57 protein-coding genes (2 of these 57 cut by a window edge) are annotated in these 57176 nt (G+C 51.3%); 23 read left to right on the top strand and 34 right to left on the bottom strand.

The features are described from left to right. Positions 1-18: the start of a type B 50S ribosomal protein L36 gene (ykgO, locus tag ACXAD4_RS03225; protein ID WP_187461365.1), read on the bottom strand. The gene continues 126 nt to the left of window position 1, outside the view; 18 of the gene's 144 nt are visible here — the first part of the coding sequence; it begins with the start codon at positions 16-18; the stop codon falls past the left edge of the window. A gap of 1 nt (position 19) precedes the next feature. After that, positions 20-283 carry a type B 50S ribosomal protein L31 gene (locus tag ACXAD4_RS03220; RefSeq protein ID WP_475238646.1) on the bottom strand — a complete coding sequence of 88 codons (264 nt, stop codon included), beginning with the start codon at positions 281-283 and terminating at the stop codon, positions 20-22. 142 nt (positions 284-425) lie between these two features. Here ACXAD4_RS03220 and tsaA point away from each other — a divergent pair, with 142 nt between their 5' ends. The 7 genes from tsaA (at position 426) to ACXAD4_RS03185 (ending at position 6162) form a co-directional block, all read left to right on the top strand. Then, positions 426-1130 (top strand): tRNA (N6-threonylcarbamoyladenosine(37)-N6)-methyltransferase TrmO, encoded by a 705-nt coding sequence (gene tsaA / locus ACXAD4_RS03215; RefSeq protein ID WP_475238643.1) that lies wholly within the window; start codon positions 426-428, stop codon positions 1128-1130. Between the two features lie 193 nt (positions 1131-1323). Continuing rightward, positions 1324-3039 carry a proline--tRNA ligase gene (locus tag ACXAD4_RS03210; protein WP_475238641.1) on the top strand — a complete coding sequence of 572 codons (1716 nt, stop codon included), beginning with the start codon at positions 1324-1326 and terminating at the stop codon, positions 3037-3039. A 126-nt stretch (positions 3040-3165) separates the two neighbouring features. Then, positions 3166-3519, top strand: a complete 354-nt coding sequence (locus tag ACXAD4_RS03205) for a hypothetical protein (RefSeq protein WP_475238638.1) — start codon at positions 3166-3168, stop codon at positions 3517-3519. Between the two features lie 57 nt (positions 3520-3576). After that, the gene (locus ACXAD4_RS03200) at positions 3577-4710 is read left to right on the top strand and encodes a patatin-like phospholipase family protein (RefSeq protein WP_475238635.1); all 1134 of its coding nucleotides are present in this window, start codon (positions 3577-3579) and stop codon (positions 4708-4710) included. A gap of 79 nt (positions 4711-4789) precedes the next feature. Continuing rightward, entirely contained in the window at positions 4790-5650 is an 861-nt protein-coding gene (locus tag ACXAD4_RS03195; protein WP_475238633.1) for a GGDEF domain-containing protein, read from the top strand. A gap of 117 nt (positions 5651-5767) precedes the next feature. Then, on the top strand, positions 5768-5974 hold the full coding sequence (locus tag ACXAD4_RS03190; protein WP_039458213.1) for a YaeP family protein: 207 nt from the start codon (positions 5768-5770) through the stop codon (positions 5972-5974). After that, positions 5974-6162 (top strand): DUF4250 domain-containing protein, encoded by a 189-nt coding sequence (locus tag ACXAD4_RS03185; RefSeq protein ID WP_317524577.1) that lies wholly within the window; start codon positions 5974-5976, stop codon positions 6160-6162. The genes ACXAD4_RS03190 and ACXAD4_RS03185 overlap by 1 nt, the downstream gene beginning before the upstream one ends. Before the next feature lie 120 nt (positions 6163-6282). On the opposite strand, the gene ACXAD4_RS03180 is transcribed toward ACXAD4_RS03185, so the two are convergent. The 20 genes from ACXAD4_RS03180 to rpsB form a co-directional block, all read right to left on the bottom strand. After that, entirely contained in the window at positions 6283-7494 is a 1212-nt protein-coding gene (locus ACXAD4_RS03180; protein ID WP_475238631.1) for an aromatic amino acid transporter, read from the bottom strand. A gap of 237 nt (positions 7495-7731) precedes the next feature. Beyond that, on the bottom strand, positions 7732-8043 hold the full coding sequence (locus tag ACXAD4_RS03175; protein WP_475238629.1) for a c-type cytochrome: 312 nt from the start codon (positions 8041-8043) through the stop codon (positions 7732-7734). 137 nt (positions 8044-8180) lie between these two features. Next, positions 8181-9503 carry a tRNA lysidine(34) synthetase TilS gene (gene tilS, locus ACXAD4_RS03170; protein WP_475238627.1) on the bottom strand — a complete coding sequence of 441 codons (1323 nt, stop codon included), beginning with the start codon at positions 9501-9503 and terminating at the stop codon, positions 8181-8183. Between the two features lie 158 nt (positions 9504-9661). Continuing rightward, entirely contained in the window at positions 9662-10621 is a 960-nt protein-coding gene (gene accA, locus ACXAD4_RS03165; protein WP_107301044.1) for an acetyl-CoA carboxylase carboxyl transferase subunit alpha, read from the bottom strand. A gap of 60 nt (positions 10622-10681) precedes the next feature. Continuing rightward, positions 10682-14161, bottom strand: a complete 3480-nt coding sequence (dnaE, locus tag ACXAD4_RS03160; RefSeq protein ID WP_475238626.1) for a DNA polymerase III subunit alpha — start codon at positions 14159-14161, stop codon at positions 10682-10684. 145 nt (positions 14162-14306) lie between these two features. Then, a complete protein-coding gene (gene rnhB / locus ACXAD4_RS03155; protein WP_317524571.1) occupies positions 14307-14912 on the bottom strand; it encodes a ribonuclease HII in 606 nt (201 codons plus the stop codon). A gap of 1 nt (position 14913) precedes the next feature. After that, positions 14914-16053 carry a lipid-A-disaccharide synthase gene (lpxB, locus tag ACXAD4_RS03150; protein ID WP_475238624.1) on the bottom strand — a complete coding sequence of 380 codons (1140 nt, stop codon included), beginning with the start codon at positions 16051-16053 and terminating at the stop codon, positions 14914-14916. 1 nt (position 16054) lies between these two features. Continuing rightward, on the bottom strand, positions 16055-16843 hold the full coding sequence (gene lpxA / locus ACXAD4_RS03145) for an acyl-ACP--UDP-N-acetylglucosamine O-acyltransferase (protein ID WP_187461378.1): 789 nt from the start codon (positions 16841-16843) through the stop codon (positions 16055-16057). Then, positions 16843-17295 (bottom strand): 3-hydroxyacyl-ACP dehydratase FabZ, encoded by a 453-nt coding sequence (gene fabZ / locus ACXAD4_RS03140; RefSeq protein WP_039458239.1) that lies wholly within the window; start codon positions 17293-17295, stop codon positions 16843-16845. The genes lpxA and fabZ overlap by 1 nt, the downstream gene beginning before the upstream one ends. A 94-nt stretch (positions 17296-17389) precedes the next feature. Beyond that, positions 17390-18415, bottom strand: coding sequence for a UDP-3-O-(3-hydroxymyristoyl)glucosamine N-acyltransferase (gene lpxD, locus ACXAD4_RS03135; RefSeq protein ID WP_475238622.1), 1026 nt, complete (start codon positions 18413-18415; stop codon positions 17390-17392). A gap of 279 nt (positions 18416-18694) precedes the next feature. After that, positions 18695-19204 carry an OmpH family outer membrane protein gene (locus ACXAD4_RS03130; protein WP_107301038.1) on the bottom strand — a complete coding sequence of 170 codons (510 nt, stop codon included), beginning with the start codon at positions 19202-19204 and terminating at the stop codon, positions 18695-18697. Between the two features lie 19 nt (positions 19205-19223). Next, the gene (gene bamA / locus ACXAD4_RS03125) at positions 19224-21629 is read right to left on the bottom strand and encodes an outer membrane protein assembly factor BamA (protein ID WP_475238619.1); all 2406 of its coding nucleotides are present in this window, start codon (positions 21627-21629) and stop codon (positions 19224-19226) included. Positions 21630-21664: 35 nt separating this feature from the next. After that, positions 21665-23017, bottom strand: a complete 1353-nt coding sequence (gene rseP / locus ACXAD4_RS03120) for a sigma E protease regulator RseP (RefSeq protein WP_475238618.1) — start codon at positions 23015-23017, stop codon at positions 21665-21667. Further along, a complete protein-coding gene (gene ispC / locus ACXAD4_RS03115) occupies positions 23014-24210 on the bottom strand; it encodes a 1-deoxy-D-xylulose-5-phosphate reductoisomerase (protein WP_475238615.1) in 1197 nt (398 codons plus the stop codon). Before ispC ends, rseP begins: the two co-directional genes overlap by 4 nt. 112 nt (positions 24211-24322) lie before the next feature. Then, the gene (locus ACXAD4_RS03110; RefSeq protein WP_475238613.1) at positions 24323-25186 is read right to left on the bottom strand and encodes a phosphatidate cytidylyltransferase; all 864 of its coding nucleotides are present in this window, start codon (positions 25184-25186) and stop codon (positions 24323-24325) included. A 129-nt stretch (positions 25187-25315) separates the two neighbouring features. Next, entirely contained in the window at positions 25316-26080 is a 765-nt protein-coding gene (locus ACXAD4_RS03105) for an isoprenyl transferase (protein ID WP_475238610.1), read from the bottom strand. An 80-nt stretch (positions 26081-26160) separates the two neighbouring features. Continuing rightward, positions 26161-26718 (bottom strand): ribosome recycling factor, encoded by a 558-nt coding sequence (gene frr / locus ACXAD4_RS03100; protein WP_039458266.1) that lies wholly within the window; start codon positions 26716-26718, stop codon positions 26161-26163. Positions 26719-26800: 82 nt separating this feature from the next. Next, positions 26801-27529 carry a UMP kinase gene (gene pyrH / locus ACXAD4_RS03095; RefSeq protein ID WP_222552711.1) on the bottom strand — a complete coding sequence of 243 codons (729 nt, stop codon included), beginning with the start codon at positions 27527-27529 and terminating at the stop codon, positions 26801-26803. Positions 27530-27620: 91 nt separating this feature from the next. Continuing rightward, entirely contained in the window at positions 27621-28466 is an 846-nt protein-coding gene (tsf, locus tag ACXAD4_RS03090; RefSeq protein WP_475238608.1) for a translation elongation factor Ts, read from the bottom strand. Positions 28467-28580: 114 nt separating this feature from the next. After that, a complete protein-coding gene (gene rpsB, locus ACXAD4_RS03085; protein WP_281026495.1) occupies positions 28581-29309 on the bottom strand; it encodes a 30S ribosomal protein S2 in 729 nt (242 codons plus the stop codon). A 326-nt stretch (positions 29310-29635) separates the two neighbouring features. Here rpsB and map point away from each other — a divergent pair, with 326 nt between their 5' ends. The 3 genes from map (at position 29636) to ACXAD4_RS03070 (ending at position 33752) form a co-directional block, all read left to right on the top strand. Then, entirely contained in the window at positions 29636-30511 is an 876-nt protein-coding gene (gene map / locus ACXAD4_RS03080) for a type I methionyl aminopeptidase (protein WP_475238606.1), read from the top strand. Positions 30512-30674: 163 nt separating this feature from the next. Beyond that, positions 30675-33248: a bifunctional uridylyltransferase/uridylyl-removing protein GlnD gene (gene glnD / locus ACXAD4_RS03075; protein ID WP_475242700.1), complete on the top strand. Its 2574-nt coding sequence runs from the start codon at positions 30675-30677 to the stop codon at positions 33246-33248. 123 nt (positions 33249-33371) lie between these two features. Continuing rightward, positions 33372-33752 carry a DUF3461 family protein gene (locus tag ACXAD4_RS03070; RefSeq protein WP_475238605.1) on the top strand — a complete coding sequence of 127 codons (381 nt, stop codon included), beginning with the start codon at positions 33372-33374 and terminating at the stop codon, positions 33750-33752. A gap of 97 nt (positions 33753-33849) precedes the next feature. Here ACXAD4_RS03070 and ACXAD4_RS03065 read toward each other — a convergent pair whose 3' ends face one another. The 3 genes from ACXAD4_RS03065 to ACXAD4_RS03055 all read right to left on the bottom strand — a co-directional run bounded on the left by ACXAD4_RS03065 (position 33850) and on the right by ACXAD4_RS03055 (position 35501). Beyond that, positions 33850-34314, bottom strand: a complete 465-nt coding sequence (locus ACXAD4_RS03065; RefSeq protein WP_475238602.1) for a flavodoxin — start codon at positions 34312-34314, stop codon at positions 33850-33852. A gap of 120 nt (positions 34315-34434) precedes the next feature. Then, entirely contained in the window at positions 34435-35178 is a 744-nt protein-coding gene (gene truC / locus ACXAD4_RS03060; protein ID WP_475238599.1) for a tRNA pseudouridine(65) synthase TruC, read from the bottom strand. Between the two features lie 2 nt (positions 35179-35180). Further along, the gene (locus tag ACXAD4_RS03055; RefSeq protein WP_475238596.1) at positions 35181-35501 is read right to left on the bottom strand and encodes a YqcC family protein; all 321 of its coding nucleotides are present in this window, start codon (positions 35499-35501) and stop codon (positions 35181-35183) included. A 192-nt stretch (positions 35502-35693) separates the two neighbouring features. On the opposite strand from ACXAD4_RS03055, the gene ACXAD4_RS03050 reads away from it, so the two are divergent. The 4 genes from ACXAD4_RS03050 to ACXAD4_RS03035 all read left to right on the top strand — a co-directional run bounded on the left by ACXAD4_RS03050 (position 35694) and on the right by ACXAD4_RS03035 (position 39298). Next, positions 35694-36737, top strand: coding sequence for a DUF3549 family protein (locus ACXAD4_RS03050; protein WP_475238593.1), 1044 nt, complete (start codon positions 35694-35696; stop codon positions 36735-36737). Positions 36738-36795: 58 nt separating this feature from the next. Next, positions 36796-37101, top strand: a complete 306-nt coding sequence (locus ACXAD4_RS03045) for a DUF3301 domain-containing protein (protein WP_317524553.1) — start codon at positions 36796-36798, stop codon at positions 37099-37101. A 1587-nt stretch (positions 37102-38688) separates the two neighbouring features. Beyond that, entirely contained in the window at positions 38689-38919 is a 231-nt protein-coding gene (locus ACXAD4_RS03040) for a DUF2789 domain-containing protein (RefSeq protein WP_475238591.1), read from the top strand. Positions 38920-39019: 100 nt separating this feature from the next. Then, entirely contained in the window at positions 39020-39298 is a 279-nt protein-coding gene (locus ACXAD4_RS03035) for a hypothetical protein (RefSeq protein WP_475238588.1), read from the top strand. A 73-nt stretch (positions 39299-39371) separates the two neighbouring features. On the opposite strand, the gene ACXAD4_RS03030 is transcribed toward ACXAD4_RS03035, so the two are convergent. Further along, positions 39372-40148: a Zn-ribbon-containing protein gene (locus tag ACXAD4_RS03030; RefSeq protein WP_475238585.1), complete on the bottom strand. Its 777-nt coding sequence runs from the start codon at positions 40146-40148 to the stop codon at positions 39372-39374. A gap of 3 nt (positions 40149-40151) precedes the next feature. After that, the gene (gene syd, locus ACXAD4_RS03025) at positions 40152-40718 is read right to left on the bottom strand and encodes a SecY-interacting protein (protein ID WP_475238583.1); all 567 of its coding nucleotides are present in this window, start codon (positions 40716-40718) and stop codon (positions 40152-40154) included. 63 nt (positions 40719-40781) lie between these two features. Here syd and queF point away from each other — a divergent pair, with 63 nt between their 5' ends. From queF to xni, 5 genes are all read left to right on the top strand, one after another. After that, on the top strand, positions 40782-41627 hold the full coding sequence (queF, locus tag ACXAD4_RS03020; protein ID WP_475238580.1) for an NADPH-dependent 7-cyano-7-deazaguanine reductase QueF: 846 nt from the start codon (positions 40782-40784) through the stop codon (positions 41625-41627). Positions 41628-41802: 175 nt separating this feature from the next. Further along, the gene (locus ACXAD4_RS03015) at positions 41803-44082 is read left to right on the top strand and encodes a tetratricopeptide repeat-containing diguanylate cyclase (protein WP_475238577.1); all 2280 of its coding nucleotides are present in this window, start codon (positions 41803-41805) and stop codon (positions 44080-44082) included. A 137-nt stretch (positions 44083-44219) separates the two neighbouring features. Continuing rightward, complete coding sequence (locus tag ACXAD4_RS03010; protein ID WP_475238575.1) at positions 44220-45776, top strand: GGDEF domain-containing protein; 1557 nt, start codon at positions 44220-44222, stop codon at positions 45774-45776. Between the two features lie 231 nt (positions 45777-46007). After that, a complete protein-coding gene (gene ppnN, locus ACXAD4_RS03005) occupies positions 46008-47384 on the top strand; it encodes a nucleotide 5'-monophosphate nucleosidase PpnN (protein ID WP_475238573.1) in 1377 nt (458 codons plus the stop codon). Positions 47385-47484: 100 nt separating this feature from the next. Continuing rightward, positions 47485-48261, top strand: a complete 777-nt coding sequence (xni, locus tag ACXAD4_RS03000; protein WP_475238571.1) for a flap endonuclease Xni — start codon at positions 47485-47487, stop codon at positions 48259-48261. Between the two features lie 131 nt (positions 48262-48392). Here the strand turns inward: xni and rlmM are convergent, their stop codons facing one another. From rlmM to ACXAD4_RS02980, 4 genes are read right to left on the bottom strand one after another with little or no spacing between them, the layout of a single operon-like run. After that, a complete protein-coding gene (rlmM, locus tag ACXAD4_RS02995) occupies positions 48393-49475 on the bottom strand; it encodes a 23S rRNA (cytidine(2498)-2'-O)-methyltransferase RlmM (RefSeq protein ID WP_475238569.1) in 1083 nt (360 codons plus the stop codon). Between the two features lie 9 nt (positions 49476-49484). Then, positions 49485-49868, bottom strand: coding sequence for a DUF423 domain-containing protein (locus ACXAD4_RS02990; protein ID WP_475238567.1), 384 nt, complete (start codon positions 49866-49868; stop codon positions 49485-49487). Positions 49869-49871: 3 nt separating this feature from the next. After that, positions 49872-50543 (bottom strand): alpha/beta family hydrolase, encoded by a 672-nt coding sequence (locus ACXAD4_RS02985; protein WP_475238565.1) that lies wholly within the window; start codon positions 50541-50543, stop codon positions 49872-49874. A 24-nt stretch (positions 50544-50567) separates the two neighbouring features. Further along, the gene (locus ACXAD4_RS02980; RefSeq protein ID WP_317524537.1) at positions 50568-51488 is read right to left on the bottom strand and encodes a transcriptional regulator GcvA; all 921 of its coding nucleotides are present in this window, start codon (positions 51486-51488) and stop codon (positions 50568-50570) included. A 419-nt stretch (positions 51489-51907) separates the two neighbouring features. Here ACXAD4_RS02980 and csdA point away from each other — a divergent pair, with 419 nt between their 5' ends. Both csdA and csdE read left to right on the top strand, forming a co-directional pair. After that, positions 51908-53128, top strand: a complete 1221-nt coding sequence (gene csdA, locus ACXAD4_RS02975; RefSeq protein ID WP_475238562.1) for a cysteine desulfurase CsdA — start codon at positions 51908-51910, stop codon at positions 53126-53128. Between the two features lie 8 nt (positions 53129-53136). Continuing rightward, positions 53137-53568, top strand: a complete 432-nt coding sequence (gene csdE, locus ACXAD4_RS02970; RefSeq protein WP_475238559.1) for a cysteine desulfurase sulfur acceptor subunit CsdE — start codon at positions 53137-53139, stop codon at positions 53566-53568. Between the two features lie 83 nt (positions 53569-53651). Here the strand turns inward: csdE and tcdA are convergent, their stop codons facing one another. Continuing rightward, positions 53652-54464, bottom strand: coding sequence for a tRNA cyclic N6-threonylcarbamoyladenosine(37) synthase TcdA (tcdA, locus tag ACXAD4_RS02965; protein WP_107301265.1), 813 nt, complete (start codon positions 54462-54464; stop codon positions 53652-53654). A 123-nt stretch (positions 54465-54587) separates the two neighbouring features. Beyond that, entirely contained in the window at positions 54588-55676 is a 1089-nt protein-coding gene (gene mltA, locus ACXAD4_RS02960; protein ID WP_475238556.1) for a murein transglycosylase A, read from the bottom strand. A gap of 259 nt (positions 55677-55935) precedes the next feature. Here mltA and ACXAD4_RS02955 point away from each other — a divergent pair, with 259 nt between their 5' ends. Then, a complete protein-coding gene (locus tag ACXAD4_RS02955) occupies positions 55936-56169 on the top strand; it encodes a hypothetical protein (protein ID WP_187462000.1) in 234 nt (77 codons plus the stop codon). Here the strand turns inward: ACXAD4_RS02955 and ACXAD4_RS02950 are convergent. Beyond that, positions 56166-56582, bottom strand: a complete 417-nt coding sequence (locus ACXAD4_RS02950) for a DUF2850 domain-containing protein (protein WP_475238553.1) — start codon at positions 56580-56582, stop codon at positions 56166-56168. The genes ACXAD4_RS02955 and ACXAD4_RS02950 overlap by 4 nt on opposite strands. A gap of 235 nt (positions 56583-56817) precedes the next feature. On the opposite strand from ACXAD4_RS02950, the gene argA reads away from it, so the two are divergent. After that, positions 56818-57176, top strand: the 5' portion of a protein-coding gene (gene argA / locus ACXAD4_RS02945; RefSeq protein ID WP_475238552.1) for an amino-acid N-acetyltransferase. It continues 967 nt past the right edge of the window; only the first 359 of its 1326 coding nucleotides appear in the window; its start codon is at positions 56818-56820; its stop codon lies beyond the right edge, outside the window.

Here is a 57176-nt window from a genome sequence, read left to right as displayed (position 1 = left end):
CGAACTCAATACCTGCATCTTATTGCCCTTTCTTACCACCAAACTGGCCAAAGCGACGGTTGAAGTTAGCCATACGGCCTTCTGAGCTGATCACACGCTGTTTACCGGTGTAGAACGGGTGGGATTCTGACGACACATCCAGCGTGAAATACGGATACTCCTTGCCATCTTCCCAGGTAATAGTTTTATCGGTTTTCAGTGTCGAACCGACCACGAAATACTTATCAACACTGGTGTCGTGGAACACAACGTCCCGATACTCGGGATGAATACCTGCTTTCATTTTCATATCCTCATAGAGCAATCAATACATAAGATATGTTATAACATAGCATTTGATAACCATTATCAACAAGCGCCGTTTGCATTTTTATGGTATTTTCAGCGTCAAATAAACTAGTCAGCTGTAGAGCTAAGCAAGCAAGATGCACTACCAAATTGAACCTATCGGCATTGTCCGCTCCCCTTACAAAGAGAAATTTGCCGTCCCGCGCCAGCCGGGATTGGTTCCCAGTGCACGCTCTGAAATCATCCTGCAAGGCGAGGCCAATGCCCTTGAGGCCGTTCGGGGTTTAGAGCAGTTCAGCCATTTGTGGCTGCTGTTTTTGTTTGACCAAAACCTGGAAGCTGGCTGGCGACCAACAGTACGCCCGCCACGCCTTGGCGGTAACGAACGCATTGGGGTCTTTGCCAGTCGGGCAACCTTCCGCCCCAATGGCATTGGCATGTCTGCCGTCGAATTGCTGGGTGTGCGCCAGCAAGGTAGCGATGTCATCATTGAGCTCGGCGGTGTGGATTTGGTCGACGGTACCCCAATCGTCGATATCAAACCCTACATCCCCTACTCCGATAGCCTACCTCATGCTCATGGTGGCTTTGCCGATGACGAACCGGCAACCTTACCAGTCGTCTTTAGCGACAAGGCCGAGAGCCAGTTCAACGGAAAGCAACTCGCACGCCAAAGAGCCGTCATTGCAGAGGTGCTGGCGCAGGATCCGCGCCCGGCCTACAAAAAAGGCAAGGAAGACAGCAAGGAATATGCCGTCCACCTGTTCGACTACAATGTTAAATTCACCGTTACCAACGATGTGGTGACCGTGATGGCATTGGATAAGCCGCTCTCCAGGTAATCGCCAAATATGCGCCAAAGAATAGTCAACTAACCCGGGGCTATCGATTTAAGGGCAATTTACCCGCAGCAGCTATCCAATCCCTTTGGCTAACGGCCAATTGGCTGGTAGTATATGCGGTTACCGCCGTTATCGGTGGCTGGGGCCTGTCCCCCACAATTCTTATTTTCATCTAAACAAACGGATACCATCAATGCGTACCAGTAACTATCTTCTTTCTACTCTGAAGGAGACTCCAAATGACGCAGAAGTTGTTAGCCATCAGCTAATGCTTCGTGCAGGTATGATCCGTAAGCTGGCTTCAGGTCTTTACACCTGGCTGCCTACAGGTCTGCGTGTTTTACGTAAGGTCGAGAACATTGTTCGCGAAGAAATCAACAATGCAGGTGCTGTTGAGACTTTGATGCCCGTGGTTCAGCCGTTCGAACTATGGGAAGAGACAGGCCGATCTGAAAAGATGGGTGCTGAGCTGCTTCGCTTTACTGACCGTCATGAGCGTCCGTTTGTACTTAGCCCGACAGCTGAAGAAGTGATCACTAGCCTTGTGCGTAACGAAGTGAGCTCTTACAAGCAGCTGCCGCTAAACCTATACCAAATCCAGACTAAATTCCGTGATGAGCGCCGTCCTCGCTTCGGTGTAATGCGTGCACGTGAATTCTGCATGATGGATGCGTACAGCTTTGACATCGACAAAGAAGGTCTGCAGAAGTCTTACGATGCGATGCACGAAGCATACTGCAAGGCGTTCGACCGTATGGGCCTTGATTACCGTCCAGTACTGGCTGATACCGGTGCTATCGGTGGTAGCGGCTCTCACGAGTTCCACGTACTGGCTGAGAGCGGCGAAGACTTGATCGCTTTCTCTACCGAGTCTGATTACGCGGCAAACATCGAAAAAGCAGAAGCACTAGCCCCTGCGACCGAGCTGGCTGCGCCAACTCAAGAAATGACGCTGGTTGACACGCCAAACGCGAAGACTATCGCTGAGCTTGTTGAGCAGTTCGATCTGCCAATCGAGAAAACCGTTAAGACACTATTTGTTAAAGCCTCTGACGAAATCGACGCCGAGCTGGTTGCCCTGATCATCCGTGGTGATCACGAGCTAAACGAAGTGAAAGCTGAAAACCTTAAAGACGTTGCTTCTCCGCTTGAAATGGCAACCGAAGAAGAAATCCGTGCCCTTATCGGTGCAGGACCAGGTTCACTAGGCCCTGTAGGCCTGAAACTGCCGTTCATCGTTGACCGCTCTGTAGCGGTAATGAGCGACTTCGGCGCGGGTGCTAACGTTGATGACAAGCACTACTTCGGTATCAACTGGGGTCGTGATGTTGAGCTTGGCCAGGTGGAAGACCTACGTAACGTTGTTGAAGGTGACCCAAGCCCATGTGGTCAGGGTACTATCCAGCTTAAGCGTGGTATCGAAGTAGGCCACATCTTCCAGCTTGGTACAAACTACTCAGAGAAGATGAACTGTGGCGTGCTTGGTCCTGACGGCAAGAACGTTATCTTAGAGATGGGTTGTTACGGCATCGGTGTATCCCGTGTGGTTGCTTCTGCTATCGAGCAAAACAGCGACGAAAACGGCATCATCTGGCCTGACGCGATTGCTCCGTTCCAGGTATCTATCGTACCGATGAACATGGCGAAATCGGCTGAAGTGAAGGAAGCGGCTGAGAAGCTATACGCTGACCTGACTGCTGCTGGTATCGAAGTGCTATTCGACGACCGTAAAGAGCGCCCTGGCGTTATGTTTGCTGACCACGAGCTGATTGGTATCCCGCACACTATCGTGATCGGTAACCGCAGCCTAGAAAACGGCGAGATGGAATACAAAGACCGTCGTGCCGGCACCAAAGAAGGTGTTGCTGTGGCAGATATCGTTGAGTTTGTTAAGCAGAAACTGGCTTAATCGCAATACGATTCAATTCCAAAGGCCTCCCTCGCGGAGGCCTTTTTGTTTCAATTTCTCTGTTGGCAAATGACTCGACAAAGGATACCGTACTATCTAGCAAGTACAACACTCCCAAGGCAACCGATGAAAACCAACAGCACTCAGCCATTAAACCAAGCATACAACGCGACCCAACTAGCCAAACGAGAGGCAGATAATGCGCTTCAAGCGGTCACTGGCTTTATCATCACGACACTCGAGCAAATCGACCTGCCAGCCTTTGGTAAGGTAACAGCTATAAAGCAAGATAGCCTTTACGATCGCTGTCGGGCTATTCACTCCGCCATAGAGCAAGCACACCCCAATGCCGCCAAGATGTTGTTCAATGCTATTCGCACCGCCGAACTGCTTGATGAAGCCTGTTCCAGTGCCCGGCGTACCCTTGATGACTTCGAGCATGCCCGTGCAATGAAAGAAAAAATTCTGTCATCTCGGTAGCATTGAAAAGTAAAAATAGGGATATAGTTATAAATATAACTAAAAGAAAGGAGCGCTATGGGCAGGGAAACGCCAAAAATCAGCCTGCTCCTCACCGGAGGGGGAGCGCGGGCAGCCTATCAAGTCGGGGTGCTCAAGGCCATTTCGGAATGGTACCCACGGGTTCACCATAGCCCGTTCAGTATTTACTGCGGCACCTCGGCAGGGGCGATTAATGCCACATCGATTGCTTGCTATGCCTCCTGTTTCCGTCTTGGGGTCAAGAAGCTAGAGTGGATTTGGTCCCGATTGCATAGCCGCCGTATTTTTGCCACCACCCCAAGCGGAATGAGCGGCTATCTGGCCAGCCAGTGGTTTGCCCGCCTCCAAGCCCATCACCACGAACGGCCACCATTCGGCTTGCTCAACAACCGCCCGCTGCGCCAACTGCTCGGCCAGGTAAACAACTACTCCAGGCTGGAAAAGCAAATCGCCGCCGGTAACCTCCATGGTATTTCTATTACGGCCTCCAGCTACAAAAGTGGCCATTCGGTCAGCTTTTTCCAAGGCCAGCCAGAGATCCACGAATGGGACCGGGCCAAATCGAAAGGACGCCGCTCGCTGATCACCACCGATCACCTACTGGCTTCCTCTGCAATCCCCTTGGTCTTTCCTGCAACCCGTATCGGGCAAGCCTATTATGGGGATGGCTCAATCCACCAGTTGGCACCACTGCGCCCATCGCTGAAAATGGGTGCGGATAAAATCCTCATCATCGATCTCATCAACCAAAAACTCGATAGCCCGGATCATACCCGGGCTCCAGGCTTGGCGGCACTCGGTGGCCACCTGATGGATACTATTTTCAGTGATACCCTCACAGCAGATCTGGAAAACTTATCTAGGATCAATGCTTTAGTTGATAGTCTTCCCGAAGCTGAAACCAAGCAAAAACTCAGGAAAATTGAACATATCCACCTGTCACCCAGCCACTCTTTCGAACAGTTGGCCCGCAAGTACTACTGCCACCTTCCGCCCATGACCCGAGGACTGATGCAGTTGATAGGGATAAGTCCTAAGGATGATGCGGCCATCACCAGTTATATCCTGTTCGAGCCTGCTTATATCCATGCCCTGATCAAAATGGGATATGAAGACACCCAAGAAAAAGAAGCCCATCTTCGCAGTTTCTTAATTAAATCAGATAATTAATAATATAAACTCGGTTTAGGTATTGAAATGGCTTAATATTTGCCTATAGTAACTTCCCTATTAATTTTTTGACACATATATGGATCCACTCCACTGGAACGATAAGCTGGCCGATAGCCAATATGTAAAACCAAGGACCAAACCCCTTGGGGCTGATCAGCGCCTGCTGCTTTTACAAAAACTCCAGGGGAAGCTGGATATCAGCTTGTTGTTTGACATATTCAGCCGTGAGGTTGAAAAGCAGATAGATATCAGCAGGTTAATATGGAACGCGGACAATACCACAACCCTTGTACGTCAAGGTGCCAGTAGTCAGTACCGACAAACTTTCATCCTGCGCTTCAATAAAATAGAACTGGGCAAGCTGCAATACCACACGCCCTACGCCCTCGACAAAGACGAAGTCAACCTGCTTCATACCTATCATCGCCTATTTGCCGGACCGCTAGCCTGTGCTTTGGAATATCGCCGAGTCAAAAATATGGCACTGCGTGACTACCTCTCAGGTCTTGGTAACCGCAATAGCTTCGAGCAGGATCTCAATCACGCGATTGCGATGAGTGAAAGGCGCAACATCGGTCTGGTATTGGCGATGTTCGACCTCGATAATTTCAAACAGGTTAATGACCGCTTCGGCCATCCCGACGGTGATAAGGTGATCCGTCACTTTTCGCTACTGTTGAAAAAGTCTGTCCGTGCCACCGACCGTTGCTACCGTGTTGGCGGAGATGAATTTGCTGTTCTGCTACAACCAGCGACCGATACCTCTGCCCTGCATGTGATCCGAAGGCTGGACGCCCTGATGGCAGATGATTCAACGTTGAGAACATTGAAAATCGGCTGCTCCAGTGGCTTCAGTGTTTACCAGAAAGGCGATACCAATATCACCCTAGTCGACCGTGCTGACCGTCATCTGTACAAACAAAAGCGTACCCGCTAAATCTCCCTGCCGTCCCCACCCAGTCTTTGGTATAGTAAAACCTGATAAGCATGTTTTCGCCAGTCTACTGTATCTTCCCAGCCGACTGCCGAAATCACTGTTTATGAAGGACAAACTATGAAAATTTATGAGTGCTGTGAGCAAGTACGCATGATCTACGCGCAGATCGGTGGCGGTGAACTGGGTTACATTCCCAATGCAATTCACTGCGCTGTCAAGGCACTGAATGATATCGCTGCCAATGACACGCTACCGGAAGAAGTTCGTGAGCGTGCTGCCTTTGCTGCAGCGAATTTGCTGATGAGCGACCACGAGGACGCATAATGGATTTGAACAAATACGAGACCATGGATCCCGTGATGCTGATGAGCATCGTCAACATGAAGATCCGTGATGAGTTCGGCGATCTGGATGCCCTAGTTAAATACTACGATATCGACAAGGATAAACTGGTTGCCAGGCTCGCAAGTGCTGGCTTTGACTACCTGCCGGAAGCCAAGCAATTTAGGTAAGTGCTGGCGATTGGCGATTGGCGATTGCAAAATCGAGTACGCTAACCAATAAAAAAACGGAAGCCTCGGCTTCCGTTTTTTGTATCTCTATAACTGAATGCTCAGTATTAACTTAGCTTTTTAGCCACTAAATACAGGCAGTAATTTCGCCATTGCCATAAGGTGGAAGGCTGCGGTCAGTACCCCGAAAGCAATAACAACGTAAATTGTTACATTGCCGCCCGGAACCACGAAACCTTCTTGCTCTGGTGCACGCTGGCGCAACGTTTTTGCCAGTGTCGCCGGGATGATACAGGTCCAAATTGTCGCCGCCGCACCCGCCAAGCCAATCGCCGCTACAAAACCAAACGGTGCAACTAGTGAGAACACCAATGGCGGCAGAAATGTCACGCCCCAGGTTTTTAGACGGCCTTGCTTATTATCTTCGAAGCCAAACAGATCAGCCAAGTAATCGAACACACCCAAACCAACACCAATAAATGATGAGACAATCGCCGCAATGGAAAAGATATGTAGCGCTTGCTTGATGCTGTTTGAATCAATAGCCGTTGTCAGGGCCGCCATCAGGGCATCTACGCCACCACCGGCAGTGACAACCGGGCCGAAGTCTTGACGCGGTAGGTTACCGAAGATACAGATCACCCAGCCCAAGTAGAATGTCAGGGCGATAACCGTACCACCTAGGATCGCTTTTTTAGCACGGTGCTCATCCTGGTAGTAGTCACGCATTGTACTCACTGAGTGGTGGTAGCCAAACGAGGTCAACGCTACTGGCAGTAGAGCTAGCGCATAAGCAGAGTAAGAGCTTTCTGCTTCTCCTTGAGCAAACAACGTCGGCACACTGATATTTGAAGCCAGACCGGAAACCCCCAGTACAAAGCTAATGATCATAAACAGGATCAGCACAATGGAGATACGGTCCACGGCACGGGTCGAATGCAGAACAAAGGCCGAACAAAGTGCGACAAACAATACCGACGCCAACTCTCGCGTCATACCCAGCATTTCACTGAAAATCATACCTGACGATGAAATGTACGCGTATAGCAGAATACCGCCAACGAAATATAAAGACAGGTTGTTGACCAAGTTAACTTTTTTACTCAGTACGTCTTTGGCAACAGTGTTAAATGAAGCTTTGAGCTCGTAATGTTTAAGCGCTTCTAGCAATAACCAGCCTGAAAGTGTCATCATGATCATGGTGAAAGAAATGGCAATCACACTCCATAACGTCCACGCACCCGCACCTGCACTTGGCAACCCAAGCATGCCTGCCCCAACACAAACACTGGCGATAATACATGCGCCCCCAAGTGTGGATGGTTTACTCATAATGACTCCTAAATAACATTAACGTATCAGTGTGCTAGTACAATAATATGTTCTGTAATCTTTGGCAACAACAGAGGAATCATTTGGGTAAAAGATAATCAGCCAGATGGAAATATTAGTTTACGCTATTCATTCATAAAAAAATCGCCCCACCTTATTGGTATAAAGGCAGGGCGATTCATCGCCTGGAGTCATGGCAGGCTTCATTGCAACGGAATGAAGCCTAGCAAAACAGATTTACTTCATCTGGGAAAAATACGCTGCAACATTGGCAATATCAGTATCGCTGAGCATCGAAGCCTGCGGCTGCATCACCATCGCCATACCGCCAGTACGCTCTTTGTTTTTGTAAGCCTTCAGCGAGCTGACCAAGTACTGCTCGTTCTGTCCTTTGAGGTTAGGGTAACCCGGGATCACTGCGACGCCATCAGCACCATGGCAGGCAGCACATACTGCGGCTTTCGCTTTTCCGGCAACGGGATCCCCCGATGCCATTGCAGGACTTGCCATCATGGCTGCAAACATTACACAAGCTAGAACTTTCTTCATCAGGTCCTCATTATTATTTCTATTATCCATTTTATTCCCAGCATCTGGGTATATCGCTGGCACGACAAGACACGCAGCTTTCTAAATTGTGCCTTTTTTCAACAACAAATACTAAATAAAGTCATAATATTGTGCACTCATTCCTGCTCGTAGTGCCAAGTTAGCTCACACTCCTTGCCCGCAAACGCCTCGACGACAAACAGTCCCGCCACCGCCACCAACTGTTCCCCATAAAACAGCAATGGCGTTCGCCGCCGCTGCCAGCTCGGCACACCGTATTCTTGAAACAGTTTTTTGAGCTTACGTTTGCCCACCCGACCAACTGGCTGGACTTCCAATCCAGCAGGCTCGAAGCGCACCGATACCGGCTCATCGGCTCTTGGCAAGCGAAGCTGACCAGCCCCTGACTCCGACAACGACAGTGACCCAATCGAGGCAGGAAGTCGGCAGGCTTGATTCAATTGCACAGCAACCACCGCATCGGATATATCCTCATGAGGCTGAATGACATGCAAACGCTGCCTGAAGCGTCGTACTTCGACTTTTCCCCAGCATACCTTGGGGTTAGCATCTGGCTGGGCTAAAACCACGGAATGCCAAATCTGCTCCAACTGCGCCTGAGAGGGCATCTTCACGCCAACAGCCGCAAGCCAATGGCGTAGTAGTGCTTTACCCCGTCGCTCGCTGCCCGGCTTATCCGGATGCAGGCAGGCAATATCCAAACTCTGATCGGCTGACATCGCCTGGCCGAGCTGCTCGGCAAGAAGGTCTTGAAGCAAAGCTTCCTGCTCAGCACAGAGCGCGGCACTGCGGGTCACCGCCTTGCGGATCCCTGGCCAGCGATTATTCAACAACGGTGTAATCTGATGCCGGAGGAAGTTGCGGTCATAGCGCTCGTCACTGTTGCTCTCGTCTTCGACCCAGTCAAGCCTCTGCTCACGGGCATACTGCTCAATGGCCGTGCGAGGCTGGTCGAGCAAAGGGCGAACATGCCAGCCAGTCGCAAAAGCCGTACATTGCGGCATGGCTGAGAGCCCTGCCGGCCCACTCCCCCGCTTCAGGGCAAGCAGCACGGTTTCCAGCTGATCATCAGCATGCTGGGCCGTCAGCAAGATATCGCCAGGCTGGATATGTGCCCGCAATGCGGTGTAGCGGGCATCCCTAGCTTGCTGCTCGACGCTTGTCCGTTTACCCAATGCCAATGACACTCTCTCGAGTGAAAAGTCCACCCCCGCTTCCGCAGCCCAACGGGCACATAACGCCGCCCAGTCATCAGCATTCACGCTCAAACCATGATGAACATGAACTGCTTTACAGGAAGCTTCTGGATATCGCTCGAGGTAGCGCCCCATCAAATGCAGCAGTACCCGAGAATCCATTCCCCCGCTTAGGGCAAGTACGAAACGGGCGGAGGGGGCCGTAAGGGTGGCAAGATTGGCTTCTAGGTTGGCATAAAGCATTGAGCGACATCCGAAATAACACACAGCAAAAGTATACCCTTCCAGTCCCGGTAAAGGTAAACCCAGAATAAAAAAACGGGCCAGCCCGAAGGCTGACCCGTTCTATTCAAAGTCTAACTCACTGAGCGAGCAAACCGGCAATTAGCAGTACGCTTTGATTAACAATAACCGTAGCTCATCAAGCGCTGGTAACGGCGCTCAAGCAGTGCTTCGGTATCAAGCTGATCAAGTTCTTCTAGTGTTGCTAGGATCTGCTTCTTCAACGACCCAGCCATCTCAACCACATTGCGGTGTGCACCACCTAGCGGCTCTTCGATGATGTTGTCGATAAGCTCAAGCTCTTTCAGACGATCAGCAGTCATGCCCATCGCTTCTGCTGCCTGAGGTGCCTTGTCAGAATCACGCCACAGGATAGAAGCACAACCTTCAGGCGAGATCACCGAGTAGGTTGAGTACTGCAGCATGTTCACGCAGTCACCCACACCGATCGCAAGAGCACCACCAGAACCGCCTTCACCCACAACGTTACAGATAACAGGAACAGTAAGACCGGCCATCTCTTTAAGGTTGGTTGCAATCGCTTCTGACTGACCGCGCTCTTCCGCTCCGACACCAGGGTATGCACCCGCGGTGTCAATGAAAGTCACGATAGGCATTTTGAAGCGCTCAGCCATCTTCATCAGGCGAAGGGCTTTACGGTAACCTTCCGGCTTTGGCATACCGAAGTTACGCAGCACTTTCTCTTTGGTCTCACGGCCTTTCTGGTGGCCAATTACCATCACAGGGCGACCGTCAAGACGGGCAATACCACCAACTAGGGCTTTGTCATCAGCAAACGCGCGATCACCAGCCAGTTCATCGAACTCGGTGAACATGTTCTCAACATAGTCGAACGTGTATGGGCGCTGTGGGTGACGTGCCAACTGAGCCACCTGCCAAGCACCAAGATCACCAAATATTTTCTTGGTCAGCTCTAGGCTTTTCTTTTCCAGTTGCTCAATTTCTTTATCCAAATCAACCGATTTAGATTCATCACGACGTGATACGTCACGCAGTGCTTCGATTTTTGCTTCTAGTTCAGCAATCGGTTGTTCAAACTCAAGGAAGTTCAGGCTCATACCATTTCAGTCCTTTTGCTCATAATTCTGGGTATCTATAACAGATAACTATGGGCTATTTTAATTAAACTCAAGCTCAACCTGCTTATCACCCAGCAAAATTTTGAGATCAGAGATTAATTGATCTGCCGGGGTAACACGCCACTCTGTTCCCAGAGTCAATTTGGCGCGGGCATTCGAGCGCTGATAGTACACGTTGACAGGTACGGTACCTGCACGGTGCGGTTCCAGCACTTTGCTGAAACGTTCAAAAAACTGTTCATCAATTTGCCTCTCTGTAAGCGAGATGGCAAGGCCGCGTAGGTGCTTTTCTCTCGCATCTGCGATGTCTAGCACTTCCCGGGCCGACATTTTAAGGCCGCCATTGAAATCATCAAAGCTGACCTGTCCGGAAACGACCAAAATTCTATCTTTTTCAATCAAATCCAAGTGACGTTCCAATGCTTCTGAGAACAACATCACTTCCATCCGGCCACTGCGGTCATCAAGAGAGAGAATACCAATCCGGGTGCCGCGCTTGGTGGTCATCACCCGGGCTCCGATAACCAACCCGGCAACCGTGACGACTTTGTCTCGTCCGGTCGGATGGGCATCCTTCAGGCGCCAAGTGGTGTAGTGCTTGAGCTCCGGAACGTAGGCATTGATCGGGTGGCCAGTCAGGTACAGCCCGAGAGTCTCGCGCTCTCCTTCCAGCCAGACTTTATCCGGCCATTCAGGAATATTGGCATAGGCGTGCTCGACCTCTTCCGGAGCAGCCGTCAAGACCCCAAACATGTCGGTCTGGCCAAACGCTTCTGCCTGATGGTGTTGGCTCGCAGCTCGGATAGCGTCATCCAGTGTTGCCATCATGGCGGCACGGTTCGGACCTAATCGATCCATGGCGCCGGATTTGATCAATTTTTCCAGTACCCGCTTATTCACCTTTTTGGTGTCAATTCGGGCACAAAAATCAAACAAGTCCTTGAAGTGGCCACCTTTCTCGCGTGCGGCAATAATGTTCTCAATCGGGCCTTCACCGACCCCTTTCACCGCACCGATACCGTAAACAATGGCACCGTTGTCATCAACATTGAAGCGATACAGCCCCTTGTTGACATCAGGCGGCAGCAGCTCAAGCTTCATCCGGTGACACTCATCTACCAGACCGACGATCTTGTCGGTGTTATCCATATCGGCAGTCATTACCGCCGCCATGAATTCGGCCGGATAGTGCGCTTTTAGCCACAATGTCTGGTAAGAAACCAGTGCATAGGCGGCGGAGTGGGATTTGTTAAAACCATAGCCAGCGAACTTCTCTACCAAGTCGAAGATCTTCATCGCCAGTTCGCCGTCGACGCCGTTCTTTATCGCGCCTTCTTCGAAGGTGGCACGCTGCTTGGCCATCTCCTCCGGCTTTTTCTTACCCATTGCACGACGGAGCATGTCCGCACCACCCAGGGTATAGCCAGACAGGACCTGGGCGATCTGCATCACCTGCTCCTGATAGAGGATGATGCCGTAGGTCGGCTCGAGAATTGGCTGTAGGCTATCATGCTGCCAAGTCGCATCCGGGTAGGACACTTCCTCGCGGCCATGCTTACGGTCGATAAAGTTATCTACCATGCCTGATTGCAACGGGCCCGGACGGAACAGGGCTACCAGTGCGATCATATCTTCGAAACAGTCCGGTTGAAGACGCTTGATCAGATCTTTCATCCCGCGAGATTCCAGCTGGAAGACCGCAGTGGATTCCGAGCGCTGCAGCATGGCGAACGACTTGGCATCGTCCATCGGGATCGCCGCGATGTTAACCGGCTCCTTACCCTGAGCTTCAAGGCGAGGGTTAATCATCCCCAGCGCCCAGTCGATGATAGTCAGGGTACGCAACCCCAAGAAGTCGAACTTAACCAGACCGGCAGTTTCAACATCGTTCTTATCGAACTGGGTAACCGGGTTGGCACCTTCGGCATCGCAATACAGCGGGGCGAAATCAGTGATTGTGGTCGGGGAGATCACCACGCCACCGGCGTGTTTACCCGCATTTCGTGTCACACCCTCAAGGATGCGACACATGTCGATCAGATCTTTGACTTCCTCATCGGCCTCATACACCTGTGGCAGTTGTGGCTCGGCTTCGAAGGCCTTGGCCAGCGTCATGCCCGGCTCTGCCGGTACCAGCTTGGAGATACGGTCGACAAAGCCGTACGGGTGGCCCAGTACACGGCCTACGTCACGGATAACCGCCTTCGCCGCCATGGTACCGAAGGTGATGATCTGGGATACCGCATCCCGGCCATACATCTCGGCCACGTGATCAATCACCTGATCACGCTTATCCATACAGAAGTCGATATCGAAATCGGGCATCGATACACGTTCCGGGTTAAGGAAACGTTCGAATAGCAAGTCGAATTCCAGCGGGTCAAGATCGGTGATATCAAGCGCGTAGGCCACCAGAGAGCCCGCACCCGAACCACGACCCGGACCAACCGGCACCCCGTTGTCTTTCGACCACTGGATGAACTCCATTACGATCAAGAAGTAGCCCGGGAAGCCCATCTGGTTGATAACCTTGAGCTCAATATCAAGTCGCTCGTCATATTCGGGGCGGCGCTCGGCGCGCTCCTTCTCATCCGGGAACAAGAATTTCAAACGACGCTCGAGGCCTTCCTGCGATTCCTTGATCAGGAAGTCTTCGATGGTCATCTCCCCGGTCGGGAAGTTCGGCAGGAAGTACTCTCCCAAACGCACGGTTACATTACAGCGCTTGGCGATCTCGACACTGTTTTCCAGCGCTTCCGGGATATCGGCAAACAGCTCGCACATCTCTTCTTCGCTGCGCAGGTACTGCTGTTCGCTGTAAAGCTTCGGACGGCTCGGATCGGCAAGGGTATAACCGTCATGGATCGCTACGCGGATTTCGTGGGCATCGAACTGATCAGGCGTCAGGAAGCGGACGTCATTGGTTGCCACCACTGGCAGCTCGGCTTGCTCGGCCAGTTCAATGGCAAAGTGCAGATAGGCTTCTTCATCGGCACGGCCGGTACGTACCAACTCGAGGTAGTAGGTATCCGCAAAGTGCTCCTGGTAGAACTCAACGCATTTGCTGACCAGCTGCTGGTTACCCTTGAGCAACGCCTTACCGACATCGCCGCTCTTGCCGCCCGATAGCAGGATCAGGCCTTTTTTGTGCTCTACCAGCCACTCCTTATCCATCACCGGAAGGTGCTGGACATGGCCGCGCTGGTAGGCCTTGGAAATCAACATGGTCAGGTTCTGGTAACCATCGTTATCAGAAGCCAGCACAGTTAAATCACACAGCTCCTCGCCCATCTCTTCGGACATCACTTTAAAGTCCGCCCCGATGATCGGCTTCATGCCGGCGCCATGGGCAGCAAAGTAGAATTTCACCAAGCCACACAGGTTGGTAAAGTCCGTCAGTGCCATTGCGGGCATGCCCATACCAGCCACGGTTTTCACCAGCGGCGGTACTTTGGACAAGCCGTCTACCATAGAGAAGTCACTGTGGACACGGAGATGAATAAAACGAGGTTCAGCCATGACTAACCAGAATAGAGTTGTTCAAGAAACAAGAGGGTGATTATAGCCCAAAGCACCATGGCTGTTGACTCTAATCACCATCTTTTAATGCCGCGGAAATTAAAGGGATGCAAAAATCCGCGGGTTGGCAGGATTATAACCGCCTTCAGTCCAGCCCGAGGATGCGCTTGACCGGTTTGAAGCTTTTGCGGTGCTGCTCGATAGCGCCATGCTCGGCTAGTGCCTCAAAATGCGCCTTGGTTGGATACCCTTTGTGCTTGGCAAAGCCATATTGCGGATACTCTGCGTCCAATACTTCCATCTCGCGATCGCGGGTGACTTTCGCCAGGATAGATGCGGCACTGATCTCGGCAACTCGCAAATCACCCTTCACTACCGCCTGCGCCGCCATCGGCAGCTCAGGGATACGGTTACCATCCACCAACACAAAATCAGGCTGGACAGACAATCCGGCGACCGCACGCTGCATTGCCACCATGGTCGCCTGCAGGATATTGAGCTGATCAATCTCTTCCGGCTCGCAGCGGCCTAATGACCAAGCCAGTGCCTTCTCTTTGATTTCATCAAACAGCAGGTTGCGCTTCTTCTCGGTCAGTTTCTTTGAGTCCGTCAGCCCCTCGATAGGGTTGGCCGGATCCAAAATGACCGCAGCGGTCACCACTGCCCCAACCAAAGGGCCACGGCCAACTTCATCGACACCGGCAATACAGCTTGCTACCGGATACTCAAACGGTTCTAGTTCTTTGCTCATGTTACTTATCAATCAGTTGTAATACCGCCTCTGCAGCCTTCTGATCCGCATTACACTTGATCAGCTGGTGCAGGCGGCTAAATTCAGCCATCAGCTCAGTGTTGTCGGCTTCGAGGAAACAGTTCACCTCAGCCGCCAAGTTTGCTGGCGTGCAGTCATCCTGCAGCAGCTCCGGCACCAGCTCGCGGTCGGCAAGGATATTGGCCAGAGACACATACTTGGTCTTAAGCATCTTCTTGGCCAGCCACGCTGTCAGCGGCTTGACCTTGTAACCTACCACCATCGGCCGTTTGACCAGCATACACTCCAGTGCCACCGTACCGGACGCCAGCAGTACTGCATCAGAGGCAATCATGACATTGCGCGCGGTATCGTCGACCAGCACGAAATCGAGCTCAGGTGCAGTTTCACGCCATGCCTGTTCAAACTGGGCACGTCGCTTCTGGTTAACCAAGGCAACGACAAACCCGAGATCCGGGTGCTGCGCCTTGAGTAGCTTGCAGGTTTCGATAAACGGAGGCGCCAGCAGTTCCATTTCGCCGCCACGACTACCCGGTAAGACTGCCAGCCAGCGTTTGTCCTGTTCGAGCCCTAGTAACTCGCGCGCAGCAACTTGATCGGTCTCCATCGGGATCGCATCCGCCATGGTATGACCGATAAACTCACACGGTACGTTAAACTTGTCGTAGAAGGCTTTCTCGAATGGCAAGAAGGCTAACACCAGATTGGTGGCGGCTTCGATTTTGAAGATCCGCTTCTGGCGCCACGCCCACACTGACGGGCTGACGTAGTGCACGGTTTTGATCCCGGCATCTTTGAGGTTGCGTTCCAGTCGCAGGTTGAAGTCCGGCGCATCAATGCCGACAAAGACATCCGGCGGATTATCGGTAAAGTATTTGACCAATTCGGCCTTGACCTTGAACAGCCGAGGCAGGCGACCAAGCACTTCGACAATGCCCATCACCGCCAGCTCTTCCATGTCAAACAGCGTCTCGCAGCCCTCGGCCTGCATCCGCGGCCCGGCGATACCAACAAACTCGGCATCCGGATACTGCTTGCGTACCGCCTTCATAAAGCCGGCACCTAAAATATCGCCGGAGATTTCCCCGGCGACAATTCCTATTCGAAGTGGCTTCGTCATCTTAACGAATAATTCCGCGTTCGGTGTTATTCAGTGCATCCAGGAACAAACCAACAGACGGCCACTCTTCGGCCATCTCGGCCAGTACCGGCTTCACTTCTTCCATGGTTTTACCTGAACGGTAAATTTCCTTATAGGCACGGCGCAATGCATGTAGCTCTTTCTTCTCAAAGCCATTACGCTGCAAGCCAACCAAGTTAAGACCGTAAGGTGTTGCGTGGTTACCCTGCGCCAGCACATAAGGAGGCACATCTTGAACTACTGCCGAACAACCGCCAACATAGCTGAAGGCACCAACGGTACAGAATGGGTGAATAGCAGAAAGCGCCATCACGCCAGCATGGTCGGCAACAGTTACGTGGCCCCCCAGAATCGAGTTGTTGCCGATGTGGGTATGGTTACCCACCACCACGTCATGGGCAATGTGGGCATTGACGCACAGCAGGTTATCGTTGCCTACGATGGTCACGCCTTTGTCCTGGATAGTACCACGGTGGATCTGGACGCTTTCGCGGATCACGTTGCGGTCGCCAATCTCCAGTCGGGTCGGCTCGCCGTTGTACTTCTTGTCCTGGCACTCTTCGCCAACAATGGCATACGGGAAGATACGGTTATCGTTACCGATCTTGGTTGGGCCCTTGATCACGACATGTGACATGATCTCGTTGCCGTCACCGATTTCGACGTCTTTGCCGATATAGGTAAACGGGCCAACCGTAACATTGGCGCCAATCTTAACGCCTTCTTCAATCACCGCCGACGGGTGAATCTGCGCAGTTTCGTGGATCATTAAAACTCTCGTCTTGCACATTTCAGCTCTGCTGAACAAACCACTTCGCCATCAACTTTCGCTACACCATTAAACATAGCAATACCGCGGCGCTCCTTCAGGAATTCCACTTCGATGACCAGCTGATCGCCCGGTACAACCGGCTTACGGAATTTACCGTTATCTACGCTAGCAAAGTAGTACAGCTCATTTTCCGCTGGCGCGCCGAACGTTTTAAATGCCAGCAGGCCCGTTGCCTGAGCCATCGCCTCAAGGATCATAACACCCGGGAAAACCGGCATTTTTGGAAAGTGACCCGTAAACTGAGGTTCGTTAACAGACACATTCTTGATACCTGTCAGGGTCTTGCCTTCTTCATAATGGGTTACGCGATCAATCATCAGAAACGGGTAACGATGCGGTAGAAGCTCTTGAATCTCTGTAATATTCAGCGTTTTATTTTCGCTAGTCAAAACTGAATTCCTGTTTGAAAAATTAAAAATGCGGTTCGCTCGAAAAGCAAAGCGGCCAGTCTACTTGGCCGCGAAGACGGTTCCTGGTAGGCGCTTAATCGCCTTTTTCCAGTTGCTTTTCAACGGCTTTAAGACGTTTGTTCATCTCGTCAATCTTCATTGTACGAGCGGCAGTCTTACGCCATTCCTTGTTCGGTTGAAGCGGGATACCAGAAGAGTACATGCCCTTCTCTTCAATGCTGCGCATCACCATACCCATACCAGTAATGGTCACGCCGTCGGCGATTTCGATATGGCCATTAAGCACTGATGCGCCGCCGATAATACAGTATTTACCAATTTTGGTACTGCCAGCAACAATGGTACCACCGGCCATGGCGGTACCATATCCGATCTGCACGTTGTGGGCGATTTGCATCTGATTATCGATGATCACGTTATCTTCGATGATGGTATCGTCCAGCGCACCGCGGTCAATGGTGGTACACGCACCGATTTCAACACGGTTGCCGATACGCACACTGCCTAGCTGCGGGATCTTTACCCACTCGCCTTTGTCATTGGCATAGCCAAAACCGTCGGCACCAATCACAGTGCTCGACTGGACCAGACACTGCTCACCCAGCACCACATTGTGGTAAATGGTTACATTCGCCCATAGCTTAGTGCCTGCGCCAATCTGGGCATTTTTTCCGATAAAACATCCCGCACCAATTTGGGCGTTAGCACCGATACGTGCGCCGGCTTCGATAACAGCGTTGTGGCCGATAGAAACATTCTCACCAAGCTGCGCGGTTGGATCGACATAGGCCGATGGCGCAATATCAGAAGCAGCGGCAGGTGTGGTATCCAGCAATTGAGCTACTTTGGCATAGCCCAGGTAAGGGTCGGCCATCAGCAGGGCATTACCTTCGAAGCCCTCGGCATCCGCTTCTTTGAGCATTACGGCTGCCGCTTGGCACTCCGCCAATTGCTTACGGTATTTACTGCTCGACAGGAAGGTGATCTGGCCTTCACCGGCCGTCGCCATCCCCGCAACAGATTCGATAACTACAGTGCCATCACCACGAAGTTCAGCACCCAGCTTAGCTGCTATATCAGCAAGAGTCATTCCAGCCATTCGATACCTTATATATTTTTAATTCTGTGTTGGCATACCTGGTATTAAACAGGGAGATACCCCTGATTGGTATACACCACCAACCGGTAATTCTATCTTGTTACAATATAAACACTACCAATTGAGCATCTATGTTGACGCAGAATACCATTCCACTTGGTAAGACCAGTATGCAAGGGGCTATCCGCCCAAAATAAAACAAGTCGAAAGATGAAGTTTACCAAAGTATCCCCCATTCTTTCGACTTATATGAAGAGTTTCTGAGATGTTAAGGCAAGCTTACTTAACGGCAGAAATCACTTTCGAAGACAGATCGTCGCTCGGACTTGCGTACAATACCGCATTCGCATCAACAACTAGATCGTAGCCTTCACGTTTGGCAACATCCTGAATCGCAGTACGCAGTTTCTGAACCAGCTTCTGCTCTTCTTCTGCACCACGACGACGCTGATCTTCCTGCAGAGCCTGCGCCTTCAGTTTGTAATTAGACTCCAATGCCTGCATTTCGCGCTGCAGTTTAGTCTTCTCACTTGAGCTCATCAGCTCGCCATCACGCTTCATTTTGTCAACTTTGGTCTTCATGCGACCTTCGATGCCACGAAGCTCATCGATGCGATCTTTAAACTCATTGCGTAGCTTTTCAGACACATTGTAACGCTGAGCCAGCTGCGCCATTGCCTGGCCAGTTGCCACGTAACCCACCTTTTGTGCGGCTTCTGCGGCTTGGGCGTAAAATGACGACGACAAAATCACAAGGCTTAGGCCAGCCGCTTTCATCCACTGTTTCAAAGGGTATCTCCTCAAATATTTAGAATGTTCGACCAATGGTGAAGGTGAAGAACTCTTCATCATCACCCTCGTATTTCTTGATTGGCTTAGCAACCGAGAATACGAGCGGTCCCATTGGCGACATCCACTGTAGGGCTGCACCATAAGATGCACGAATCAAAGACGGATCGGAATAATCATTAATATATTTGCCTTCCGCGCTGCTCGGCACATCATATTCCGTATCCCACACCGTACCGGCATCGACAAACACACTGGTACGAATTTGGTTGCGGACCTCATCAGACGCAAATGGCGTCGGAACGATCAGCTCCATACTGGCCAGTGCAACGGCATTACCACCAGCCGCGTCATCTGAACCAACATACGTATTGTTGTTACCGTCGCCTGGATTTACATAGATGGCCTTAGGACCAACTGTGTTCGAGCGGAAACCACGCAGGGTCGAGAAACCACCGGCATAGTAGTTTTCATAGAACGGCAACAGCTGATCACTACCGTTATCCGTCGTGCCGTAACCATTACCGTAACCGACTCGGCCACGCAGCAACAGACTGTAGTCGTGGTCTTCGGTCAGCGGGAAGTACTGGCGCACATCATACTGGGCCTTGAAGTACTGGGCATCCGATCCCGGAATCGTCATCCGGAACGTCGCACGCTGGTGGTTACCGGCGGTTGGGAAGTAACCACGGTTGAGGTTATTTCGAGTCCAGGAAACCGACCAGTTGAAATCATCCAGCTCGATAATATTATCGCCGCGGTCAAAGCCGTGGATCTGCTTGAATTTCTCGATTTGGACGTATTCCTGGGTATTGGAGATCTTGTTGTGATCATAACCCAAACCGAATTCGAAGAAGTTCAGCTCATCAAACGGGAAACCCCACGTCAGGCTGGCACCGTAGCTCTGGTTGGTATAGTCGGAGATGTTGGCGTCGGACGCCTCAAACTCGTTGTAGTACACCTTACCACCCAAACTGATACCATCGAGCGTGAAGTACGGATCACGGTACTCCAAGCTGACGTTTTTCTGGTAATCGTTCATCATCGCATTGATACCAAAACGATTACCGGTACCTAGGAAGTTATCCTGCTGGATACCCGCCTGGAAACTGATCCCCGATTCGGTACCATAACCAACACCGAAGTTGATGTTACCGGCATTGGCTTCTTTTACCGTGTATTGCAGATCAACCTGATCGTCGGTACCCGGTACTCGAACCGTCTGGACATCAACGGTTTCGAAGAAGCCGGTACGGCTCAAACGCTCTTTACCACGCTCAACCGAGCGGGAGTTCAACCAGCTACCTTCCATCTGGCGCATTTCACGGCGCAAGACTTCATCTTTGGTCGAGGTGTTGCCCGAGAAACCGATGTTACGGACATAGATACGCTTGCCAGGCTCAACGTTGACAATCAGAGCGACCTCTTGGTTGTCATCATCAAAATCAGGAATGGTATTGACCTGCGGGTAGGCATAGCCAAGCTCGCCGAGCTTGCGCTTGAGCGCCTCTTCCAGAGCAGTCACTTCGGCACCGTTGTAGACATCGCCACCTTCGATAGCAATGAGAGATTCTAACTCAGCGCTCTTGCCCAGCAAGTCACCACGCAATTGTACGTTCTTGATTTTGTACTGCTCACCCTCATCAACTTTCAGGGTGATATAGACCCCTTTCTTGTCTGGGGAGATCGCAACTTGAGTCGAATCAAGACGGTACTTGAGGTAACCATTGTTGAGGTACATCGAGCGCAGGGTCTCCAAGTCTCCTGCCAGTACCTGCTTCTGGTATTTCTTGTCAGCGAAGAAATTCCACCACGATACTTCAGACTGAAGCTTGAATTTATCGCGTAACTCATCGTCACTGAACACTTCGTTACCGATGAAGTTGATCTGCTCGATTTCGGCCGATACCCCTTCGGTAAACACAAATTTCAAGTCAGCACGATTACGCGGCAGAGGCGTCACAACCGCCTGTACTGTCGCGTTGTATTTACCGACACTGTAGTAGAAGTCTTCCAAGCCTTTTTCAATTTTGCTCAGGGTCGTACGGTCAAGCGATTCGCCGACACGAATACGGGAAGCGTCGAGGTTCTCCTTCAGCTGCTCTTCCTTGATAGCCTTGTTGCCAGAAAAGGTAATACTGGCAATCGTCGGACGCTCCTGCACCTGCACCAACAAGGTGTCTCCATCGCGGAAAACCTGGATATCCTCGAAATTACCTGACGCAAACAGCGACTGGATCATCTCGGAAATATCACCCTCATCGACATTGTCACCAACCCTTACCGGCATTTGGAGCAATGCGGCACCGAGCGTCACACGCTGGAGGCCCTCAAAGCGGATATCGTCTACTACAAATTGTTCCGCACTCTGCGCAACACTACTGCCTAGCAGTAGCGATGCGACCAACAGTTTTTTCATCGCCATTACTGTTCTGATTATTCCTTGCTAAAACGCTCTTATTAAAGGCGGGTAAAATCATTGAATAGCGCCACAGCCATTAATGCAACCAAAATAGCTGAGCCCACTCTATAGCCTATATCCTGAACACGTTCAGAAACAGGACGACGTGTTACCGCTTCGATGGCAAAAAACATCAAATGTCCACCATCCAATACCGGAAGCGGCAACAGATTGACAATCCCCAGATTGACACTGATCAAGGCCAAGAAACCCAGGAAGTACACCACACCGTAGTCGGCGGTCATCCCTGCTCCTTTGGCAATCGAGATCGGGCCACTCAAATTTTTCATTGCCACATCACCGGTCACCAACTTGGTCACCATATCAAAGGTCAATGTGACTAGCTGCCAAGTTTTTTCGGCAGCCTTACCCACCGCCTCAATCGGTCCATACTGCAAATTAATGCGGTACGATTCAGGCCATGGTTCGACTTTCGGTGCAAACCCTGCGTAACCTACCTGCTCTTCACCCGCCTCTTTCGCCGCAGGGGTCAGAGACAGTACAACCGGCTCACCGTCGCGCAATACTTCCATTTCCAGCGCCTGCTGAGGATGGGAGCGCACAGCATCAACCACTTGCTGCCAGTCGGTCACGCTTTCTCCGTCGATTGCAATAATTTCGTCATTTAAACGTAAACCGGCGGAAATTGCTGCTCCGTCTTCCACAAGTTGTGAAATGACCAGAGTAATTTTAGGCGAGTATGGTGTGATACCCAATGTGGTAAGCACGCGCTCACTTTCCGGGTCAAACGACCAGCTAGACAAGTCGAGTTGCTTCTCGATTTCGTAGCTAGTGCCTGGCTCGGTAACAGTCAGCACCATCTCTTTATCGCCAATGTGGGAGATCATCGCCATATTAACGGATTCCCAATCAGCGGTTTTGATTCCTGAAATGGTCTTTAGTTCCATTCCACTTTCAATTCCTGCCTCAGCAGCAATCGATTGTGGCGCGATTTCACCAATTACCGGCTTCACAGCAGGCACACCAATCAGGTAAACAACCCAGTAAGCGACAATAGCAAACAAGAAGTTAGCCAAAGGCCCGGCAGCGACGATGGCACTGCGCTGCCATAGTTTCTTGTTATTGAACGCCATGTGGCGACGGTGTGAATCAACCGGCTCGACGCGCTCGTCGAGCATTTTGACATAGCCTCCCAGAGGGATCATTGCCAGGGTATATTCGGTACCGTCCTTGCCTACTTTGCGCCAAAGGGCCTTACCAAAGCCAATAGAGAACTTCTCGACATAGACCCCACAACGGCGTGCAACCCAGAAATGCCCATATTCATGTACGGCAATCAGTATCCCGAGAGCGAGTAGAAATGCGCCTAGGTTCCACAATATTCCTGTCATAACGATACCTTACGTATTACTTCCTGTGCCAAGACTCGGGTCATTCTATCTAGCTCAATAACGCTTTCCAAGTCAGTTGGCTCAACCAGTGAGGCAGACTCCAACACCTGGCTGTTCACCTTGGCTATATCGGTAAAGCCCAGGCGATTATCCAAAAACGCCGCAACGGCCTCTTCATTGGCCGCATTAAGTGCTGTTGTCGCCGCCTGGCCGCTAAAGCAAGCATCCATCGCCAACTTCAAGCTCGGGTAGCGCGCAAAATCAGGCTTGAGGAAGGTAAATTCACCGACCTGACTGAAATCCAACGGCGCAACACCCGCATCCACTCTTTCAGGATAGGACATTGCACAGGCAATCGGGGTTCTCATATCGGGTAACCCCATCTGGGCCAGTACCGAACCATCTTTATACTGCACCATCGAGTGGATAACAGATTGCGGGTGGATAATCACATCCATCTGTTCGCGAGATGCATTGAACAGCCAGCGCGCTTCGATAAACTCCAAGCCCTTGTTCATCATAGTAGCCGAGTCGACCGAGATTTTCGGCCCCATAGACCAGTTCGGGTGGGCAATCGCCATCGCCGGCGTTACGGCTGCCAACTCGCTGATGTCGGTATAACGGAATGGGCCGCCAGAGCCCGTCAGTAAGATTTTACTCACACCTGCAGCGCCGAGATCGCAATAGCCCATCGCTCGCTGGACTTGCTCCGGCAGGCTTTGGAAGATGGCATTGTGCTCGCTGTCTACCGGCAGCAGCTCGGCACCGTATTCACGGCAGGCATCGATAAACATCTGCCCGGACATCACCAGGGCTTCTTTGTTGGCGAGCAGGATACGCTTACCCGCCTTGACACCGGCCATCGTCGGCATCAAACCAGCCGCACCGACAATCGCCGCCATCACGGTATCAACTTCATCGAGTGATGCAACTTGGCACATCCCGGCTTCACCGGCCAGCACTTCGGTCGCCACACCTTGTTGGTTTAGCAGTATGCGCAATTGCTCTGCCGCACTTTCCGAGGCCATTGCCGCGTACTTCGGCTGCCACTGGCAGCACAGCTCGAACATTTTCTGGCTATTGCTGCCTGCCGCGAGGGCTACAACATCAAACAACTCGGGGTTTTGTGCAGCAACAGCCAATGTGCTGCTCCCTATAGATCCCGTCGCACCAAGAATCGTTAACTTACGCATACTATCACTTAACAACAAACAATCATTGACTGGCCAATTGAGCATGGCACTCAAGCCGGCAGCAAACAAGTAAGTAATGACTTACACTGCCAGCATGAAATAGAAAGCTGGCTTACACCAGCCATAAATACAGTAGGGCAAAAACAGGAAGGGCGGCTGTCAGGCTATCGATACGATCAAGAATACCGCCGTGGCCAGGCAAGATATTGCCGCTGTCTTTGATACCAGAAACACGCTTGAACATGCTCTCCACCAAATCGCCCAGTACCGAAGCCACCACAGTGACAACAGCTATCAACAGCAGGCTGGACAAGCTCGCAAATGGGATGCCCATCAATGCAGCGCCGCCCCAGGTCACAGCGACAGCCAGTAATGCACCGCCAACCAGCCCTTCAATGGTCTTGTTCGGGCTTACCGCCGGAGCCATCTTGTGTTTACCAAAACGCTTACCGGAGAAATACGCACCGGTATCTGCGGCCCATACCAAGAAGCACACCAACATCACCAGTTTGGCGCCATGGTATGGGTTATCAGGGTAATTTACCGCGCGGAGCATCAAGACGCTCCAGAAGAAAGGTAGCAAGGTCAACAAGCCAAAGAGGTGCTTTAGAGGAGGGGCCGAAGACCAGAACTTGGTACTACCCGGATAGCTGATGGCCAATGCCGAGGCGATAATCCACCATAGGCCGCCAATCAGTAGCATCGACTGGTGCGAGGTTGCCAGCGCTGACAAAGTCTCTACATCGGTTGGCATAATCACCAGTGAAGCCAACATAGCCGCCACCGGAAGAGCCATCGCTACTAGACGCGATTTTGTTTCAACAAATTGTGTCCACTCCCAGAAACCCAAAAGGGTAATAGCCGCAAGGGCTGCAATGAAAGCAGGAAAAGGCAAAAGGAAAATTCCTGCGATAACCAAGGGAGCGAGAATGACTGCGGTAATAATACGTTGCTTAAGCAAACTGCGTCCTCTCATTTTTCTATTGTGACCGTGCCCAACGGCGACGGTGTTTCGGGTAATCCAGTTACCAGTAAAAAAGGCATCGAGACCATAGCCAGATGCCCTATAAAATACATAATCCTGTCAGCGCCGACGAGCGAAAAATTACTTACCCATCAACGCTTGGATTTGTTCACCCGTACAGCCAAAGCGACGTTCCCGGTTAACAAACCACGCAACAGCCTCGACGAAACTATCTTCATCGAAATCCGGCCAGTGCTGATCGGTAAAGTAAAGCTCGGCGTAAGCCGTCTGCCACAGCATGAAATTACTTATTCGGCATTCCCCGCTGGTGCGGATCAAGAGATCAACATCGGGTTGGCCGGCTGTGGACAATCCTGAAGCCAACATGTCTTCAGTGATATCTGATTCTGTGAGTCCTTGCTCAGTCGCTTGCTGAACAAGATGCTTTGCAGCCTGTAAAATATCCCATTGGCCGCCATAATTAGCTGCCACGTTCAGCACCAAGCCGGTATTATCGGCAGTCAATGCTTCTGCATCGGCGATTTTTTTCTGCAAGCGCTCGCTGAATCGGCGGGTATCACCGATGATCCGCAAGCGAATATTGTTCTTGTGCAGGCGCTTTACTTCACGACTGAGTACAGTCATGAACAATTCCATCAGCAAAGAGACTTCGTCTTCGGGACGGCGCCAGTTTTCACTGCTAAACGCGAACAGTGTGACACACTGGATCCCCAGGCGACTTGCGGTCGAGACAGTCTTACGTACGGCTTCAACGCCGGCCTTGTGGCCAAACACTCGAGGCTTGCCCTTGGCTTTTGCCCAGCGTCCATTACCGTCCATAATCACGGCAACGTGCTTTGGCAAGCTGTCAGTACCAAGTGCAGTGTCGATTGTATGCTCTGCCATACATCTCCCTCAAAAAAAAGCGCTGTGCTGCACGCACAGCGCCCTAAACCATATCAAGCAATCGAAATTAAGGCGAAGCCTTAAACTTCCATTAGCTCTTTTTCTTTCGCTTCTAGGATCACTTCGATGTCCTTAACCGCTGCATCAGTCAGCTTCTGGATATCGTCCTGAGCGCGACGGTCGTCATCTTCAGAGATTTCTTTGTCTTTCAACAGTGCTTTAACGTCTGCGTTTGCGTCACGGCGGATGTTACGTACAGCAACACGACCCTGCTCAGCTTCAGCGCGAACGATCTTAACCAGATCACGACGACGCTCTTCTGTTAGCGGTGGCAATGGAACGCGGATCACAGTACCTGCAGACATTGGGTTTAGGCCCAGATCAGACATCATGATCGCTTTTTCGATTTTTGGCGTTAGCTCTTTATCGAAAACAGTGATTGCCAATGTACGAGAGTCTTCAGCAACAACGTTAGCAACCTGCTTAAGAGGTGTGTTCGCACCGTAGTACTCAACGTAGATAGTATCTAGCAGGCTTGGGTGCGCACGACCAGTACGTACTTTAGCCAGCTGGTTTTTCAGCGCTTCAACGCTTTTGCCCATGCGCTCTTGCGCATCTTGTTTAATTGCATCAATCACGATTAATACCCTTAATGATTCGGTAAAGACGGGAGCCTAGGCGCTCCCGAAAAGAATAAGTGGCGTCACTTACTCGCAAGACTTAGTCGTTAGAGATCAACGTACCTTCCTGCTCCCCCATTACCACACGGCGCAGGGAACCAGGTTTGTTCATGTTGAACACGCGAATTGGCATGCTGTGGTCGCGAGCAAGCGTAAATGCGGCCAAATCCATCACTTTCAGTTCTTTCTCAAGAACATCTTGATAGCTTAGCTTATCATAAAGAACCGCATCTGGGTTCTTAACTGGGTCATCTGTGAACACACCGTCAACTTTTGTTGCTTTCAGTACCACATCAGCTTCGATTTCAATACCACGCAGACATGCAGCCGAGTCAGTAGTGAAGAACGGGTTACCGGTACCGGCAGAGAAAATCACCACGCGGCCTTGGCGAAGCTGGCTGATAGCGTCAGCCCAGTTGTAGTTGTCACAAACACCATTTAGAGGAATTGCTGACATCACTCGAGCGTTCACATAGGCACGGTGTAGCGCATCACGCATTGCCAAGCCGTTCATCACGGTTGCAAGCATACCCATGTGATCGCCCACAACTCGGTTCATACCTGCTTCAGCTAGGCCTGCACCACGGAACAGGTTACCACCACCGATAACAAGGCCAACTTGTACACCTAGTTCAATCAGTTCTTTGATTTCCTGAGCCATACGGTCAAGAACTTGTGCATCAATACCAAAACCTTCCTCGCCCTGCAGTGCTTCCCCACTGAGTTTGAGCAGAATACGTTGATAAGTCGGTTTAGGATTCGTGGTCATTAGTTTACCTTCCAGGCTTACAAATATAGATACGGAGTTGTAAAAAGACCGCAGCCTAGGCTACGGTCTTTGGAGTTCTTAGCAAGAAGGATTAACCCTTCTGTACTGCTGCTACTTCTTCAGCGAAGCTCATTTCTTGAGCTTTCTCGATACCTTCACCAACTTCTAGGCGGATGAAGTTAGTTACTGTAGCGCCTTTCTCTTTAAGGATGTCGCCAACAGACTTCTTAGGTTCCATGATGAATGGCTGACCAGTTAGAGAGATTTCGCCTGTGAATTTCTTCATGCGGCCAACAACCATCTTCTCTGCGATTTCAGCTGGCTTGCCTTCGTTCATCGCGATCTCAACCTGAACCTGACGCTCTTTTTCAACTACGTCTGCAGGTACGTCTTCTGGGTTCACGAACTCAGGCTTAGAAGCAGCTACGTGCATAGCGATGTGCTTCAGAGTTTCTGCGTCGCCGTTACCAGCTACAACAACACCGATGCGGTCGCCGTGACGGTAAGAAGCGATGTTCTCGCCTTCGATGAACTCAACGCGACGGATAGAGATGTTCTCACCGATCTTAGCAACTAGCGCTACGCGAGTTTCTTCGAACTTAGCCTGAAGAGCTGCAACGTCTAGGCGCTCAGCTAGAGCTGTTTCTAGAACTTCGTTAGCGAAAGCTAGGAAGCTTGCATCTTTAGCAACGAAGTCAGTCTGGCAGTTAACTTCAAGAAGAGCTGCAACACCGTTCGCGTCTTTGATTAGGATTGTACCTTCAGCAGCAACGTTACCTGCTTTCTTAGCAGCTTTAGCAGCGCCGCTCTTACGCATGTTTTCGATCGCTAGCTCGATGTCAGCGTTAGCTTCAACAAGCGCTTTTTTACATTCCATCATGCCTGCGCCAGTACGTTCACGCAGTTCTTTAACTAGGGCAGCTGTAACTGTTGCCATTGTTATATCCTCAGTTTTGAATACTTGGTGTAAAAATCAGGGGCCATGATCGGCCCCTGGTAACCATTCTTAGTTTACACAAGGTAACTTAAGATGCTCAAAGGAGCGCGGCTATTATTCAGCTTCTACGAAACCGTCTTGCTCAGCTTGAGCAACGATGTCTTGGTTGCGGCCTTCAGTAACAGTCTGAGCAACAGCACCAGTGTAAAGCTGGATAGAGCGGATTGCGTCATCGTTACCTGGGATAACGAAGTCAACGCCGTCTGGGTTAGAGTTAGTATCTACAACAGCAAATACTGGGATACCCAGGTTGTTCGCTTCTTTGATTGCAATGTGCTCGTGATCAGCATCGATTACGAACATAGCGTCTGGTAGGCCGCCCATGTTCTTGATACCGCCTAGAGACTTCTCAAGCTTCTCCATTTCACGAGTACGCATTAGCGCTTCTTTCTTGGTTAGCTTGTCGAAAGTACCGTCTGTAGACTGAGTTTCAAGATCTTTTAGACGCTTGATTGACTGACGAACAGTTTTCCAGTTAGTCAGCATACCACCCAACCAACGGTTGTTTACGTAGTACTGGTCACAGTTAACTGCAGCTTCTTTGATAGATTCGCTGGCTGCACGCTTAGTACCAACGAAAAGGATCTTGCCCTTGCGAGCAGCAATCTTGTTGATTTCTGCTAGAGCGTCGTTGAACATTGGTACAGTCTTCTCAAGGTTGATGATGTGCACCTTGTTACGAGCACCGAAGATGAATGGCTTCATCTTAGGGTTCCAGTAACGAGTTTGGTGACCGAAGTGAACACCAGCCTTAAGCATGTCGCGCATTGATACAGTTGCCATTGAATATTCCTCTATGGGGTTAGGCGTCCACATATCCCATCTTACCGACCCAGACAACGCCATAGGCGTTACAGCTTCGCGAAAAACTGCTGGGCACCCCGGAAGATGTGCCGATATGTGTGAGTGATTAATAAAAGTTTAGTGCAACCGACGTAAATGAATCGAAATCCAATTACCCGATTACGGCGCGCTTTATACCATATTTTCGCAACCAAAATCCAGCACCAATCTCTTCAATTCAGTGATTGTTCCGAATCTTGGTTTCCATCCAGCCCCCTCACTGTTACCATGTAAAGAAGAGGTAACAATCAAACAGAGAAGATTGAATGAGCATCAAGATCAAAACGGCTGAAGAGATCGAAAAAATGCGCGCTGCCGGCCGTTTGGCCGCTGAAGTGCTGGAAATGATCGAACCTCACATCAAAGAAGGTGTGACGACAGATGAACTTAACCAAATCTGTCATGATTATGCGTTGGAGAAAGGCGCCTACTCGGCCCCACTTGATTACCACGGTTTTCCAAAATCTATCTGTACGTCTATCAACCACATCGTGTGCCATGGCATCCCTGCCGGCCAGGATGAGATGGGTAGCAACGGCCAGCTGAAGCCTGCGGTACTGAAAAACGGCGATATCATCAACGTTGATATCACGGTGATCGTCCCGAATGACGAAAACGCTGACCTAAGCGTCCGCCCTGCAGGCTACCACGGCGACACATCAAAAATGTTCCTGGTCGGTGATGTTTCACCAGCAGACAAACGCTTGTGCCGCGTGACTCAAGAAGCCCTTTACGTTGGTATGCGTAAAGTGAAACCGGGTGCCCGCGTGGGTGATATCGGCACCGCGATCGAGAAATTCATCAAGGACAACAACAAGAAGAATCCACTGAACAAGTATTCGATTGTTAAGGATTTCTGTGGCCACGGTATCGGTAGCGAGTTCCACGAAGAGCCGCAGGTAGTTCACTACCGCAACGGCGACCGTACTGTGCTGAAAGCGGGTATGTGTTTCACCATCGAACCGATGATCAATGCCGGTAAGTTCGGCTGTACGGTTGATGCCCAGGATGACTGGACGGTCTACACCGGTGACGGCAAGAAGTCAGCCCAGTACGAGCACACTATTGTTGTCACTGAAACGGGCTGTGAAGTACTGACCCTGCGTAGCGATGACACTATCCCACGCCTGATGAACAACTAAGCCGTGCACTGCATGACTTAATCTGTTGCAGAGCCGACCTTTGGGTCGGCTTTTTTATTGCTATCAGTCCCGACCGTGATAGGGTTATATCAAGAGTAATGACTATGCATGGACGGCAATGACAGATCCTATTTCTCACCCAGAGACCGAACAGGTTGATCCGATGGCACCCGAACAACTTCGCCTCGAGCTCGACCAGTTTACCGACAACCAGAAAGCCCAATTTCTGGCCCATACCCCGGTGACCAATTTAGTCGAAGCCCGCTCCCGTTATATTGATCACCTGCTCGAGCGATTGTGGCAGCATTTCGGCTTGGCGGCTCACCCGACCCTCGCGCTGGTCGCTGTCGGCGGCTACGGCCGTGGTGAACTGCACCCGCTATCGGATGTCGACATCCTGATCTTGAGCCAAGCCCCTATCGACGACAGCACCGGCAATACCGTCAGTGCCTTCCTCACCCTGTTGTGGGATCTCAAGCTTGATGTCGGCCACAGTGTGCGCACCATCGATGAGTGCATCAATATCGGTCAGGATGACCTGACTGTCGCAACCAACTTGCAGGAATCGCGCTGGCTGTGTGGCAACCAAGACACCTTCCAGCAGCTGGAGGAACGCTTGAACGATGGCAGTTTCTGGCCCAGCGAGCAGTTCTACCAAGCCAAGCTGGATGAGCAGAAAACCCGCCATGCCCGCTATCACGATACCACCTATAACCTTGAGCCGGATATCAAATCTAGCCCGGGCGGCCTGCGTGATATTCATACCCTTAGCTGGGTGGCCCGTCGCCATTTCGGCGCCACCAGCCTACTGGAAATGAGCCGTTTCGGCTTTTTGACCGATGCTGAATACCGCGAGCTGGTCGAGTGCCAAGATTCCCTGTGGCGGATCCGCTTTGCCCTCCACTGCGAGCTGCGCCGTTACGATAACCGCCTGACCTTCGGCCACCAAGCCTCCGTTGCCGAATTGCTCGGCTACCAAGGTGAAGGTAACCGCGGGGTAGAAATGATGATGAAGGATTTCTACCGCACCCTGCGCCGAGTTGCCGAGCTCAATAAGATGTTGCTACAGCTGTTTGACCAAGCGATCCTCAACAAAGGTACCTCTCCGGAGCCTGTAGTGCTTGATGAAGATTTCCAGCTGCGTGGCCACTTGATCGAGGCCACCAAACCGGCATTGTTCCAAGCCCGGCCGGAAACCATTCTCGATATGTTCCTACATATTGCCCGCAACTCGCAGATAGAAGGGATTGCCGCCCCTACCCTGCGCCAGCTACGTACCGCACGGCGCCGTCTCAACCGTTTTCTGATAGAGATCCCCGCGGCACGGGAAAAGTTCATGGAGTTGGTCCGCCAGCCAAACTGCCTGCTGCGCGCGTTCAAGCTGATGCACCGTCATGGTGTGCTCTCTGCCTACCTGCCGCAGTGGAGCCAAATCGTCGGCCAGATGCAGTTTGATCTGTTCCATGTCTATACCGTTGATGAGCATACTGTCCGGCTACTCAAGAACATCAACAAGTTCAGTGATCCGGCTAACCGTGACCGCCACCCAATCTGCTGCGAAGTCTACCCGCGCGTCACCAAGAAAGAGCTCCTGCTGCTGGCGGCAATCTTCCATGATATTGCCAAGGGCCGGGGCGGCGATCACTCCGAGCTCGGAGGTGTCGATGCCTATGAGTTCTGTATCCAGCATGGGCTGTCCAAGCCAGAGGCCAACTTGGTCAAATGGTTGGTTAACCAGCACCTGCTGATGTCAGTAACCGCCCAGCGCCGCGATATCTACGATCCGGAAGTCATCACCGAATTTGCCAAGGAAGTGCGCGACGAGGAACGACTTGATCATCTGATTTGTCTGACCGTGGCCGATATCTGCGCCACCAACCAGGAACTGTGGAATAGCTGGAAGCGTACCCTGTTGGCAGAACTATACTACTCCACCCAGAAAGCCCTGCGCCGCGGGTTGGAAAACCCGCCAGATATGCGCGAGCGGATCCGCCACAACCAACAGATGGCCTCGGCCCTGCTGCGCAGCGAAGGTTTTGCCCCGCGGGATATCGAAGTCTTGTGGCAACGCTTCAAAGCCGACTATTTCCTGCGTCACACCCACAAGCAAATCGCCTGGCATGCTGAAGCGATCCTCAAGCATGAGGATCACAGCAAGCCACTGATCCTGATCAGCCAGAAGCCGACCCGCGGCGGTACCGAGGTCTTCGTCTATTGCCAGGATAAACCCAAGCTGTTTGCCATCGTGGTCTCAGAACTGGACAAAAAGAACCTCAGTGTTCACGATGCCCAAATCATGACCAGCAAAGACGGCTTTGCCCTCGATACCTTTATGGTCCTAGATCCTACCGGTAAAGCGCTGGGCGAGAACCGTCACCAGACCGTCCGTCGGGCGCTGGTCAATGCCCTGACCCACATGAAGTCCGATCGCAAGAAAAAGCGGCCGCCATACAAACTGCAGCACTTCAACGTCAAAACCAAGGTTGACTTCCTACCGACCAAATCAGGCAAAAAGACCATGATGGAACTGGTGGCGCTGGACATGCCGGGCCTGCTGGCCCGAGTAGGCTCGGTATTTGCCCGCCAGGGCATCAGCCTGCAAGCGGCCAAAATCACCACCATCGGCGAACGGGCCGAGGACTTCTTCATCGTCACCAACCAGGACGGCGAACAACTCAACGAAGAACAACAAGAACAGCTTAGAGACGCTCTGATTGCACGTTTAGAAAAGAAATAACCCCATACCAAACGGAGGGCTAGCCAGTCTGGCCCGACCGTTAAACTGCCTCTGGTAGTATCACATTAATTTTAAAACCAATAACAATTTCAATATCCATAACAGCAGAAGTACGAGGCCAGTATGTACCCAAACCTCACCGCCATCGGCGTAGAAAAGCCGGACACCATTGAACGCTACAGCCTACGGCAGGAAGCCGCCAACGACATCTTGAAGATCTACTTTGCCAAGCAGAAAGGCGAGTTGTTCGCCAAAAGCGTGAAGTTTAAGTTTCCCCGCCAGCGCAAGTCCGTGATGGTGAACAGCGGTAGCCGGGAATACAAGGAAGTCACCGAGATCAACCGCACCCTGACCTTTATCATCGATGAGCTCGATCGCATCACCAACAAGAAACACAGCGAAGTGGATATCAAGAAAAAGATCCTCAGTGATCTGCGCCACCTGGAGCAGGTGGTGAGCCACAAGATCGCCGAGATCGAGGCTGATCTGGAAAAGCTAAAGTGATCGTCCCTATCATTTAGCTTATTGCCACAGAAGATTACATTGAAAAAAGCGCAGTTACCGCTCCAACCCGCTAGTGCTTGCGGGTTGGATTTAAGTTCTAAGCCGCATCAGCCTGCTTGGCCCAGCCCTCAAGCCAAGGCATCGCCACTTCCAGCGCATCGAAATTGACACAGGCATCGACATCCAGCCGTTCCGTCAGCGGCTTAGCCTGAAGCTGAACCAACAACTCGTCAAATTGCCGTCCCCCACCACAAAAACGATCTTCGCCATAGCTAGAATCACCGAGGGCGATGACCCCGTAACGAAGCTGGGGCATCAAGGGAAAGGTATCGTTGAGTGCCTGGTAAAGTGGCAGTAAATTATCGGGGATTTCTCCCTGCCCGGTCGTTGACGATACCACCAGTGCCAAATCCTGCTGGTAACCAAGAAAATCTTCCAAGGTAGGATCCAGGAACAATTCGACCTGATGGCCGACCTCAACCAAGTAGCGCTCAACCTCTTGGGCAACCTCTTCAGCCCCGCCGAACACAGAGCCGACAAACACACCTATTTTCGCCATCATCCAACACCATCCTTTGCGTTCAAATACCACGATAATATTAACTGTGGTCTTTGAAGAGGTTGGATGCAAGTTTATTGGCTATCTGACATTACAAAGCGCTAAAGTTACTGGACTCAGAAGTTACGAAGCATCAGGCACCATCAAAGTCGGAGCCCAATCGAAAGCGTCCATCACCCGCATCCAAGCCTCGTCAACACCGGCACGAATATCCAGTTGCTCGCCCGTCAGCGGGTGCTGCAGTTGCAAGCGTGAGGCATGCAGCATCAAACGGCGACAATCATAGTGTTCACGGAACATCCGGTTATGACGGCCATCACCATGGTTCACATCGCCGATAATATGATGGCTTAAGTGGTGCATATGGCGACGAAGCTGATGCTTGCGTCCAGTCTCTGGCTTCATCTCCACCAAGGTATAACGGCTAGTGGCATAGCGGCCAACCGGAACATCAGTTTCTACCTTGGCCAGCGGTGCATAGGCGGTGATGGCATCTTTGGCTTCTTTGTCTTGGTCAGCATCTTTATCGGCAATTTTATCCAGCTCTTCTTTGAGCGGGTAATCCAATACCGCAGCTTCTTTGACCCAGCCGCGAACCACCGCATGGTAGGTCTTTTTCACATCACGTCCGGCAAACATCGGCATCATCAGCGAGGCAGTTTCACTCGACAGGGCAAACAGAAGTACCCCAGATGTCGGCCGATCCAAACGGTGCAGTGGGAACACGTGCTGGCCAATTTGATCGCGCAGTGTCTGCATCACAAACACCGTTTCATGGCGGTCGAGCCACGAGCGGTGTACCAGCATACCCGCTGGCTTGTTGACGGCGACCAGGTTTTCATCGCGATAAAGGATCTCGAGTTCCATCACTACTTACTCTTAAATAATTGGTCAAGTTCACGAGTCACCACCAAGATAGCTGCCTGGCCCTTGGCTTCTTTCATCGCTTCCTCAACATAGGGGGAAATTTCAAAGGCGGCAGGCAATGCCATATTCATTGCAACCATATGGCTGAGCTTGGGAATAAAGATCCACTGTAGCCATTGCTCGCAACGCAGGGCGTCAATGGCAAACGGCTGGCTACTGCTCAGCGCCTCAATCGAGGGTTGTTCGGCCTCCCAGTAATCATTTTCTTGCAGCACTGTGGTGAGTTTTTCCAATAACAGCTGGCAATGCTGGGCTCTATCCATCACGGGACCTCTACAATGATTATCTTCGAAATAAGGGATTGTCTGGATTTAGGCGGCGAAGGATACCACCTCCGAAGCGCCAGCCCAAGGTAACCATAATGGCTGCCGAGCGAGAAAGTGTCATGGCAACTGCACCACAATAGGGTTTGGTATATACTCGTTGTCCTTGATTAAGGAGCACTGAGACTGCCCATGGATAATTTTCATACCCTTACCCAACTCTTAGACAACGCTGGCTGCCAGTACAAGATTTTCGATCTTGGCCGTCGGGTCAATGAGATCGACGTCGAGCAATTCAAGGCCGTGGAAGAAAACCGCCAGCCTTATCCATGGCCGCTGCAGCAGCATGCCCACCTGTCTATTTCATTCTGGCAAGCGGGCAATCCGCCATGGATTTGGTTCCTGCGCTTGCCACTTGACGAGCGTGGCTTGCTCAAACAAGCCGCTGTCGGCGATTTCATCAAATATGTCATCGAAGCCATGGGCGCTACCCTCAATAGCACGCCGACCGAAGAAGAGCAGGAGAAGCTGGCTGCCAATCCGTATACCTTCAAGCCAAGCGATGACAAGATGGCAATTTTCCACGCCCAGTTGCGTAGCCAGCTTGCTCTCTCAGCCAGCCAATACTACGAACATGCCCAGCATTACCTGACAGGAGAGCTAGGATGGGACAAATGGCAAGGTGTTGGCCTACAGGGACTGGCCGATGTCTGTGCCCGTATAAAGCAGGAAAACAATGCCACCTTGCTGCGAAAAGCCATCAACAACCTGCCCCTGACCCCTTTGTATGCCTTGCTTGGCTGCCTCGAGCATTGCCAGCTACCGGAGCCTTTGGCAGCACGCTTGGCCGAGCGCCTCGATGAAGAGACTGCGGTCGACACCCCGGATCTATTCTTGGTCGCGGCATTGATCCGCGCCATGTCAGGTGCCGAAGCATCGCTGCTTCGCCAGCAGCTTGAAAAATTGTTGGCCCAGCCTGAGCTTTGCCACCCGGAAGTATTGGTCGCAGTTGCGGGTCGTTGTTGGAATGGTTTGGCCGATACCCAGGTAGCCACCACCTTCTTGCTACGCCTTGCCGAGGCCGGCGAGCAGGCACTGTTCAATCAGCTATTTGCCGATTTGGTCATGCTGCCGATGCTGCGCGGGATCATGCTGCAGGTGCTGCACGGTCAAGCCGATCCAGCACTAGTTGATGCCATCACCAAGCTTCAGCAACACGCCCGTAGCACTCAGTAACTTGATAGAACCTTTCCCCCCGCTCATCCAGTCGGGGGAAGTAAAAGGATATTTTGATATGGAAAATCTGCTGGGGATCTTGCTGCTGGCCATTGTTGGTTATCTGTTCTGGCAGCAGCGACGACAAACCGAGCTAGCCAATTACTTCATCAATCAGCGTTGCGAACACTTGGGACTGCAATTGCTCAATACAGCAAGGGGAGAGCACCGACTGCGTGATCGCAACGGTCGCTGGGGCTGGCATACTATTTATTTATTTGAGTTTTCCGCCGATGGCCAAGATGCTTACCAGGGGCACATTGTGATGAAGGGCTTCCACCCGTTGACGATCCATGTGCCGCCGCACCGGATGCCGGGGGAATAAAAAAGAACGGGCGCAACTTGCGTTGCGCCCTTAGGTCTTACATGCAGCCGTCCTGCTACGATAGTGCTCCCTGCGACTGTCCTTGTTTTTCTAAATTCCTTAGCGGTAATCCCTAAACCCCATCCCCGGGTTGTCCTTGGTAGTTCCTTGACCCGTCGCGATATCCTTGTGCGACTCTCTCATCCTTCCTGGCGGTGTCCCTGCCTTCATCCTGAAGGGTTCCTCTTGCCCTATCCCAGAGCGCCATCCCTAAGCCCCAATCCTTGAGGTGTTCCGGCTTATCCTAAAGCTGTCCTACTCATCCTGACGGCAATCATCCTGATCCCCGGCGGTATCCATTCCGTGTCCGTGACATCCTATCTGTTAACTGCCTTGTTAGCACTGCCATTCCTAGGCTTGCAGCGTCCTTCTGCTTTCCAAATCCTGTGCCAACTCCCTGTCGACGAGGACCATATTACGCCGATTGCGATTTCATACAATTGACTATCAGGCGCCATATTTCACCCGAAATCATTCACCATAAAAATGAAACAATTAAACTACTGATACATATAATAAAATATAAAATTAACGGCTATTTTTGCCAAAATCGATCTTTGTTAGTCTCACAGCTTTGTAAGAGATCTCTCACAAGAGATCAAGGCCATGACTGCACCTCGTTTCACAAGGGTATTATTCTGCGTTTCATTTAAGTTACAGAGATTATCCGAAAATATGACAGCTTTGACCCTATGATGTAGAGGTAAGTGGTTGTTTTAGAGGCTAGAGGCTAGAGGCTAGAGGCTAGAAAATTTTTCCAATCGCCTAGTGCCCATGGCCAAGTGCCAGTGCGATATTTTCAAGGAAAAGTGAATAAGCCAAAGCAATGGCAAATGGATATCGGAAGTATTTTTGCTGACGCAAAAAAGAACGGGCGCAACTTTCGTTGCGCCCTTAGGTCTTACTTGCAGCAATCCCGCTACTATGGTGCTCCCTGCATCATTCCGTTGACAGCTGTATTCCTTCAGCATTGTCCTTTTATACTTCGTCCTGAAGTGATCCTGTGGCCATCCTGACCCGTCAGTCCATCCTGTCCTGACTCTCAACATCCATCCTGGAGGTGTCCCTAACTTCTTCCTGAAGTGGTCCTTGTGTCATCCTGACTGGTAAACGTCCTGCTTACCGTTTTGCCGTTCCTCGGCTATCCCTTCACAGTCCTTGTTCGACATACCATCCTAGTACACCGGTCTCTTCCTGAGACAAACCAAATCCTTGGCTTATTTCCTGTTCCGTTCCGTCAGTTCCTTCCGACAGGGTTAATATTACGTATTTCACCCTCGACAAAACAGCCACTATCGCTAATTTCTTTCAGTCTACGAAACAGAGAAAAAAGACACATTACAAAAATAACACCAAATAACAATAACTTAAATTGATGGGTGCGTTTAATCGTATCTTCTATTTCCTTAATATCCCACATCCTTGTAAGAGATCTCTCACAAGCGAATGAGGTGAATAGGAATACCATAAAAATGAACAGGACCTGTCAGGCTGTAAAATTTCTCTATAATTAGTCATAAAATTATATGCGCTAGCCAAGGAGTGACCATGGAAACCTTCAACCACAACCTTGAATCTCTCTTCAGCCAGTTGGGATTGAACAATTCCAAAGAATTTATCGAAACCTTCTTGGCCGAACATCATCTTGCCCAGCATGAGCAGTTATCAGAGGCCAACTTCTGGCAACCGGCGCAAAAACGTTTTCTCAAGGAATCACAAGAGCAAGATGCCGATTGGTGTGAGGTCATCGACCAATTGGATGCCTTATTAAGAAAATAAGAAAGAAAATAGGCCGAAAATAGCCCATGGCTTTGCTGTTGTATCCCCGGGTATGATTGAGAGAAAATAGCCTGATAAACGACAGCAACAAGGAAACAGCATGTCATCTGAAATTACCCAAGCCCTGACCGATGCCATCGATGCCCTGGTCGCCGAAGGCAAAGAGCCCTCGGTGGCACTGATCAAGTCACGGTTGGCTGATCCGTTACCAATGCCACTGATTATCAAAGCATTACAGAGCTGGAAATCGAGTGCCCGCGTACCGAAAATAGAAAAGGTGGAGAGCCAGCCTTCAGCCGAAGCACGCATAGCCGCATTGGAGCATCAAGTGGCCGCACTTATGGCACGACTGGAAAAGCTGGAGAGCCAGCAGCCTTAGTAACCTAGTACTTAGTAATAGGTGTCCAATGAACATGAAATAGAAAAAGCGCAGAACCCTCTGCGCTTTTTTATTACTGGAAATCCCAAGACAGGTTGGAGACGATACGGCACTTGTCGCACTTATAGTGGAAAATACCATGCAGAGGCTCATCCAGCCGCCACTGGCCGCCACATTTAGGGCACGGACGGTTAAGCTCACTTTCAAGGCTTTCACCGCCGACTCGGTATTGATAGTAATAAGTTGGGATCTTGGTGATGTACTCGATCCGCCCGCGCAAGTCCCAACCCCGGCGGAAGATATCACTGTCGGCATCACGGATTTCATGCAGGGCGGCATGTTCAGCCTGACAAGCTCCAGCCATTTGTATCTCATCGCATGCCTGCCATTCGGTCTGCCATTTCACCACCGCTTTGTGGTCACCGTTCAGCGTTGGCTCGGGTAAACGGTATAACGGGATCGGCATTAACGTCTCACCGCAGCGCAGTGGTGAGCAAGTATGTACATAAGTGGTGTAAATCACCTGCCAACTCGGCGTGAAATTCTCGGCGGCAGCTTCAGAGTTCAGATCTCTCCCCAACAGCCTCACCTTGGGGCTGAGCAAACTAGCCTGGCTCAGGCGATTCAAACAGGCCTTTACCTGAGGGCTGTGGAACTTCGAATGCAGGCTCTCTTCTTCAGGACACACCGCTCTTACCTTGAATGTGCCTTCATCCATGATGATAGGAAATTCGCGACCGAGCACCTGGCCATTATAACGCAAGGCATCCATCAGCCCATTGATGGCGGTGTCTACCGCTGCGACTGTTGTGTTATCAAAACACTCAAATTGCAATTCGACTACGTACATAACTTACTCATCTCTAACCACAGGCTCTAGGGCCGCAAGGAAATCCTCAAGATTAGGGGAAAGCACTTCGCGATTGTCTTTCCCCAAGGTTTCCAAGATCACCTCACCGGTGAGGTTGCACACCGAAATCACCTCGCTTTCGGAGTCCATCGCTCCGATAAATACTGTCGGCTTTAACTTCAAACGGCGCTGGGTCACCAGATGGCCCAAAATGTTTTCCTGCAGGCGCAACACATCGTCTTCACTGAATGCCTGCAGCAAATCAAACTCAATTGTACCGGTCACGGTTTGGAATCTGGCAGCCATATCACCGCTGAACTGGGCACCGTAAAAGGCGACAATGTCTTCGTGCAGACGAAGCTCGATCCCTTTTTCGACACCGGCAAGATCCCCCATCGGCGAGCGTACGGCTGGCTGCCAAGTGACTTCATAGCCATCATCCGCCTTGACGCACGGTGATGAAAGGCCCACAAGATCATCACTGCGGGGAAAACCTTGACCTGCATCACACCATGCTTGCAAAAAACGGGAAGAAAAATCGGATAACGCCGCTGCAACGGGATGATTCATTCGCAACCTCTCAAAAGATTAAGTAAACTTTGGCTATTCTAATCCAAGTGTGTCCAGGACAGTATGAGCAAATATCAAGACGCGAAAGAATTAGCCGGTTTGACCCTAGGTAAAACGACGGAATACATAGATCAGTATGACCCATCTCTTCTTCAGCCAGTACCACGTAGCCTGAACCGAGATGATCTGTCCCTTGGTGATACCCTACCGTTTACCGGTTATGACATCTGGACACTCTATGAGCTGTCTTGGCTAAACAAGAAAGGCCTGCCACAAGTGGCTATCGGCGAGGTTCGCCTGCCAGCCGACAGTCCTAACCTGATTGAATCTAAGTCATTCAAGCTTTACCTCAACAGCTTCAACCAAACCAAGTTTGATAGCTGGCAGCAAATTGCAGATACCCTGCAAAAAGATCTGAGTGAGTGTGCTGGTGCCGATGTGGATGTAACAGTGCAGCCGCTATCAGACTTTGACGCTCAGCCAATCGCTAACTTCTTCGGCGAATGCATCGACGATCAGGATATCGAAATTACCGATTACGAGTTCGATCCATCGCACCTAGAAGGTGCTGCATCGGAAGAGCAGGTAACCGAAATTCTGCACAGCCACCTATTGAAGTCTAACTGCCTGATCACCAGCCAGCCAGACTGGGGCAGCGTACGTATTTCCTACACCGGTAAGAAAATCGACCGTGAAAAGCTGCTGCGCTACCTGATCTCGTTCCGCAACCACAACGAGTTCCACGAGCAGTGTGTCGAGCGTATCTTCACTGACATCATGAAGTTCTGTAAGCCGGAACTATTGACCGTTTACGCCCGCTATACCCGTCGTGGCGGTTTGGACATCAACCCATACCGTACCAATATGGGCAAAACACCAAGTGACAATTTCCGTTTAGCTAGACAATAATTCTGCAAACTGATGACGCCAAGCTGATTGATACAGGCAAATGTGCAAAATATTACTCAGTTTGGTGTATGCCCGAGTTACTTGGGAAATAGTCCAGCAAAATCGAAGACTTTGCTGGACTTGGTAGGCTAACCCATTAATATTGGTGGTACTGTTTTTTTGGGTTTTTGAAAGTATGTCTGCTAGCCGTTGGCTGATCCGCTTGCTGTTCATTGGCATGGTCTCGTTCAGCACACAAGCTAAAATTTTTACCACGCCAATTTTGGCAGAAGCTAATGAATTGCTCCAAACCAATCCAGAGCAATCCCTGGCTATCACAACCCGCTACCTCAACCAGCGCCGCCTGAGTGCACCCAAAGAAACATCCCGCGTTCATATCAACGACGAAACCGATCATTCGGTCAGAACCCCACTGAGCACCGTTAATGCGTTGCAGATTTTGGCCAAGGCCCACTCACTGCTTAACCAACCCGAAGAGGCAATGGCTGCGGTCAAGCAGGCCGAGAATCTCTCTACAGAGGAAAATCTCACGTTCAGCCGACTCGAGAGCCAGTTGATCCATGCCGATATCTATTGGGGCAACCTGAAAAACAATGCCCGCTCGCTCAAAATGCTGGATGAAATAGATACTGACATTGCCGCCAGTTCCAATCTGATGCTCGACAGCCAGATCAAACGCCTGCAGTATCAATCTCTAATGCAGCGCTCGGTAATTGAGTCGGCGACCGATCAAGAAAGCAAGGCAGAAAAAGGCTTCCTGAAAGCCAAACGCTACCTGATCAACCTTGATGATCCCGGTGAACTGATCCACTACCAATTGGTCGTTGGCAGACACTACTTCGAACACGGCCATTATGATACGGCCCTCGACCGTCTTTTGAGCGGCTACTGGCTGGCGGTGGAGAACGATGACCAGGCCCAAACCGCAGTGGCCAACTACGAATTAGCTATCCTGTTCGAGCAACGCAAGGTGTTCGACAAGGCCCTTGAGCATGCGACCCAAGCCGGTGAGTTCTTCGAGCATTACGATCGCAGCCGACCACTAGCCAAGACATTGGAGCTGATAGCATCCATTTACGAGCAGCAAGGCCGCTTCAACCTGGCACTGGTCCATTACTTCAATGCCTTGGATCAGGAAAACCAGCTCGACAGTGATATCCGCTCGGCGAGGCTACGGCTCAATATTGCCCGGGTATACCTGCAACTTTATAACTACCCGAAATCTGAGCAGTACCTTCACCATACCCGCTTGATCGCAACCCAAACCGGTAACGAAGCCATAATGGCGGAGGCACAGATCCTCCAGGGCGAGCTGGAGCTAGCTGAAGGCAACATCGAAGAAGCCATTTCGAACCTACAGACGGGTTTGATCGCAGCCAGCCGTATCGGCAACCGCGATCTCCAGCTGGAAGGGGAAAACATTCTCTCTCGGGCTTTTGAACAGCAGAGTGACTATTACAATGCCCTACTCAGCCAACGCCGATACGAGCAGCTGTTTAGTACCAAGCAGCAGGCGCAGGTGAAGAGTAATGTCGAGGTGTTCAAGCAACAACAACGTATGCTTGAGCGGTCGTTGCATCTTGAAGAGTTGGAACGCCAGCAATTCGAAAGCAGCAAAGCCTTGTACAAACAGAAGAATGTGACCATTTTCCTGTTCTGCCTCAGCGGCGTGATCTTCATCCTACTGATGCGGCGCCACAAAACTGCCAAGCAGCTTCAGGCCCGCCTAATGCGTTTACGTAACGATTTCTATACCCACCCTCGAAGTGGGCTGAGAAACCTGCGGATGCTCACTGCCAAATTGCCTAACTCCCTGCAGCAAAGTAGCGCCAACTTCGAACAGTGGCACCTGGGAGAGATCATCAACGAGCCACTGAGTGACCGCCTCCGCTTTGCATTGTTCGAGGTGCCTTTCCTCAAGCATATTTATCTCAAGCACGGCTACCAGCAAGGCTTGGATCTCGAGCGCCAGTTTGGTGAATACCTCAACCAGCAGATATGTGAACCGGCCAGGCTTTACCACTTCTCCGACGCCATGTTCTTGTATATCGAGCCGAACTCACGCTTGGACTCGGCACCGGATCAGCTGGCCAATTCACTCCAGCAATTGGTTGATCGTTTCCTCGAAGGTAAGCATATCGATAACCGCGTCAGGATCGGTATGGCGGAATACCCTTTCCTGCCAAGGGCATACACGGCGATTAACGACCATGAGCTGCTCGATATCCTGCTGATGGCAACCAACGCTGCCAGAGAAATCAGCAAACAGGAATCCGGCAGCCAATGGGTTCATCTCAGTGCCATTGATGCCGCACCGGCCGCCAGCTTTGCCAGCGACAACATTCGCCGTTCATGCATCCAAGGCATACACAATGGGCTAGTAAAAGTACAAACTTCAGGGAGTTGCGACATTAGCTGGAACAACGATCACGTTTCTGACAAAAATATCAGTTAATCTGATGGAATTATTCGGTACATGGCCGATAACAATGAATTAAGAGATAGTTTTTGTTAGCATGAAATTTCCTATCATTTTTTTAACCATCTGATAAGAAACAAGTTTACCACCATCATGGACTGCGCTTTAGCCCTGTGACAGACATTAATGCCGTAGCTTCGCAATTGAGTCAGTTGAAGCTACGTTTGGATCAAGCTCAACTCTCACACCGAGACGCTTCGTTGAAATCTAGGCGGGAATTGGCGATCCTCAAACGCCTGATCAGCCGGCTGTCTGTTGCCTGTCGTGGTATCGACACAGAGCTTGATGAGAAGCTGGCAATGCTGCGCCAAGACTTGGAGCAGCAGAAAGATATCAGCCAGCTGATCCCGCGCATCGCCGTCGTCGAAAGGCTCGCCAACCGGATGGGGGAAATCCAGCCCAAAGAGCGAGAACAACTGGATAAACAGTTCCAGCGCAGTAGCGAAATCTTACGCCGTTTCCCAGGACTACCTGCCCAGCTAAAACGCGACCTTCATCAACTTCTTTCTCAACCAGCCGCTTCACTCTCAGGTTCCTTCGAACAAGTGCTCGGGTTGATGACCTTGTATGAACGAGCGCTTAAGCTGGTAGCCACCAAGGGGCTGCAAAACAATCCGGCCGCGATACAGCAAGACTTGCTAATGAAGCTGACGGCTGAGCTCCAGCACCTGATCACCGAGCTCGACTTCGATGGAGAGGCGGGCGACAAACTGCTGACGATCCGCAACCAGTTACTCAAAGGGGTATCACCGTCATCGCTTTTGGAGATTGCCCTTGAGGTTCTGCGTCTGGTGCTTGATGGCACCCACCAGGAGCGCCACACCTCGCAGCAGTTCCTTGATAATGTAAATGGTGAGCTGGGTACCCTGAGCAAGACCACTCAACAAAGCGCCGAACAAAGCCACACCATCTACGAGCACCGTGGTGAAATGACCAATGAACTGGCCGAGCTGGCGCAATCAATCAAGTCAGGCCTGCAAACTCACAAGCAGCTCGATAGCTGGCGTCCTGAGCTGACACACCTCACCAAAGAACTTCTGGTACTTGCCGAGCGCAACAAGGCATTGGAAAAACGCGAAAAAGCCTTGTTGGAGCAACTGAGCTACAACAAATCAAAGATAGAACACCTATACGAACAAACGCAGGATTACCGCCAACGGCTTACCGACCAAGAACAACGCATCTTCCTCGACAACCTCACCAAGGTGTACAACCGCAGTGCCCTCAATGAACGGCTTGAGCATGAATACCGCCGCTGGCTGCGTTATCAGCACCCGCTATGCGTAACACTGGTGGATATCGATAGTTTCAGTACGGTGAACCAGCAATACGGTCATCAGGCCGGTGACAAAATTCTCAAGATCATCGCCCGTACCATTCGCAAGCAACTGGAACCAACCGATTTTATCGGTCGTTTCGGCGACGATGCCTTCATGCTGATCCTACCGGATGTCAACGAAGAGCAGCGCAACCAGCGCCTGGCAGCTATTCGCCAAGCCGTTGCCCAGTTACCATTCCGCTTCCGCGATAACAACATCACGATCACCGTGTCGATGGGGGCGACCTTGTTCGAGAGCAATGACACCCCAGCCGATATTATCGAGCGGACCGATAAAGCCCTCACCGGTGCTCGCAGCGCCGGCAACAACCGGATTTTCTGGATTTTCTGATCCCACCGTAAATCATCAGCCTATCAATGGCTGGTAAAAACGGGCTACTCTGTGTATGGTAAATATATCAGTCACTTGTATTTAACCTAATTCTCATAGACTGATCTTCAGGAAACAGAGTGTACTCCCAACCGGTTTACTTTCTGCTTCATCCGGCAGTATTCACCGATTCTTCCTACAATGAATACACCCAGTGGATACCGCCGCCTTGTCATGACCAGGGAGGTAATCATGATCACTCATATCAGTCCGGTAGGTGCAATGGACCTACTTTCCCAACATGAAGTCGATTTACTCAAAGCGACGGCTTCTAGTGACATTTATCGTCTGTACCGAAACTGTTCACTGGCGGTACTCAATTCAGGCAGCCACACCGACAACTCAAAAGAGCTGCTGGAAAAAAACAAAAGCTTCGACGTCAACGTCATGCGCCGCGAGCGCGGCATCAAACTTGAGCTGATGAACCCACCCGAGCATGCGTTTGTTGATGGCCGGATCATTCGCGGGATCCAGGAGCACATGTTCGCCGTCCTGCGCGATATTGTGTACGTCAATATGCATGTCCAGCAGCGCAAGGACATCAACCTCACCAGTTCACCGCACATCACCAACTTTGTCTTCAGCGTGCTGCGCAACGCCCAGACCGTTCGCTCCGGTGAAGATCCCAACATCGTCGTATGCTGGGGCGGCCACTCCATAAACCCGGTCGAGTACCAGTATACCCGCGAGGTCGGCAACGAACTTGGACTGCGCGAACTCAACATCTGTACCGGTTGTGGCCCCGGTGCAATGGAAGGGCCAATGAAAGGTGCTGCTATCGGCCATGCCAAGCAGCGCTTTCCCAATAGCCGTTTTATCGGCCTGACCGAGCCCTCAATAATCGCAGCTGAGCCACCGAACCCGATCGTCAACGAGCTAGTAATATTGCCGGATATCGAGAAGCGCCTAGAAGCCTTCGTCAGGGTGGGTCACGGTATTATCATTTTCCCCGGTGGTGCCGGTACCGCCGAGGAGCTACTGTATATTCTCGGTATTCTGATGGAGCCGGAAAATGCCGACCAGCCAATGCCGGTGGTACTGACTGGGCCGAAAGAGTCAGAGCCTTATTTCCGCACCCTCGACAGCTTTATTCGCGATACCCTGGGTGAAGATGCCACCAAGCATTACCAGATCATCATTGACGATCCGGAGCAAGTTGCCCGGGTGATGAAATCAGCCATGCCACTGATCAAAGAGCACCGCCTGGCAACGGGTGATGCCTACAGCTACAACTGGTCATTGGCCATTCCACCGGAGTTCCAGCTACCTTTCGAACCAACCCACGAGTCAATGGCTAGCCTCGACCTGCACATGAACCAGCGTCCTGAGCACCTCGCGGCTAATTTGCGCCGAGCCTTCTCCGGTATTGTGGCAGGTAACGTCAAGGAAGAAGGGATCCGGGAAATCGAGCGCAAAGGCCGCTTTAAGATCAATGGTGATAGCATCCTGATGAAACGGATGGACAAGCTGCTCGCCCAGTTCGTCGAACAGCAGCGAATGAAATTGCCCGGCAGCCATTACGAGCCGTGCTATGAAATCATCACCGCTGCCCCGCCGATTGCGAAGTAATCGTGGCCACCAGCCAGATGGCGGTGCACATTGCCAGCAACTATGCGTACAATAAAGGGTCTGTTGACCCTTTTTTCTTTACTGCTACACGGTTTACGCTATGTCGTCTATCCACCTTGTCATCATTGATGCACTCAACCTGATCCGCCGAGTTCATGCCGCCCAGCACGGCGAACCCGATGTCCACAACACCGCCAAAGTCTGCTGTCAGGCGTTGGGGAAAATCATCAAGAGTAGTCAACCAACCCACATCGTGGCGGTGTTCGATCACCATGGCGAAGACAGAGGCTGGCGGGCTGAATTGCTCCCCCACTACAAAGAAGGGCGTAAACCCATGCCGGACGAGCTGATGACGGGGATGGATATTATTCAAGACGCATTCATGGACATGGGGATCGACTCGCTACTTTCTGACGGTGATGAGGCCGATGATTTAGTGGCAACGCTGGCACTGAAAGTGGCCTCCCGCGGCCAGCAAGTCACCATTATTTCCACCGACAAGGGCTATTGCCAATTGCTCCAGCCAACCTTGCGGATCCGTGATTACTTCCAGCAGCGCTGGCTCGACAGCCCGTTTGTCGAAAAAGAATTCGGCGTCAAGCCCGAGCAACTGCCAGACTACTGGGGCTTGGCAGGGATCAGCTCAAGCAAAATCCCCGGTGTTACCGGGATCGGCCCCAAGGCCGCTGTAGAACTACTTAGCCTCTACCCAAACCTCGAAACTATTTTGGCAGCAGATGATCTACCGCCAAAATGGCAGAAGAAAATCAATGCCAGCCGCGATGAAGCCGTGGCTTCCAAGCAAGTTGCCTCACTGAAAACCGATTTGGTGCTGGGGTTTAATTTGCAGGATATTCGTTTCGAGGCTAGAGGCTAGAGGCTAGAGGCAAGAGGCTTTACAAGACGAAGAAGTCCGCCAAATAATGAAATAAAGCACAAAAAAATCCCCGAAACTTTCGGGGAATTTTTCCTATGGCCGATTGCCTATCGCCCCTCGCCTTCGTGCGATTAATGCGGCGAGCGGTTATCCAGACGCTGGATATGTACCGTGATTTCCTCACGGTCGTGGTACAGGTGCTTGGCCTGCAGGTTGAACTTCACCCCGTTCTGGATCAAGTACACTTTCAGGTTCTCGATATCCTGCAGTACCTCGTCATAGCGGCCTTTCATCGGTAGCTTAAGGTTGAAAATCGCTTCTTTCGCCCAGCCTTTGATCAGCCAGTCACCCATCAAGTGTGCGACTCGGGCAGGCTTTTCTATCATGTCACAGACAATCCAGGTCACGTTCTTACGTGGCGGCTCAAACTTAAAGCCATCAACCGCGTGGTGCTTGACCTGTCCGGTATCCATTAAGCTCTGTGCCATCTGACCATTATCAATCGCGTGGACAAACATCGAACGCTTCACCAACTGATATGTCCAACCGCCAGGGCAAGCGCCCAAATCAACACCCCACATGCCAGGAGCCAGGCGCTCATCCCACTCATCACGCGGAATAAACACATGGAACGCTTCTTCCAGCTTCAGGGTTGAGCGGCTTGGTGCATCCGACGGGAACTTAAGGCGCGGGATCCCCATGAAGAACGGCGAATTGTTGGTGGTGTAGGAGTAACCGACAAAGCAGCAGCCCGGCGCAATGAAGCACAGATGCAGAACGGGCTTTTTCGGGTTGTCCTTGGCGTACATCGCACCAGACTTACGCAGCGCCTGGCGCAGCGGCACAGTAAACTTGCGGCAGAATTTAAGCAGTTCTTTGGCTTCGTTGGTATCTGGCGTTTCAACACGCAGATCACCACAGCGAGGGAAGTCTGCCACCATTTCCATGATTGGCGAGATACGGTCTTCCTGCGGCAGATCTTCAAGCATTGGCATTACTGCAACCATCTGGCGAGCAAAGATCAGCTCGGAAAATGGCTGCTGCTGGATAAACGCATCCGCATCACCCGGCTGGTAGAACTCAAACAATACATAGCCGGTATTGTTTTTCGCGCGAGGAAAGCCATACAACTCCAGTGCATTTGCTTTGTCTTGAACTTCACCGGCACATTCCTTCTCGAAGCCGGGACGGCAGTACAACAGAACTTGATTCACTCTCAACCCTCAAGCTGAACGCCAGGCAGCCACTGCGAGCGCTACCCAGCCTATGATAAAACAGACGCCTCCCATCGGGGTGATGGGGCCAAACCACTTGATACCCGTCAATGCCAGCGCATACAAGCTGCCACTAAAGAGTATGATCCCTGCCACAAAAAACAGGGCTGCGTATGATACCCCTTTTGACGGAAGAATGCGTGCCAATATTGCACAGCCGAAAATCGCCAAGGTATGCCATGCCTGATACTGGACACCGGTTTCAAACACCCCGAGCAAATACGGCGGCAAATGAGCCTTCAATCCATGGGCAGCAAACGCCCCCAGTGAGACTGTCACTGCCCCGCTCAATGCCGCAAACAGCAGCAACCAGCGGCTTGCTTTATTGTCCATGGCTCACTCCTTGGCCGTACACTCGTTGATAAATGCAGCCAGCGCTTTTACCGCCAGCTGACGGTTGCCCGGCTCGGTATGGCCAGATGCCTTGCGCGGCTTGAAGCTGTGGTCGCCGTCCGGCAGGAAGCTGACTTCAACATTAGCAGCATACTCCCATCCTTCGACTTCACTTCGGGTCCCGAAGGTATCTCGCTCCCCCTGCAGAATAAGTGTTGGCAGACCAATCGTTTTTAGGTGGTCGCCACGGAAGTTCTCGGGTTTGCCCGGCGGATGGAAGGGAAAGCCCAGGCAAGCGATACCTTTGACCGTCTCTTGGCAGTTTGTCACATCCGGTGATTCATCAGCGATGTCGGTGACAATAAGGCTCGCCATGCGTCCGCCCATCGATTTGCCGCCAATCACCAAATTACCTTGCTCGGCAAACGCCTCGATATGACGTTGGAAATCCAGCAACAGCTTAGGCTGTCTGTCCGGCGGACGTTTCTTGCCATCTTCGCGGCGTTTTACCATGTAGGGAAAATCAAACCGCACCACCCTGATCCCCTTTAGGGCTAAGCCTTTGGCGATATCAGCCATGAACTCGTGATCCATGCCGGCCCCAGCACCGTGGGCAAACAGGAAAGTTGCGTTGTACTCACCGTTTGGCGGGGTATCAATAATATATTCAGTCATCGTTTTTTCAGCCTCTTCCCTGTATTACAGACCATCTTCCACATCCGGCATATCTTCCTGTTCGCGGGCCGCTTTCGCCAATACCCAATCACGGAAGACCTGGATTCGCCCAGTTTCGGCCTGACGCTCCTGGCATACAAGGAAGAAGGCGTTCTTGCTCATCAGCACTTCATCGAACGGACACACCAAACGGCCGGCTTCCAATTCAGGCTGTGCCAGTACGTTATTACCAAGGGCTATCCCCTGGCCATGTGCCGCCGCCTGTAGCACCATGGTTGAATGGCTGAAGATCGGTCCCTGGTTGACGTTGGTGCCCTCGATACCGTGGTGGCGGACATAGTTTTTCCACTCTTTGCGCGAGGTATCATGCAGCAGGGTATGAAGTTTAAGATCGTCCAGGGTGCGTAAAGGTTTGGCGCCGTTAAGCAGCATCGGCGAGCACACCGGCAGTAGGAATTCCTGATAGAGCTTATCGGCCCGTAGTCCCGGCCAATTGCCCCGACCGTAATAGATAGCCACATCGACATCTTCCGTCAAAGAGCCCTCATCCAAATCCACCGCTTTGATCCGCACATCGATATCCGGATGCTGCTCGTTGAAATCAGCCAAACGAGGAACCAGCCACTGGATGGCAAAACTAGGAGGTAAACTAATGGTTAGCGCCCCTTTCGCGCCGCGTTCCAAGACCTTATCCGTGGCATCTGAGATTGCAGAAAAGATGTCTTTTATGTCAAGAAAGTAGCTTTGCCCCTCTTCAGTTAGCAATAAAGAGCGATTACGACGGCGAAATAATTTGAGCCCCAAAAATTCTTCAAGTGCTTTAATTTGGTGGCTTACAGCAGCTTGTGTGACAAATAACTCTTCCGCAGCACGGGTAAAACTGAGGTTTCGGGCTGCTGCTTCGAACACCTTTAGTGAATTGAGTGGAGGGAGACGTCTAGACATACTTTTCCTGCATTAGTTTTTTTTATGGGAAACATTATAAATTGTCCATTGTTCAAGTGCTACATAAACCATATGATTTGCCCCGCAACGGTGAGCAAGGCCAAGTTTTTAGCCCTCAGGCTTTTGGCCGACCGCACAGTTGCGATGTTGTGTTTGCATATTGTCCGGGTTATGCCGGATCGGTAGTCAATCTACCAATTTTACTTCCTGTATTTTTGACCTGTCTGTCAAAATTAATTCTTGGCACTGCGCCCCAACGCAGTGCCTTTTTTTTATCTTCAGCTTAATAGATATCAGCGGCCTGACCTCGACGTGCCGATCCCACACCACTTATAATTGAAGCAACCGGAGAAATACTTGCCCTATTGTTTTTTTCGCCGCATGATCTCCCCCTTGTCTTTTTTGCTATGTGACACACCATGACTGCCCAATTTGATATCCAGCGTATTCGCCAGCAATTCCCTGCCTTGGCCCAAGAATGCAACGGCCAGCCACTGGTCTACCTCGACAGTGCAGCCACCACCCAGAAACCTCTAGAGGTGATTGAGACAATCCGGCAGTACTACAGTGGTCACAATGCTAACGTCCACCGTGGCAGCCACACCCTTACCGCAGCCGCGACAGCACAGTTTGAGCAAGCAAGAGAGACCGTACAGCGCTTCATTAATGCTGAAGACAGCAAGGAAATTATCTGGACCCGTGGCGCTACCGAAGCCCTTAACCTGATCGCCCAAACTTATGCCCGCAATACCTTGCAGGCAGGCGATGAAATTCTGGTTAGCGAACTGGAGCACCACGCCAATATCGTGCCGTGGCAGATCGTCGCCGAGCAGACCGGGGCCAAAGTGGTGAAAATTCCAATGCACGGCGATTGCACCTTGGATATGGATGCTTTTGCCCAGCGCTTAACGGCTAAAACCAAGATTGTGGCCGTTGCCCATGTCACCAATGTGACGGGCACCCGCAACCCGGTCGAAACCCTCATCAAAGCGGCCCACGATATCGGGGCAGTTACCGTGCTTGACGGCGCCCAGGCTGTGGCCCACGAAACTGTCGATGTGCAGGCACTCGATGCTGATTTCTATGTTTTCTCCGGCCATAAAATCTTTGCCCCGGCAGGCATTGGCGTACTTTACGGCAAGAAAGCCCTGCTAGAGGCGATGCCACCTTGGCACGGCGGCGGCAAAATGGTGGAAAAGGTCAGCTTTGACGGCACTACGTTCTCTGCCCTGCCGGGCAAGTTCGAAGCCGGTACACCCAATGTGGCAGGCAGCCTAGCGATGGCCGCCGCCATCAACTGGCTGGGAAGCATCGACCGTAAAGGTGCCGAGCAGCATATCCATGCCCTGCGCCAGCGTGCTATCGAAGGTATCCAGAATATCGAAGACTTACAGATTGTTGGCCTTCAGCCTGACGCCAGCCTGTTTTCCTTCGTGGTGGAAGGTGTACACCATCAAGATATTGCGACCTTGCTCGATCAACAAGGCATCGCCTTGCGTGCCGGCCACCACTGTGCCCACCCGATGATGGACGCCCTCGGCGTCAGCGGCACACTGCGGGTGTCGATTGCGCTGTATAATACCGAACAAGATATTGACCAATTCATTGCTGCGCTGCACAAAGCCTGCAGCCTGCTTTAGGAGAGATTATGACGCTGCCAAGCCACCCTTTTGGTACCGAAATTACCTGCGAAGCGATTATCGCGCAAATGAGCCAGGCCAACGGCTGGGAAGATCGTTACCGCAATGTGATCCAACTGGGGAAGAAACTACCTGCTATGCCTGAAGAGCTTAAGCAGGACGAGCTTAAGGTCAGTGGTTGCGAAAGCCAAGTATGGCTCACCCACCAGCAGCAGGAAGACGGCAGTTTCCATTTTGCGGCAGACTCTGATGCTCGTATCGTGCGCGGCCTGATCACCTTGGTACTCGCTGCCTATGAAGGCAAGAACGCCGAGCAGATCAAGGCGTTCGATGTCGATGGCTATTTCGAGCAGCTTAACCTGATCGCCCACCTTAGCCCTTCGCGCGGTAACGGGCTCAAGGCAATTGTCGAGCAGATAAAGGCATTGGCGAAAGGGTAAAACAATACCTGATAACAAGCTAACAAGATCAAAAAAGCGAGGCAGAGCCTCGCTTTTCTTTTATCTGATGCAGCCCGAAAACATTATTTCTGCAAGTGCTTATCAACCAGCTTTTGCAAAATACGAGAGACAGCAACGAAGCCAAAGGTTGCGGTTACCATGGTCGCCGCCCCAAAGCCGCTGGCACAGTCCATTCGCTTCGGCCCTTCAGCGGTAGATTTCACTCCGCACACTGAACCATCAGCCTGCGGGTACTTCAATTGTTCGGTCGAGAAAACACAATCAATTCCAAACTTGCGCTTTGGGTTCTTCGGGAAGTTGTGGTGACGACGCAGGGTGTCACGCAGCTTCTTCGCCAGCGGATCCTGAATAGTTTTGGTCAAATCGGCAATCTGGATCTGGGTTGGGTCAATCTGGCCACCCGCACCACCTGTGGTGATCACTTTGAGCTTGTTGCTTTTGCAGTAAGCTAGCAGCGCCGCTTTCGGCTTCATGCTATCGATAGCATCCAGCACATAGTCATAGCGACCGTCGATGTACTCAGACACATTTTCCGGCGTGATGAAGTCATCAATCAAATTGACCTTGCACTCAGGGTTGATCAACTTGATACGCTCAGCCATCACCTCGATTTTGCTCTGGCCTACCGTGCCCGACATGGCATGGATCTGACGGTTGATGTTGGTAACACAGACATCATCCATGTCAATCAGGGTCAACTCCCCGATACCTGAACGTGCCAGCGCTTCTGCGGCCCAAGAGCCCACACCGCCAATACCAATTACGCACACATGTGCGGCACGGAAAATTTCCACTTCGCTGTTGCCGTAAAGGCGACGAGTCCCGCCAAAACGCTGGTTGTAATTGTCTGATGCTGGGGTATCTAGTTCTCGCATGGCTGTTCCGCGCTGATTAACACATTCATAAAGAAAGAGTGCGATTTATACGCACTCTTTGGGAAATTGTCCAGTCGGTAAAAGTTAAACCGAAAAGCTAGACTAAGGAACTAAACAGCTACACTACGGCGTGGCCCACGGCTGCTCAGTTTGCGTGCCCTGAAGGCCTAGCTTCCAGACCCTGCCAAAGTGCTTGTAATGGCCGGCATCCACGCCAGCTTGGGCCCCCATGCCATGGTATAGGTCAAGGTGGTTTTTCTTCACTGCACCGCCCGTATCAAGTGCCATTAATAATTTAAGCACATGCTTTCCATTCCAGTTGCCAGCTTCATCGAGTTGAGGCACCTCAGCCAGCAGCACGCTGCCCATCGGCAAGTAGTCGCGATCCGCCGCGACCGAAGCATGCGCCTGTAATGGGATCCCCGCGGTTCCCATAACGTCGAGGTTGTCCTGCGGTTTGAAGAAGACATAAGACGGATTCTGCTCCAGCAGCTCGCGGACAGTCTCTTCATCCTGCTGGCTTACCCACTCATCAATCGCCTTGAGTGACATCTTTTCACGCGGCACTTCCCCGCGCTCGATGAGGATGCGGCCGATACTGACGTAGCGGTGACCGTTTTTCCCTCTGTAGGCAAAGTACTGAAGCTGGTCATTGTCATCGAAATGAACAAAACCACTGCCCTGTACTTCCATCATGAAGACATCAAGCATAGATGCACTATAGCCTAGCTCAAGCCCTTTACCTTCAAGCGCCCCGGCATAGATCTCTGCCCTGCTCGGGCATTTCTCTTCACACTCTGGCATACCGTACACAGGGTAACGGAATTTCTCGTCCGGCTGATGGCGCAGTTCGATCACCGGGGAGAAATATCCCGTGAACATCACGTTACCATAACCGTCTCCGCCCCCCATCTGGGCAACGTCGATGCCGTAATTGCCCAGATCGGACAACTCACTTCCAGCCGCAACCCAGTTTTCTATCTGTCGATAGAGGGCTTGATAAGTCGCCGCCATCGACGGAGAACGCTCGATGACTTTCTCCATCTGGTTGGAAAACTCACTAAAATCTTTCGGTTTATCAGACTCCACAACCGAAACTTGGTTGAGTACCTGGTCAAACTCGCCATCTAGGTATTGTTGACCACGATCAGTTGGCTTGGCACAACCCACCAAACCCATAATTAAAAGAGCAATCGTTGCTTTTCGAAACACCGTGAATCCTATATCGTCTTATGTGGAATCCAATTTTTCCTCAGTGTAACCAACTGAGGCACTCCCGCCTACAAGTGGTTACTCCCGAAAACTATTTTGCCGATCTTTTTCTTATCTGTGTCAGCAGTTTGTCTGAATTGACTCGCATTATTAAACCAAACACAACCATATGCCACCACTGTCATATTTATGTCATAGTTGTCCTGTAATTAATAAAAACGTCACGGAAATGTCATCAAAGTTCGCATGGAGGCGTCACATGGACCAACCATTGAAAATAGGCAAAGACACCCTCTTAAACATCAACTCAGTTGAATACCAATGGATACGTAACTTGGTGAGTGAAGGAAACTCGCCACATCAGGTCAATACAGTGATCCAGCGATGCTTAGGAGGCAGCCCGGATACCGCAGATATTATGAGAAAGGTGGCACTCAAGCAGATCCCGGTCAACCAGTTACTGCGCAGATTACCGACGCCGCCAATGAACTAGTTAGACAGCCGTAAATCCATCTTCTGGCGTGAAAAAGTAGAAATGTAATGCGCTGGGCTCTGGCGGATCAGCCGACCCGATAGGTAAGAGTAGGTATAGAGATCTTCACCACGAAAATACTCAAGCTTGTTGCCATCCCATTGATATTGCGTATTAACCTGACGGCCATTGACAAATACGCCTTCAGGGCGGATTTCAAAGCTGTCCGCGGCATAAGGGGCAACATCCTGCTCGGTCCAGATTCCGTAGATATCAGGCAGGTGCTTATCTTGCGCTATTGCGTTATCAAACAAGCCAGCCAGCAACAAACCCAACGCAATTGCGCCGGTGACGGCTACTGCCATGGCAAAACTGATCAGTCGGTGAGTAAACAAGGAGGTCTTTTGCTTTGTGGCCATAACTCTTAATAACATAGCGCGTTTCCCCGCCAATATACCCCAAAGCGCCTATCTTTCGGTACTTATCTGCTTACCATGGCAAATAACGAGATCTTCTCCCCAACTTTTATCTGGGTATTGCATAGCCATAACATAGACAAACAGTGAATTTTTATTGACATAAATCGCATAATCATTAATAACATCTCTATTACCTCTTCGTGAGGCATAAGCCCGCACATTTGCCACACAGCTACAAGGAAAGCCAGCCGTGAAGTTCAGAAGTACCGCCTTGGTCAAAGGGTTCCGCCAATCGGCCCCCTACCTCAACGCCCATATTGGCAAAACCATTGTCATCATGGTTGGCGGGGAAGCCATCGCCCATGAAAACTTTTCCCATATCGTCAATGATATCGCCCTGCTCAACAGCCTTGGGCTACGTATTGTGATGGTATATGGCGCCAGACCGCAGATCTCAAGCCTAGCCGAGCAAATGAACTACACGACGCCCTACCACAAGGGAGTGAGGGTCACTGACGAGCGGGCGCTGGAAATTGCCAAGCAAGCAGCTGGTCACCTTCAGCTTGATATCACGGCAAGATTCTCAATGGGCTTGAACAATACACCGAT

Source organism: Photobacterium sp. AWH4_225 (assembly GCF_056158405.1).
This window is presented reverse-complemented; position numbering and strand designations above follow the sequence as displayed.

What these genes read in the sequence shown, in the direction of transcription:
- ACXAD4_RS03220 (WP_475238646.1), bottom strand. Translation starts at nt 283, where the DNA reads ATGAAAGCAGGTATTCATCCCGAGTATCGGGACGTTGTGTTCCACGAC.
- tsaA (WP_475238643.1), top strand. Translation starts at nt 426, where the DNA reads ATGCACTACCAAATTGAACCTATCGGCATTGTCCGCTCCCCTTACAAA.
- ACXAD4_RS03210 (WP_475238641.1), top strand. Translation starts at nt 1,324, where the DNA reads ATGCGTACCAGTAACTATCTTCTTTCTACTCTGAAGGAGACTCCAAAT.
- ACXAD4_RS03205 (WP_475238638.1), top strand. Translation starts at nt 3,166, where the DNA reads ATGAAAACCAACAGCACTCAGCCATTAAACCAAGCATACAACGCGACC.
- ACXAD4_RS03200 (WP_475238635.1), top strand. Translation starts at nt 3,577, where the DNA reads ATGGGCAGGGAAACGCCAAAAATCAGCCTGCTCCTCACCGGAGGGGGA.
- ACXAD4_RS03195 (WP_475238633.1), top strand. Translation starts at nt 4,790, where the DNA reads ATGGATCCACTCCACTGGAACGATAAGCTGGCCGATAGCCAATATGTA.
- ACXAD4_RS03190 (WP_039458213.1), top strand. Translation starts at nt 5,768, where the DNA reads ATGAAAATTTATGAGTGCTGTGAGCAAGTACGCATGATCTACGCGCAG.
- ACXAD4_RS03185 (WP_317524577.1), top strand. Translation starts at nt 5,974, where the DNA reads ATGGATTTGAACAAATACGAGACCATGGATCCCGTGATGCTGATGAGC.
- ACXAD4_RS03180 (WP_475238631.1), bottom strand. Translation starts at nt 7,494, where the DNA reads ATGAGTAAACCATCCACACTTGGGGGCGCATGTATTATCGCCAGTGTT.
- ACXAD4_RS03175 (WP_475238629.1), bottom strand. Translation starts at nt 8,043, where the DNA reads ATGAAGAAAGTTCTAGCTTGTGTAATGTTTGCAGCCATGATGGCAAGT.
- tilS (WP_475238627.1), bottom strand. Translation starts at nt 9,503, where the DNA reads ATGCTTTATGCCAACCTAGAAGCCAATCTTGCCACCCTTACGGCCCCC.
- accA (WP_107301044.1), bottom strand. Translation starts at nt 10,621, where the DNA reads ATGAGCCTGAACTTCCTTGAGTTTGAACAACCGATTGCTGAACTAGAA.
- dnaE (WP_475238626.1), bottom strand. Translation starts at nt 14,161, where the DNA reads ATGGCTGAACCTCGTTTTATTCATCTCCGTGTCCACAGTGACTTCTCT.
- rnhB (WP_317524571.1), bottom strand. Translation starts at nt 14,912, where the DNA reads ATGAGCAAAGAACTAGAACCGTTTGAGTATCCGGTAGCAAGCTGTATT.
- lpxB (WP_475238624.1), bottom strand. Translation starts at nt 16,053, where the DNA reads ATGACGAAGCCACTTCGAATAGGAATTGTCGCCGGGGAAATCTCCGGC.
- lpxA (WP_187461378.1), bottom strand. Translation starts at nt 16,843, where the DNA reads ATGATCCACGAAACTGCGCAGATTCACCCGTCGGCGGTGATTGAAGAA.
- lpxD (WP_475238622.1), bottom strand. Translation starts at nt 18,415, where the DNA reads ATGGCTGGAATGACTCTTGCTGATATAGCAGCTAAGCTGGGTGCTGAA.
- bamA (WP_475238619.1), bottom strand. Translation starts at nt 21,629, where the DNA reads ATGGCGATGAAAAAACTGTTGGTCGCATCGCTACTGCTAGGCAGTAGT.
- rseP (WP_475238618.1), bottom strand. Translation starts at nt 23,017, where the DNA reads ATGACAGGAATATTGTGGAACCTAGGCGCATTTCTACTCGCTCTCGGG.
- ispC (WP_475238615.1), bottom strand. Translation starts at nt 24,210, where the DNA reads ATGCGTAAGTTAACGATTCTTGGTGCGACGGGATCTATAGGGAGCAGC.
- ACXAD4_RS03110 (WP_475238613.1), bottom strand. Translation starts at nt 25,186, where the DNA reads ATGAGAGGACGCAGTTTGCTTAAGCAACGTATTATTACCGCAGTCATT.
- ACXAD4_RS03105 (WP_475238610.1), bottom strand. Translation starts at nt 26,080, where the DNA reads ATGGCAGAGCATACAATCGACACTGCACTTGGTACTGACAGCTTGCCA.
- pyrH (WP_222552711.1), bottom strand. Translation starts at nt 27,529, where the DNA reads ATGACCACGAATCCTAAACCGACTTATCAACGTATTCTGCTCAAACTC.
- tsf (WP_475238608.1), bottom strand. Translation starts at nt 28,466, where the DNA reads ATGGCAACAGTTACAGCTGCCCTAGTTAAAGAACTGCGTGAACGTACT.
- rpsB (WP_281026495.1), bottom strand. Translation starts at nt 29,309, where the DNA reads ATGGCAACTGTATCAATGCGCGACATGCTTAAGGCTGGTGTTCACTTC.
- map (WP_475238606.1), top strand. Translation starts at nt 29,636, where the DNA reads ATGAGCATCAAGATCAAAACGGCTGAAGAGATCGAAAAAATGCGCGCT.
- glnD (WP_475242700.1), top strand. Translation starts at nt 30,675, where the DNA reads ATGGCACCCGAACAACTTCGCCTCGAGCTCGACCAGTTTACCGACAAC.
- ACXAD4_RS03070 (WP_475238605.1), top strand. Translation starts at nt 33,372, where the DNA reads ATGTACCCAAACCTCACCGCCATCGGCGTAGAAAAGCCGGACACCATT.
- ACXAD4_RS03065 (WP_475238602.1), bottom strand. Translation starts at nt 34,314, where the DNA reads ATGATGGCGAAAATAGGTGTGTTTGTCGGCTCTGTGTTCGGCGGGGCT.
- truC (WP_475238599.1), bottom strand. Translation starts at nt 35,178, where the DNA reads ATGGAACTCGAGATCCTTTATCGCGATGAAAACCTGGTCGCCGTCAAC.
- ACXAD4_RS03055 (WP_475238596.1), bottom strand. Translation starts at nt 35,501, where the DNA reads ATGGATAGAGCCCAGCATTGCCAGCTGTTATTGGAAAAACTCACCACA.
- ACXAD4_RS03050 (WP_475238593.1), top strand. Translation starts at nt 35,694, where the DNA reads ATGGATAATTTTCATACCCTTACCCAACTCTTAGACAACGCTGGCTGC.
- ACXAD4_RS03045 (WP_317524553.1), top strand. Translation starts at nt 36,796, where the DNA reads ATGGAAAATCTGCTGGGGATCTTGCTGCTGGCCATTGTTGGTTATCTG.
- ACXAD4_RS03040 (WP_475238591.1), top strand. Translation starts at nt 38,689, where the DNA reads ATGGAAACCTTCAACCACAACCTTGAATCTCTCTTCAGCCAGTTGGGA.
- ACXAD4_RS03035 (WP_475238588.1), top strand. Translation starts at nt 39,020, where the DNA reads ATGTCATCTGAAATTACCCAAGCCCTGACCGATGCCATCGATGCCCTG.
- ACXAD4_RS03030 (WP_475238585.1), bottom strand. Translation starts at nt 40,148, where the DNA reads ATGTACGTAGTCGAATTGCAATTTGAGTGTTTTGATAACACAACAGTC.
- syd (WP_475238583.1), bottom strand. Translation starts at nt 40,718, where the DNA reads ATGAATCATCCCGTTGCAGCGGCGTTATCCGATTTTTCTTCCCGTTTT.
- queF (WP_475238580.1), top strand. Translation starts at nt 40,782, where the DNA reads ATGAGCAAATATCAAGACGCGAAAGAATTAGCCGGTTTGACCCTAGGT.
- ACXAD4_RS03015 (WP_475238577.1), top strand. Translation starts at nt 41,803, where the DNA reads ATGTCTGCTAGCCGTTGGCTGATCCGCTTGCTGTTCATTGGCATGGTC.
- ppnN (WP_475238573.1), top strand. Translation starts at nt 46,008, where the DNA reads ATGATCACTCATATCAGTCCGGTAGGTGCAATGGACCTACTTTCCCAA.
- xni (WP_475238571.1), top strand. Translation starts at nt 47,485, where the DNA reads ATGTCGTCTATCCACCTTGTCATCATTGATGCACTCAACCTGATCCGC.
- ACXAD4_RS02990 (WP_475238567.1), bottom strand. Translation starts at nt 49,868, where the DNA reads ATGGACAATAAAGCAAGCCGCTGGTTGCTGCTGTTTGCGGCATTGAGC.
- ACXAD4_RS02985 (WP_475238565.1), bottom strand. Translation starts at nt 50,543, where the DNA reads ATGACTGAATATATTATTGATACCCCGCCAAACGGTGAGTACAACGCA.
- ACXAD4_RS02980 (WP_317524537.1), bottom strand. Translation starts at nt 51,488, where the DNA reads ATGTCTAGACGTCTCCCTCCACTCAATTCACTAAAGGTGTTCGAAGCA.
- csdA (WP_475238562.1), top strand. Translation starts at nt 51,908, where the DNA reads ATGACTGCCCAATTTGATATCCAGCGTATTCGCCAGCAATTCCCTGCC.
- csdE (WP_475238559.1), top strand. Translation starts at nt 53,137, where the DNA reads ATGACGCTGCCAAGCCACCCTTTTGGTACCGAAATTACCTGCGAAGCG.
- tcdA (WP_107301265.1), bottom strand. Translation starts at nt 54,464, where the DNA reads ATGCGAGAACTAGATACCCCAGCATCAGACAATTACAACCAGCGTTTT.
- ACXAD4_RS02955 (WP_187462000.1), top strand. Translation starts at nt 55,936, where the DNA reads ATGGACCAACCATTGAAAATAGGCAAAGACACCCTCTTAAACATCAAC.
- ACXAD4_RS02950 (WP_475238553.1), bottom strand. Translation starts at nt 56,582, where the DNA reads ATGTTATTAAGAGTTATGGCCACAAAGCAAAAGACCTCCTTGTTTACT.